We start from the raw sequence: 42,753 nt of genomic DNA, 5'->3' as shown, positions 1-42,753 counted from the left end.
CTGATCCCATGCCGAACTCAGAAGTGAAACGCGGTAGCGCCGATGGTAGTGTGGCATTCGCCATGCGAGAGTAGGACACTGCCAGGCACCCAATTAAACGGTGATGTGAAAACACATAGCCGGCTGCGAGGATGACAACTCACTGACGCGGCAAACAATTTAGCGCAAGCTAACCGAATGCGGAGCGGTAGTTCAGTCGGTTAGAATACCGGCCTGTCACGCCGGGGGTCGCGGGTTCGAGTCCCGTCCGCTCCGCCACTAATTTGAAGGCCTTCCCAATTGGGAAGGCCTTTTTGCTATGGGCGCTCTTTACCCAGCGACCCAAGACTTTCACACCAGAACGAATACAAAAGCCCGGCTTCATGACCGGGCTTTGGTGTTTTTAGCTTGTTAAACCACCAATATATGGCTTTTCCCTGACAAGTAAGAGTGCCAGATAGCCGGTTATTTCCACCATTTTCTGGCTATATCCGAGCCTTATCAGCCATTTGAGCGAGTTTACAGGCGGCCAAATCAGCCTTCTGCCGCCTGCTGGTTGCAGGGAAGTTCCATATTGACCACCCCCTCTTCCATTTGCACATCGATCTTGAAGCCAAGCCGTTTGGCGAGGTTGACCATGCCACGATTGCTGGGCATGGTCATGCCGGATAGCTGGCCAATCCCTTGCTCTTTGGCGTAACGGATGATCTTCTCCATCATCAATTTGCCGAGGCCCACCCCTTTCAAGTCCGATCGCACCAGAATGGCAAACTCGGCATCGCTCTGGTCCGGGGTCGAAATGGCGCGTACTACGCCGAGGATCTGATCCTGCAGCTCGCCATCTTGCCCCACAGCCACGAAGGCCATCTCCCGGTCGTAATCGATCTGGGTCATGCGAGCCAGCTCTTCATGGCCCAGCTCGCCCACATCGGCAAAGAAGCGTTTGTACCTGTCTTCATCGGAGACCTGCAGCACGAACTGTTTGTGAGCCGGTTCATCTTCCGGCCGGATCGGGCGCAGCAGGATATGGCGCTGATCTTTAAGCCAGGCACCCTCTTCCAGTTCGGTAGGATAGGGGCGGATAGCCAGTCGGTTGCTGGCCGGGAGGGCGAGGTCAGCCAGCGTGAGGCTGGCATCCAGCACCACCATTTCGGCGCCGCACGCTTGCAGCGGGTGCAGGTCCAGCTCCTGAATCTCCGGAAAGGCGAGCAATAGCTCGGAGAGCTGGCAGAGCACCTGACCGAGGGCATCGATATCCAGTCGCTCCGGTGTGGCCTGCTCACGGATCTTGCGACTCTTGAGTGCCCCGATGATCTGGTAACGGGCCAGCGCCTGATTGAGCGGCGGTAGCGCCGCGACCATCTCCTGCGGTTCCGCACCAGATTCACCCAACAGAATGACGGGGCCAAAGATGGCGTCTTGCTGGATGCGTACCCGCAGCTCGAGGCCGCCGCTGCGGCGAGCCATGCGCTGTACCAGCAGCCCTTCGATACGGGCGCCCGGATCATGCTGTTTGACCCTGTCCAGAATGGCATCTGCGGCTTGTGCCACTTCGGCCGAGGTGCGCAGATTGAGCACCACCCCGTGTACGGCAGACTTGTGCAGGATATCGGGCGAGCGCAGTTTTACCGCCACTGGATAGCCGATCTGCTCGGCGGTGAGGGTCGCCTCGATGGCGTCGGTGACGATCCAGGTTGGTAGAGTCGAGAGACCGGCGGCTTGTAAAATCGGGTGTACCAGATGGGTATCCAGCCTCAGCTGCTTGCGCTCCTGCGCTTGGCGGATCAGCTGCTGGCACAGCTCGACATTGAGCTGGTTGCCATGTAGTGACGCCGGTGTCTCCATCAACTGCTTCTGGTTGCGGCGGTATTCCACCATGTGCATGAAGGCGGCCATGGCACTTTCCGGCGTGCGGTAGGTCGGGAAGCCCGCCTCGGTAAAGAGTTTGCGCCCCTCCTGCGCCGAGTATTCGCCCGCCCAGTTGGTGAGGATGTTAAAACGGCGAGCTCTGGGATGCTGTTTCAGATGAGCAATAAGATGGCTGGCCAGCGGCGCGCTCGGTGCCGTGAGCGAGGGGGCGTGGATGATCAGGATGGCGTCGATGCCATCTTCCTGCAGCACGCTGTCCAGCGCCTCCTGATAGGTGGTGATGGTGGCATCGCTGCCGATATCGAGCGGCGGGCGAGCCAGCTTGCCGCCGCGCTCCAGCAGCACATCCACCGCCATATTGGCCAGCCCGCGACCGTTGGAGATGATGGCAAGCCGCTCCCCCTTGAGGGTCATGGAGTGGCTGAGGGTTTCCACCGCGGCAAACAGTTCGTGGGTATCCCGTACCCGCAGCATGCCAGCACGGCGGATGGCCGCATCATAGACATTGTCGAGGCCGTGGGTCGGTTCGTGGCGCCCGCTTTTCAGCACCAAGATCGGCTTGTTGCGCGAGGCTGCCCGCGCCGCCGAGAGAAAGTGGCGGGCGTCGTGCAACTTGTCCATATAGATCAAAATGGCGCGGGTGACGCTATCGCGGGAGAGTTGATCCAGCAGCTGGCCGAAGTCGATATCGCAGTGATCGCCAAGGGAGATGAAGGCGGAGAAGCCCAGCTCATGCTGCTTGGCCCAATCCAGAATGGTGGTGCTGACGGCGGCGGATTGCGACAGAAATGCGACTTGCCCCGGCTTGGCGGCAATGGGTGAAAAGCTGGCGTTGATCCCTTGGCCGGGCAGCAGCATCCCCATGCTGTTGGGGCCGAGCAGGCGAATGTCATATTGCTGGCAGACCCGTTTCAGCTCCAGTCGCTCCTCGGGGGAAAAGTCGGCGGCCAGTATGATGGCCGCCCCCGCCCCCTTCTGGCCAAGCGCTTCCAGCAACGGCAAGACCCGCTCCCGCCTGGTGCAGATGATGGCGAGATCCGGGGTTAGCGGCAGGCTGGCGATATCGGGATAGGCCAGCACGCCGGCGATGGACTTGTTGCGCGGGGTGACGGGGAGGATGGGCCCTTTGAACTGGCCCGCCAGCAAGTGGCGCACGATCACGTGACCTGCCTTGAGCGGGTCCGTCGAGGCGCCGATCACGGCGATTGATTGGGGTTTGAACAGCCGATCCAGACCGCTTGCTTTCATGGGCACTCCCGACAAAAGGGGGAAGATACCAGTCTAATACGCCTTTGCTGCGGGTTCTGTGACCGGATCCTGATCACCGTTTGTTCAGGGCATTGGCACGCAGATAAAAGCGCAGTTCGCCTTGCACCCGGCGAATGGCTCCCAGGTGGCGTTCCTGCAGATAGATATCCTGCTCCCGGTCGAGCGCCGTGCTGGGCACGCCCATGCTTTGCAGATACTCGTCAAACAGGGTTGAACCCTTGATCTCTACCAGATGCTGTTTCATGGCTCTCCTCCCTGCGCCTTGGCGTGTGTTGATGAACGCCCAGTCTGCGATGACCTGCCGGGTTTGCCTATTGTCACTTTTGACACGAGAGCGCTCACACATCTTTCAGAGAGGGCGCCGTTGAGGTGCTGGCTGACGTTATAGTATGGCGAGGAGCATGAGGCACGGATGGTGCGCAGGATGATCAGAGTCTGGTGGTGGTGCATGGCACTGTGGACGGTTGGCGCAACGGCAACCGAGCAGCCTATCCGCGCCTGGAATCTGCTGCTGGATCACCCCAACCCCGCCGTCGTCCAGTTGTTGCGCCTCTCCCTCGATCTCACCGTGCCCGAATATGGCCCCTATCAGCTGGTATCCAGCCCGCAAATGGAGCAGGGGCGGGCGGTGAAGGAGCTGCGCAGCGGCGAGCTGGTTCAGGTCGGTGTCTTTGCCCCCGATGGTCAGCGAGAACGGGAGTTGCTGGCAATCCACATTCCGTTGGCCAAGGGGCTGCTGGGGTGGCGGGTGTGTCTGGTTCGGCAGGGGGATGAGGGGCGTTTTGCCGCGATCGAGTCGTTGGCGGACTGGCATCGTGCCGGGCTCTCCATCTGTCAGCACAGATCCTGGCCAGACACCCAGTTGCTGCGGGCCAACGGTCTCAAGGTGACGGTGGGCAATCTTTATGAGGCGCTCTTCAACATGCTGCGCAAGAAGCGCTTTGACTGTTTCCTGCGATCGGTCATCGAGGTCGAGGATGAGCTAAGGCAGCATCCGGATCTCGCCATCGAGCCCCGTCTGGTGTTTCGCTATCCGCTGGCGCTGCTCTTCTTTGTCTCGCCAAAATATCCGGAGCTGGCGCAGCGCATCGAGCTCGGCCTGCAGCGGGCACGGCAATCGGGCGCTTTTGACCGGGTCTTTGAAGAGGGATTTGGCAGCACCATTCGGCGACTGAAACTGGATGAGCGGGTGCGCCTCGAGCTGCACAACCCCGACTTGCCGCTGCCCAGCCGCATCATGATGGCCGATCCGGCCCTTATCTATAATCCGGTGTCAGCGCAGTGAACCCTGATTCTGCGCTGTATCCCAGAAGGCGCGGATCAGCGGCTCTTCCAGCCGCTTCTTGAGTACCCCGATCCCCACATCAAATGGCTTGAAGGCGGGTTTGAGGTCGATGATCCGCACCTTGTCGCCGAGCGGGCTGTGGTCGATTACCGCCGCTGGCACCAATCCTACGCCACAGCCGAGCGCCACCATGGCGACGATTCCCTCGTTACCCGCCACTTCGGCATAGATGTTGGGCGCTATCCCCTTGTTGCGAAACCACTGATCGCTGCGTTTGCGGGCCAGCCCCTGCTCGGAGAGGATGACTGGCAACTGCTCCCAATCAGGTTCTCCCTGACGGAACCACTGGTTCAGTTGCGGGGCGTTGCGCGGCGCGATAAAGACCAGCGGCACCAGTTGCAGGCTGGCGAACTCCAACTTGGCGGGCAGGGCGTCGGGGCGGGCGGCGATGGCGAGATCGGCCTCGTCGGCCAGAATTTTGTCCACCGCCAGCGCCGGGTCACCGGTCTCCAGCTTGATCTCCAGCTGGGGATAGCGGCGGCGAAAGCGCTCCAGTACCTCGGGCAGCAGAAAGTAACTGGCGGTGACCGAGCAGAAGACCCTCAGCCGCCCCTGCAGCGGTTCATCGCTGCGTTTGAGCTCCTGCTTGAGCTGGCGCCACTCCTGCAACAGGCCACCGCCAAACTCCCGTAGTTTCTCGCCGGCAGGGGTGAGCCGCACCGAGCGGTTGTCCCGCTCGAACAGGATGCAGCCGGTCTCCTGTTCCAGTCGCTGGATGGCGCGACTCAGGGTGGAAGGGCTGACCGCCATGGCATCGGCACTCTTGCCGAAGTGGAGGGAGTCGGCGAGGTGGAGAAACAGCTCGAGATTGCGAAGGTCCATTGATCACTTCCTGCTGCAGTCAGGGCATAAATTCATGTCGTATCGTCCGGTTCCGGCAATCGCATCCCCGCACAATTCAGCGGCAATATTGCCGATACGGGGGCGCGCATGGGGCGCAATTGCCAAAAATAATCTTTCAATTCTTGCAACGTACTGTTTCGAATATATCAGTTCAGGCAATAAGTGTCCCGCGCTATAGTGGTTCAGACAACGCCGCTATCCGGCATGGAATCAATCGAACGGAGCAATCACCATGGCTAACTATTTCAACACCTTGAACCTGCGTCAGCAGTTGGCCCAACTGGGCAAGTGTCGTTTCATGCAGCGCGAAGAGTTCGCGGACGGCTGCAACGTGCTGAAGGGCAAGAAGGTGGTGATTGTGGGCTGTGGTGCCCAGGGTCTGAACCAGGGTCTGAACATGCGTGACTCCGGGCTGCATATCTCCTACGCCCTGCGCAAGGCCGCTATCACCGAGAAGCGCGCCTCCTGGCAGAAGGCTACCGACAACGGCTTCGCGGTCGGCACCTATGAAGAGCTGATCCCGACCGCCGATTTGGTGCTGAACCTGACTCCGGACAAACAGCACTCCGACGTGGTGAAGACCGTGATGCCGCTGATGAAGCAGGGCGCTGCGCTGGGCTACTCCCACGGCTTCAACGTGGTGGAAGAGGGTCAGCAGATCCGTTCCGACATCACGGTCGTGATGGTGGCGCCCAAGTGCCCGGGTACCGAAGTGCGTGAAGAGTACAAGCGTGGCTTTGGTGTACCGACCCTGATCGCCGTTCACCCGGAAAATGACCCGAAAGGTGAAGGCATGGCCATCGCCAAGGCGTGGGCCTCTGCCACCGGCGGCGACCGTGCCGGGGTGCTGGAGTCCTCCTTCGTGGCGGAAGTGAAATCTGACCTGATGGGCGAGCAGACCATCCTCTGCGGCATGCTGCAGGCCGGTTCCCTGCTCTGCTACGACAAGCTGGTTGCCGAAGGCACAGACCCGGCCTACGCCGGCAAGCTGATCCAGTTCGGCTGGGAGACCATCACCGAAGCCCTGAAACAGGGTGGTATCAGCCTGATGATGGACCGCCTCTCCAACCCTGCCAAGCTGCGCGCCTTCGAACTCTCCGAGCAGCTCAAGACCCTGATGCGCCCGCTGTTCGAGAAGCACATGGACGACATCATCGCCGGTGAGTTCTCCCGCGGCATGATGGCCGACTGGGCCGAAGATGACGTCAAACTGTTCACCTGGCGTGAAGAGACCGGCAAGTCTGCCTTCGAAAATGCCCCGGCGTTCGCTGGCAAGATTGCCGAGCAGGAGTACTTCGACCATGGCGTGGTGATGGTGGCCATGGTCAAGGCGGGTGTCGAGCTGGCGTTCGAGACCATGGTGGCTTCCGGTATATACGAGGAGTCTGCCTACTACGAATCCCTGCACGAGTTGCCGCTGATCGCCAACACCGTTGCTCGCAAGCGTCTGTACGAGATGAACGTGGTCATCTCCGATACCGCCGAGTACGGCAACTACCTGTTCGCCAACGCTGCTGTGCCGTTGCTGCGTGAACACTTCATGCCGACCCTGAAAGCGGGCGATCTGGGTGCCAGCAAGGCGGAAGGGCAGAACGTGGATAACCTGGCGCTGCTGGCGGCCAACGAAGCGACCCGCAACCACCCGATCGAGAAAATCGGCCAGGTACTGCGTGGCTACATGAAAGACATGAAACGCATCGCCGTTGGCGGTTAAGCCCGCATCGGGCTGGAGGATGAAGGGGCGGGGATGACGATCCCCGTCGCCGGTCGGACTGGACACCCGCTCGGCCAGCCAGAAAACTCAGCCTGACCGTCATAAAAAAGCCCCGCTCATCGAGCGGGGCTTTTGCATTCAGAAAGGCTGGATAAATCAGGCTTTCCACGCTTTCCAGGTGTTGATCAGACCGTTGGTGGAGCAGTCGTGGCTGGTGACAGCCTCGTTGTTGCCCAGCTCCGGCAGGATCTTGTTGGCCAGCTGTTTGCCCAGCTCCACGCCCCACTGGTCGAAGGAGAAAATGTTCCAGATTGCGCCCTGTACGAAGATCTTGTGCTCGTACATGGCGATCAGGGCACCCAGGGTTTTCGGGGTCAGGCTCTTGAACAGGATGGAGTTGGTCGGGCGGTTGCCTTCGAACACCTTGAACGGCACCAGATCCTTGACCTGCTCCAGGGTTTTGCCAGCCGCCAGGAACTCGGCTTCAACCTCTTCCTTGCTCTTGCCGAAGGCCAGCGCCTCGGTCTGGGCGAAGAAGTTGGCCAGCAGTTTCGGATGGTGGTCACCGATCGGGTTGTGGCTGATGGCCGGCGCCAGGAAGTCACAGGGGATCAGCTTGGTGCCCTGATGGATCAGCTGGTAGAAGGCGTGCTGGCCGTTGGTGCCCGGCTCACCCCAGATGATGGGGCCGGTCTGGTAGTCAACCGGCTTGCCGTTGCGATCCACGTACTTGCCGTTGGATTCCATGTTGCCCTGCTGGAAGTAGGCAGGGAAGCGGTGCATGTACTGGTCGTACGGCAGAATGGCTTCGGACTCGGCACCGTAGAAGTTGTTGTACCACAGGCCGATCAGCGCCAGCAGCACCGGCACGTTCTGCTCATAGGAGGCAGTGGCGAAGTGCATGTCCATCTCGAAAGCGCCTTGCAGCAGGGCTTCGAAGTGCTCGAAACCGACAGACAGGGCGATGGGCATGCCGATGGCAGACCAGGAGGAGTAGCGGCCGCCAACCCAGTCCCAGAACTCGAACATGTTGTTGGTGTCGATGCCAAACTCGGCCACGGCTTTGCCGTTGGTGGAGAGCGCGGCGAAGTGCTTGGCAACGTGGGCCTTGTCACCGGCGATGTTGATGAACCAGTCGCGGGCGGTCAGGGCGTTGGTCATGGTCTCCTGGGTGGTGAAGGTCTTGGAGGCCACCAGGAACAGTGTGGTTTCCGGATCGATCTTCTTCAGGGTCTCGGCGATGTGGGTACCATCGACGTTGGAGACGAAGTGCATCTGCAGGTGGTTTTTGTAGGGACGCAGAGCCTCGGTGATCATCACCGGGCCCAGATCAGAGCCACCGATACCGATGTTGACCACATGCTGGATCGCTTTGCCGGTGTAGCCTTTCCACTCGCCGGAGATGATCTTCTCGCAGAAGCCTTTCATCTTGGCCAGTACGGCGTTCACTTCCGGCATCACGTCCTTGCCGTCGCACTCGATGGGGCGGTCGGAGCGGTTGCGCAGGGCCACGTGCAGTACGGAGCGGCCTTCGGTCATGTTGATCTTGTCGCCATTGAACATGGCATCGATCGCGCTGCGAAGATCGGTCTCTTTGGCCAGATCAACCAGCAACTTGAGGGTTTCTTCGGTGATCAGGTTCTTCGAGTAATCAACCAGGATGTCGCCGCCGAAGGTAAGGGAAAACTTGTCAAAGCGCTTCGGGTCCTGCGCGAACAGATCCTTGAGTCTGGTCTCTTTGTTTGCTGCAAAGTGGGCTTCCAGTGCCTGCCAGGCCTGGGTTTGGGTTGGATTGATATTTTTCATAGGATTCCTGAAATGCCAAGTTGTGTTTGAACCTTGCAGGCAAGGTCCCGCCAAACCTTATTATCCGAGCATTATAGCGAGCCGATCGGGCGGCCCGTGTAACAGATTTTTACCGATTGTCTTTTACCGCAATGGGTCACTGTCGGGAGCATACAACCAGAACATTGGGATTATGTGTCACGAAAGCAAGGCGGATCTTGCGCTTGCTCATGATTGGGGCCACCCCGATAGCCTGAAATTGTTTTCATCCGGTTGGCGTGGTTATGCATCGACATGGCCATGGGCTGGGGCCAGAAACGACAATGCCAGCCCGAAGGCTGGCATTGTCTGTTGCAGCAGAACCGCGATCACGCCTGCGGTTTTTGCATGTGCATCACCATCTGCGGGAAGGGGATCTCGATGCCTTCGGCATCAAAGGTCAGTTTCACCTTCTCGTGGAAGTCGAACCAGACACCCCAGTAGTCAGCGGTTTTCACCCAGGGGCGCACCACGATATTGACCGAGGAGTCGGCCAGTGCGGCAACGGCGATGGTAGCGGCCGGATCTTTGAGGATGCGCGGCTCTTCGCTTACCAGACGCTCGAGGATCTGTTTGGCCTTGCGCAGGTCAGAGCCGTAGCCGATGCCAAAGGTCATGTCGACGCGGCGGGTATCCATGCGCGAGTAGTTGACGATGGTGCCGTTGAGGATGGCGGAGTTCGGTACTACCACCATCTTGTTGTCACCGGAGGTGAGGGTGGTGGTAAAGAGCTGAACGGACTGCACCACACCCGCGGTGCCCGCCACTTCGATAAACTCGCCCGCCTTGATGGGGCGGAAGATGATCAGCAGGAAGCCGGCAGCGAAGTTGGAGAGCGAGCCTTGCAACGCCAGACCGATGGCCAGACCGGCGGCACCGATAATGGCGACGAAGGAGGCGGTCTGCACGCCGACACGGCCCAGCGCGGCGATCACCACGAACACCAGAATGGCGTATTTGAGGATGCTGCCGACGAAGTGGGTGACTGTGGTGTCCAGCTTGCGGGCCTGCATCACCTTGACCACGCCACCGCTGATGAGGTTGGCGGCGATATAGCCGACCAGCAGGGTCAGCAGGGCGGCGGCGATATTGACGCCGTATTCGATCAGCAGTCCCTGATTATTGACCAGCCAGGTCTGCGCTTCGGTAATGATTTCGGGTTCCATAGGATGTCCTGTCAGGTTCTAAAAGGTTTATGGTGGATAAATCTAACACCGCAGCGCGACAGTACGGGTCGCATCTGGTACTTCTTTTCTGCCATAAAAACCTGACACAAAAAAGAAGGGAGGCCAAAGCCTCCCTTCTTTTTGCTGAATGATGCGAAAAACCATCAGCTCTGCAGCAGTTGGCTGCGGATAAATTGCCACTGATCTTCGAAACCGGCGGTCGGCTTGAGCTTGAACTCGGAGCGCACGAACTGGCTGATGCGGCCTTCGGTGTAGGCCAGCAGCAGATTGGCCAGCATGGTCTCGTCGAGCTGGAAGCCTTGCCCCTCGCGCAGCCGCTTTTCGCGCAGCACCTGCTTGATCTGGGTCTCCAGCTTGTCGAACAGGATGCTGATGCGATCCCGCAGTCGATCGTGTTCACCCAGCAGGGCGTCGCCGTTGAGGATGCGGGTGATGCCGGGATTGCGCTCGGCGAACACCAGCAGCAGCTGCAGGATATGGTGACAGCGCGCCATGGTGTCCTTCTCTTCCGCCATGATCAGATTGACCCGTGACAGCAGGGAATCCTCGATAAAGTCGATCAGCCCCTCGAACATCCGCGCCTTGCTGGGAAAATGTCGATAGAGGGCTGCTTCAGAGACGCCGACCTCGGCCGCCAGACGGGCCGTGGTGATGCGCTGGCCGGGACTGGTTTCCAGCATATGGGCGAGCGCCTGCAGGATCTGATCGCGCCGACTCTGTTTCTGATTACTGCTTGCCATGGATTCCCCTAAAAAAAACAATGGCTTGATTCTGTTATTAAGCACCGCCCATCGGGCTGGTGTGGTCTGTTATTGGCGACCAGAAGAACCAAAACCGCCTTCACCCCGTTCGCTCTGATTGAACTCATCGACCAGTTGGAAGCTGGCCTGAACTACCGGCATGATCACCAGCTGGGCGATGCGCTCGCCGGGTTGCATGGTGAACTCATCTTTGCCGCGGTTCCAGACCGAGACCATCAGCTGACCCTGGTAATCGGAATCGATCAGACCGACCAGGTTGCCCAGCACGATGCCGTGCTTATGGCCGAGGCCGGAGCGGGGCAGGATGGTGGCACACAGACCCGGATCCTGGATGTGAATGGCCAGACCGGTCGGCACCAGGGTGGTATCACCCGGAGCCAGAGTCAGCGGCGCATCCAGCAGTGCGCGCAGATCCATGCCGGCAGAGCCCGGTGTGGCGTAGGCGGGCAGTGGGTACTCGGTACCGATACGGGCATCCAGAATCTTCAGTTCAATTTGTGTAGTCATGAATCGCTTTTTCAGTTGGATCTTGTATTGGCGTCCCTCTTGGCAGGCGGGGCGCCGTGAGTCTTGTTCTTTCGGGACGCTCAGTGCCGGTAGTGGCGTGCAATCAGGGCGATCAGGTGACGGGCCAGCGTCAGCTTGTCGGCCAGCGGCAGCGGGGCCTGGCCCCCTTGCCAGAACACGGTCAGGGCGTTGTCATCGGCGTTGAAGCCTTGCCCCTCGCGGGACACATCGTTGGCGGCGATCATGTCCAGCCGCTTACGCTGCAACTTGTCGAGGGCGTATTGTTCCACATCCACGGTTTCGGCGGCAAATCCGACGGTGAAGGGTTTGTCTGAAAGGGCACCAACGGCCGCGATGATGTCGGGGTTTTTCACCAGCTTCACCACCATCTGGTCGTTGTCGCCGGTTTTCTTGATCTTCTGGCTGGCCACCTGCTCAGGACGATAGTCGGCTACCGCCGCGCAGCCGATGAAGAGGTCGCACTCGCCGACCCGGCTCATCACCGCCTGATGCATCTGCTCGGCGCTCTCGACATCGATGCGGGTGACTCCAGCAGGTGTAGCCAGCGTCACCGGGCCGCTCACCAGCGTCACTTCGGCGCCCGCTTCACGGGCAGCTCGGGCGATGGCGTAGCCCATCTTGCCGGAGCTGTGGTTGCTGATGTAGCGCACCGGATCGAGCGCCTCGCGGGTTGGCCCTGCGGTGAGCAGCAGCTTGACGCCTGCCAGCAAGGGCTCGGCGGCCAGCTGCTGACAGCAGCGATCCACCAGTTCGAGGGGGTCCAGCATCCGGCCCGGGCCCACATCGCCACAAGCCTGGCTGCCGGCATCCGGCCCCCACAGCAGAATGCCGCGGCTGGCCAGGGTCTTGAGGTTGGCCTGGGTCGCGGCGTTGAGATACATCTGCTGGTTCATGGCAGGTGCCAGCGCGATGGGCGCCGGAGTGGCCAGACAGAGGGTGGTCAGCAGTTCGTCGGCCATGCCAGCAGCCATCCGCGCCATCAGGTTGGCGCTGGCGGGGGCAATCAGTACCAGATCGGCCCACTTGGCCAGCTCGATATGACCCATGCCTGCCTCGGCAGAGGGATCTAGCAGGCTGTAGGCCACCGGATGACCGGAGACCGCCTGCAGGGTCAGCGGGGTGATGAACTCCTTGGCGGAGCGGGTCATTACCACCCGCACTTCGGCGCCCTGATCTTTCAGGCGGCGTACCAGCTCGGCACTCTTGTAGGCGGCGATCCCGCCACTGACACCCAACAGGATGCGTTTATCGGCCAATCTCATCTGCTGTTTCTCTATCCGGCTCATTCTGACTGGTCGGCTAAGATACCACAGGCAATGGATGACGACAGGGGTTGGCATCAAGGGGTGTGGTCGGGCGCGCGCAATTTTTTGCTATGTTTTTTCTCAACAGGGATGAGGGAGAGACAAATGAGCATCAAAGAGTGGCCGGAAGATGAACGCCCCAGAGAGAAGCTGCTGCGTCAGGGGCCCGCGGCGCTCTCCGATGCCGAGCTGCTCGCCATCTTTCTGCGCACTGGCGTCAATGGCCTGAGTGCAGTGGATCTTTCACGTAATCTATTGAATCAATTCGGCTCTTTGCGCAGCTTGCTGGGGGCGGATCAACGGGCATTCTGCGAGGCGCACGGCCTTGGCCCGGCCAAATATGCCCAGTTGCAGGCGGTGCTGGAGATGGCCAGACGCCATCTGGCCGAGCAGCTGCAACGGGGCGATGCGCTCACCTCTCCCCAGCTGACCCGGGACTATCTGCAGGCCCAGCTGCGGGATCGGCCGAGGGAAGTGTTTGCCCTGCTGTTGCTCGATAATCAGCACAGAGTCATTCAATTTGTTGAGCTTTTTTTCGGCACCATCGATTCGGCGAGCGTCTGGCCAAGAGAAATCGTGCAGATCGCGCTCAAACATAATGCAGCCGCGGTGATTCTGGCGCATAATCACCCGTCCGGCGTCGCCGAGCCCAGCAGGGCCGACCGCCAGATCACGGATCGGATCACGGCCGCTTTGGCCCTGATCGATATCAGAGTGCTGGATCACTTGGTGATCGGTGATGGCATCACGGTTTCTTTTGCCGAGCGCGGTTGGCTATAACTGTGCTCTGGCACCGTATTAGTTGATCTTTGATCACAGATGCTGTATAAAATGCCGCCTTCTGTTTGCCCCGCAATCGAAGGCCAGCGGGGCAGATATTTGCTCGAGCAATGAAGTAAGATTTGGAGAGACTGACATGTCTAGAGTATGCCAAGTAACCGGCAAGCGCCCGGCAGTTGGTAACAACCGTTCGCACGCTAACAACGCCACCAAGCGTCGTTTCCTGCCGAACCTGCACACTCACCGTTTCTGGGTTGAGAGTGAAAAACGCTTCGTAAGCCTGCGCGTATCCGCAAAAGGCATGCGTATCATCGACAAGCGTGGCGTTGAAGTGGTTCTGGCTGAACTGCGCGCCAGCGGTGTTAAGGTATAAGGAATTAGATCATGGCTAAAGGTATTCGCGAGAAAATTCGCCTGAACTCCAGCGCCGGTACTGGTCACTTCTATACCACTACCAAAAACAAGCGCACCATGCCCGAAAAAATGGAGATCAAAAAGTTTGATCCCGTTGTTCGTCAGCATGTGATCTACAAGGAAGGCAAAATCAAGTAATTACTTGATGCTGCATTCCCAAAAACCCGGCTTCGTGCCGGGTTTTTTTATGCGCCGAATTCAGTACACTGCCGGTTCAAAGGGAGGCTTGCCATGTTCAAATTGAGCCGCAAAGGCTGGAATAACGTGATCATTGTGGTGGTGCTGATCGTGATCACCCTGTTGCATCGTATGGAGACTGCCCAGCAGGAGAACAGCGCCAAGCGGGCTCGCCCCTTGTTGCCGAATGCGTCCGTAGTGCTCACTTGGCAGGGGCCGAGCTGGCAGATTGAGCGGATCGGTCAGGGCTGGCGCAGCGTGCCGGATCTGGGGCTCGACACGGCTCAGCTGGATGCCCGTCTGGCGCGCTGGCAGAGCTGGTTGCTGCCCCCCGGCGAGGTGGTGCGCGGTACCCCGGTGACCATCAAGGTATGGATTGCCGGCCAGAGCGATCCGGTCGAGATCGGCCTCTATCAGAACAGCGGCCAATATGGCGCCCAGCTGCCCTCCGGTCTCTGGCTCGCCCTCACTGCCGAACAGTATCGCGATCTGCTGCGTCCTGCCCCCTGAGTTCCTTTTCCTTGCGAGGTGCCAATGCCCGAATTGCCAGAAGTTGAAGTCAGTCGTCAGGGGATCTCCCCCTGGCTTACCGGTATCAAGGTGACGCGCGTGGTGGTGCGGGATGGCCGCCTGCGCTGGCCGATCCCCGGTGAGATTCAGGAGCTGGTGGACCTCACCATCCATCGGGTGCGTCGCCGTGCCAAATACCTGCTGCTGGAGACCGATTTCGGCACCGCCATCCTTCATCTGGGGATGTCCGGCAGCCTGCGGGTACTGGATATCGGCACGCCAGCCGAGAAGCACGACCACGTGGATATCGAGCTGGAGAATGGCAAGCTGCTGCGGTTCAACGATCCGCGCCGCTTCGGCGCCCTGCTCTGGACTCGCGAACCGGCCGAAGCCCACGCGCTGCTCGCCAAGCTGGGGCCAGAGCCGCTCACCGATGCCTTCAGTGCTGATTACCTGCAGGGGCGCGCCAAGGGGCGCAGCACCGCCATCAAACAGTTCCTGATGGACAATCAGGTGGTGGTCGGGGTGGGCAACATCTACGCAAACGAGGCGCTCTATGCCGCCGGCATTCACCCCAAACGGGCGGCGGGCAATATCAGCGCCGAGCGGCTGCGAACCCTGGTGGCCGAGATCAAGCGGGTGTTGGCCGAGGCAATTCGCCAGGGCGGAACCACTCTCAAGGATTTCACCAGTGCCGATGGCAAGCCGGGCTATTTCGTGCAGCAGTTGCAGGTTTATGGCCGTGGCGGTCAGCCCTGTTTCCACTGTCACACCCTGCTGACCGAGACAAGAATGGGCCAGCGCACCACGGTTTTTTGCAGTCATTGCCAGCGCTGAGCGCACTTTTTGCCCCGATCCGGGGGAAGTTGTAACAGCGTATTTCCACTCTGTTGAAGATTTGCACAGCTGTCACTAGTATCCCGACCGTTCAGGCGGTTTGAGAATATAAAAATGACAGTTAAATCAATAGACTGGGAATATTTATCCCGGCAGGAGCGCTATTGCGCAAAATCCATGGCCCGCTTCCTCTACCCCGAGGGATGTGACCGGAAAACCTTCAATCGCGGCAAGTTCGTGCTGCGCAGCCTGCTCTATCGCAAGTCGCTGAGCCGGGTCTTCAGCCTGTTCCAGTGCGACTCGCTCAAGGCGCTGCCAGCTGTCTATCCCGAGCTGCTCGACAAGCCGATGCGTCCCTATCGCTTCGCCTGTGCCAGCGCCCGTGAGCGGGCCGAGATGCTGGAAAATCACTATCGGTTGCTGCTGGAGTGCTACCCGCAGCTGATCGACCCCCTCTATCTGGGCGAGGGGATCGCGCTGGGGCACTATCCCCAGAGCGGCTGCCGCATTCTGATGCGCCACGATGGCACCTTCCGCCGCGAGGCCGAGCTGGCGCTCTCCATCGTCAACGGCGAGGGGCAGCGCCTCTACAGCTGCGCCTTTTCGCTGGCGGGCAGCGTGGATCGTTTGATTCTGATGATCGGCTCCATGCAGGGGCCGGAGCCTGCGGTCGACAATGCCCAGGATCGGGTGCGCGAGCTGACCAAAGAGGGGCACGGCCTGCGGCCCAAATCCCTGCTGGTGCAGCTGGTGCTGCAACTGGCGCAGGCCATGGGGGCGGCAGAGGTGCTGGCGGTGCGCAAGCGGGCCCACGTGTTTCAGGCCAAGCGCTACAGCAGCAAGCAGAAAGCCAATTTGCAGGCCGATTATGACGAGCTGTGGCAGGAGTTCGACGCCCGGGATGTGAATGCCAACTTCGTCGCCCTGCAAGCCCAGCCGCGCAAGCCGCTGGAGGAGATCGCCTCCAAGAAGCGGGCCATGTATCGGCGCCGCTACGAGTGGCTCGATCTGCTGGTGAAGGAGATGAATGAGCGGTTTGCCCGTCAGTAACCGGCAAGCAGGCTGACCTCTCTATAACGAGAGAGATACAACAAGGGCTACCCGTGGGTAGCCCTTGTTCGTTTCTGCCAATCAGGGGAGGGATTAGCGCTGCTGCTGTTTGGCTGCGATGGCCTGGGCCACCACGGGATCGACAAACTGACGAATGTCGCCACCGTGCAGCGCCACCTCTTTCACCAGAGTGGAGGAGATAAAGGAGTTCTCCTCCGCCGGGGTGAGGAAGACGCTTTCCAGCTCAGGCATCAGGCGGCGGTTCATGTTGGCCAGCTGGAACTCGTACTCGAAGTCGGAGACGGCGCGCAGGCCGCGGATCAGCACGTTGGCCTGATGCTCTTTGGCGAAATCGACCAGCAGACCGGAGAAGCCCACCACCTTGACGTTGGGAAGCGTGCTGGTCACTTGCTGGACAAGCTGGACACGTTCTGCCAGATCGAACAGCGGGCGCTTGCTCGGGCTGTTGGCGACCCCGACCACCACCTCGTCAAACAGCTTGGCGGCGCGGCCGATGAGATCGGCGTGGCCATTGGTAACGGGATCAAAAGTCCCGGGATAAATTACCCTGGTAGTCATCTTTGCGGTCCTGCAACCTGGAAATTTGGTCGCATTATAAGGTCGTCGCTTGAGAATAGCAGTGCATCAGGCAAGAATACGCCATCGCGCATCAAGCCTCCTTGCATTGGTGACAGGGAGCAAAGGGATTTTTTATGAAACGTATTCTGGTCGTTCGCAATGACAAGATTGGTGACTTCATGCTGGCGTGGCCTAGCTTCGCCATGCTCAAAGGCTCCATGGAGTGTCATGTGACTGCCCTGGTTCCGGCCTACACGGCGCCGCTGGCCCGGCTCTGCCCCTGGATTGACGAGGTGATCATCGATCCGGGCGTGCGAGCCGACAAGGAGCAACAGCGAGCGCTGCTGGCGCGGATCAAGGCGGCGGCGTTCGACGCGTCCATCTGCCTCTTCTCCAACTCCCGCAACGCCATGCTGGTGTGGAAGGCGCACATCCCTTACCGGCTGGCCCCGGCGACCAAGCTGGCGCAGGTGCTCTACAACCAGCGACTGGTGCAGCGTCGCTCCCGCTCCCAGAAACCGGAGTCCGAGTACAACCTGGAGCTGATCCGCCGCTTCCTGGCCGATCAGCAGGTGGCCGTGGTGGAGCCCAAGACCCCCTTCCTGCAGTTCGATGACGAGACCCTGCTACAGGTGCGCGAGCAGTTGGCACTCAAGCTCAAGCTCGATGCCAGCCGCCCCTGGCTGATGGTTCACGCCGGCAGCGGTGGCTCGGCCAACAACCTCTCCATCGAGCAGTACGCCCGCATCATCATCAAGCTCAATCAGGCCTGCCCCGAGCTGCAGTGTGTGCTGACCGCAGGCCCTGGCGAGGAGAAGATGGCCGAACAGCTGGCGGCCGAGCTACTGGCCCACGGCGGCAACGGCTGGATCTACCGCTCCAGCGATGGTCTGCCGATGTTCTGTCAGGTGTTGGCCAACGCCGCCCTGTTCGTTGCAGGCAGTACTGGCCCGCTCCATATCGCCGGCGCGCTCGATGTGCCGACCATCGGTTTCTTCCCGATGCGCCGCTCCGCCACTCCGCTGCGCTGGAAGCCCCTCAACAGCGAAGGGCGTCACCTCGCCTTCAGCCCGCCGGAGGATAGCGACCATCCTGAGGATATGAGCCAGCTCGATCCCAAGACCATGGTGCCGGTGATGGCCCGCTGGGCGGCGCCTTTCTGGCGCAAATAACGTATGCAGCAATGCAAACAGGGCCCCGCGGGGCCCTGTTTCGTATGACGGTTATTCCGGCTGCTGCGGCTGCTGGCGCACCCAGAGGTCGGCGTATTTAACGAAGGTGGAGTGGGCGGAGAGGATCGCCAGCAGCAGCCCCTGCTTGCCGTCGAGGAAGCCCGCTTTGAGCAGGTACATCTTGAGGAAGCAGCCTACCGCGTGGATCAGCCCCTGACTGAGGGAGCCCTTCTTGCCGCGAGCGGTGCGCTGATCGGCCCAGGCGCGGGCATAACCGGCGGATTTCACCAGATAGTGCTCCAGATCCCGATAGGTGAAGTGGAGCAGGTCGCCATGAATATTGATGATCTTCATGTTGGCCCGCACTTCTACCTTTTCGTGAACCAGCGCCTCGTTGTAGCTGGTGAGCGCCTTGGGATAGAGGCGCAGCACCCGATCCGGATACCAGCCACTGTGGCGGATAAAGCGGCCAAACACCCAGGAGAGGCGCGGGATCGAGTAGATGGTATCGCTGGCCGGATTGGTCATCACGTTGGCGATGGCGGTTTTCAGCTCGGGGGTGAGCCGCTCGTCGGCATCCAGCCACAGCACCCAGTCGGATTGCACGTGGGACTGGGCCAGTCGGCGCTGTTTGCCAAAGCCGGGCCACTTGGCGTTGACGAAGAAGCGGGCCCCAAATTCGGCGGCAATGGCCGGGGTCTCGTCCTGGCTGCCGGAGTCCAGAATGACGATCTCGTCCACCAGTCCGTCGAGGGAGGCGAGGCACTTGCGCAGGTTGTCGGCTTCATTCTTGACGATCAGAACGGCAGCCAGAGTCGGTTTTTTCACGAATGTGGGCTCACGGTTATTGCCCGGCTGGCGGGTCGAATGCGTATTGATGGGCCATTCTAACGGAAAAACGGGTCAAAGAGAGAGCCGCCATTGCCCGTTTCTATCAGCTGTTTGCCTGCTCGGCTGGCGTTGCATCTCTTCAGAAGACCTGTGGAAAAATGAGACGGCAGGGGGGATTGCCAAGGATCTTCTGTTATTTATCCAGTCATTCTTGGGGCATAATCTCGCCCAGTGATGATTAACAGCCGGGCCAGTCCCGAGAGAAGACGCGTGATGAAAATATTGGTGATCGGCCCCTCCTGGGTCGGCGATATGGTGATGTCCCAGAGTCTCTACAAGGCGATCAAGGCCAACCATCCGGAGAGCGAACTGCACGTGATGGCCCCTGCCTGGTGCTGCGCCCTGCTGGAGCGGATGCCGGAGGTGGACAAGGCGATCACCATGCCCCTCGGCCACGGTGACTTCAAGCTGGTGGCGCGCCGCCGCCTCGGCAAGCAGTTGGCAGCGGAGAAGTACGATCAGGCTATTGTCCAGCCCAACTCCATGAAGTCGGCGCTGATCCCCTGGTTTGCCCGCATTCCGGTCCGTACCGGCTGGAAGGGCGAGAGCCGCTACGGTCTGCTCAACGACCTGCGCAGCAACAAGTCCGCCTTCCCGCTGATGGTGGAGGGCTATCTGGCGCTCGCCTATCCCAAGGAGCAGATGAAGAGCCGGGCCGATATTCCGACCATTCCGCACCCGGCGCTCCACGTCGATTTGATCAACCAGAGCAAGGCGCTGGAGCGGCTGGGACTGGATCGCGCCCGCTCGGTGCTGGTGCTCTGCCCCGGTGCCGAGTTTGGCCCGGCCAAGCGCTGGCCTGAAGGGCACTACGCCGTGGTGGCCCAGCAGCATCTGGACGAGGGGTGGCAGGTGTGGATCTTCGGCTCCAACAAGGATGTGCCGGTGGCCAATACCATCCGGGATCGGGTCAACCTGCTGACTCGCCCCAACTGCCACGTGCTGGCGGGCAAGACCAGCCTGCACGAGGCGATCGACCTGATGGCGCTGGCCAGCCGGGTCATCTCCAACGACTCCGGCCTTATGCACATCGCCGCCGCCCTCAACCGGCCGCTGGTGGGTGTCTATGGCTCCACCTCGCCGCTCTACACCCCGCCGCTGGCGGATCGGGTCGAGATCGTCCACACCGACATCGAGTGTCGCCCCTGCTTCAAGCGCACCTGCAAGTTCGGCCATCTCAAGTGTCTGATCGACCTGGCGCCGGAGCAGGTGGTCGATGCCTGCAAGAAGCTGGAGCAGAGTCAGTAAGATGCCCTACCGTCTGCTCTACAACCTGCTGATCCATCTGGGATTGCCGCTGGCGTTGCTGGCCCTCTACAAGCCGAAGAAAGGCAAGCCCGGCTTTGGCAAGCGCTGGGCCGAGCATCTCGGGCGGCTGCCCGCCACCGGACAGGATGCACCACTGTGGATCCATGTGGTGAGCGTGGGGGAGACGCTGGCCATCACGCCGCTCATTCGCGCCCTCAAGGCGGAGCGGCCCGATCTGCCGATCCTGCTCACCACCACCACCCGCACCGGCGCCGATCAGGCTGCCAAGCTGGGGGATCTGGTGATGCATCGCTACGCGCCGCTCGACTACCCCTGGGCCATTGCCGCCTTTCTCGACACCTTCAAGCCGCGCGCGCTCTGGGTGATGGAGACCGAGCTGTGGCCGAACTGGCTGGCCGCCTGTGAGGCGCGCCACCTGCCGGTGACCATCATCAACGCCCGCCTCTCCGAGCGATCCTGCCAGCGTTATGCCCGTTTCCACGGCGCTTTCGACGCACTGAGCCGGCCACTGACCCATCTGCTCTGCCAGCATCAGGAGGATGCCGACCGCTTCGCCCGCCTCGGTATCGATCGTTCGCGGCTGGCGGTGACCGGCTCCATCAAGTTCGATATCCAGTTTGGTGACGAGGTGCAGGCCAAGGGGCGCGCCCTGCGCCAGCAGCTGGGGGCGGATCGGCCGGTCTGGATCGCCGCCAGCACCCATCAAGGGGAGGATGAGCAGGTGCTGGCCGCCTTCGATCTGCTGCTCAAACGCCATCCCGATGCGCTGCTTATTCTGGTGCCACGCCACCCCGAGCGGTTCGACCGGGTGGCCGAGCAGTGTGCCCCTTACGGCTGCGTGCGGCGCACTGATGGTGCTGCGGTGAGTGCGGAGGATAAGGTCTATCTCGGCGATACCATGGGCGAGCTGCCGCTGATGCTGGCGGCGGCCGATGTGGCCTTCGTCGGCGGCAGTCTGGTGAAGATCGGCGGTCACAACCTGCTGGAGCCGGCGGCGCTGGGCAAGCCCTGCCTGACCGGTCCCGCCTACTTCAACTTCAGCGATATCACCCGCCAGCTGGTGGCTCAGGGGGGCGCCGCCATCGTGGCCGATGCCGCCGAGCTGGGCGAGCAGGTGAGCCAGCTGTTTGCCGACGAGAGCACCCGCCGCGAGATGGGCGAGCAGGCCCGCGCCGTAGTGCTGCGCAATCAGGGCGCGCTGGCGCGCACTCTCTCGCACTGCCTCACTGCGCTGGAGAACGACTGAACCCATGATGAGCACCGCACTGGCTCTCGATTTTCAACTGCAAAAGCGTCAAAGCAGCTGATCCCCGTTTCACACGTCATCAAAGAGGCAACCATGTTCAAGGCTCTGTTACTGGAAAACCAAGACGGCAAGACTGTTCCAACCCTGACCCGGCTGGCCGAGAGCCAGTTGCCGGAAGGTGAAGTGCGGGTGGCGGTCGCTTACAGCTCGATCAACTACAAGGATGGGTTGGCCATCACCGGCAAGGGCAAGATTGTGCGTCAGTGGCCGCTGGTGCCCGGTATCGACTTCGCCGGTACCGTGCTCGAGTCTGCCGACAGCCGCTATCAGCCCGGCGACAAGGTGGTGCTGACCGGTTGGGGCGTGGGCGAAGGGCATTGGGGCGGTATGGCCGAACAGGCACGGGTCAAGGGGGACTGGCTGGTGCCGTTGCCCGCCGGGCTTGATGAACGGCAGGCTATGTGCATCGGTACCGCCGGTCTCACCGCCATGCTCTGCGTGTTGGCGCTGGAAGAGGCGGGCATTACTCCCGCAAGTGGCGAGGTGCTGGTCACCGGCGCGGCTGGCGGCGTGGGCTCCACCTCGGTCGCCCTGCTGGCGGCCCTGGGCTATCAGGTGGCTGCGCTGACCGGTCGTCCGGAAGAGCAGGGCGCCATGCTCACTGCGTTGGGTGCCAGCCGCATCGTGCCACGCAGCGAGCTGCTGGTGCCTGCCAAACCGCTGGAAAAACAGCTGTGGGCCGCTGCCATCGATACCGTCGGCAGTCAGGTGTTGGCCAAGCTGCTGGCCCAGATGAACTATGGCGGTGCCGTGGCGGCCTGTGGGCTGGCGGGCGGTTTTGATCTGCCGACCAGTGTGATGCCCTTTATCCTGCGCAACGTGCGGTTGCAGGGGGTCGATTCGGTAATGTGCCCGTTTGAACGTCGTCAACTGGCGTGGCAGCGACTGGCACGGGATCTTCCTGCCAGCTTCTTTGAACAGGCGGTTACCGAGATTGGGCTGGAGCAGGTAGTGGAGGCCGCCGAGGCCATTACGCAAGGCCAGATCGCAGGTCGCACTCTGGTCAAACTTTGAACTCTCTCTGACTGGCGAGCCCGACAATTCCGGATAAAATTGGAGTGCGGGTGAACTATCCAAGGAGAGTGAAGATGGGTGGACACAAGCCGGATTACGACTCCTCTGATGATGATTGGGAGCCGGATTCCTGGGAAGAAGAGCTGGATCAGTGGGAAGATGAAAGCTGGCAGGATGATGACACTTTCGATGACCAGTGAACCACGGCATTGAACGAACAGGCGGGCTTTGGGCCCGCCTGATTTTTTTGCCGCGCTCACATGGCTGAGCGTTCGTCCTTGGTCAGGGGCGGGGCGCTGGGTAGAATGAACTGCCCAAATGACGCTCAAGGATGACTATGCGACTCTCCATCATATTGTTGGCTGCCCTGCTGGGTGGCTGTGTCTCCAACGATGATCCCTGCGAGAAGGTGTGGAGTGAGGTGGGGGAGGCGGATGGCAAGCTGGGCTTCACCACCGAGCGGATCGAGTTCCATCAGGGGCAATGTGGCAAGAAGGTGGATCCTGAACTGTGGAAGCAGGGACATCAGAAGGGATTGGCATGGTATTGCCGCCCCGAGCACCTCTATCTGGCTGGCCGCTCAGGCGAGGAGTATCGCGGTGTCTGCCCGAATGATACCCAGGCGCGCAGATTGTTCGAACAGGGACGTCAGGGGTGGACCGATCAATAACACCCTGACAGGGAGGGGCGTTACTCCTCTTTCAAACGCAGCGGTTGGCAGAGGTAACCCTTGTCATTGGCGCTACGGGCGCACTTGCTGCAGACAAACTTGGGTTTGCGCACGATTTTTCTCAGCGCCTTGAGATCGGTGGGGATCTCGTGACGGCGCCATTTACACAGGGTTTTGCTGCCCATAACGACTACCTCTACGACTTGACGGCCGTATTGTAATCGATTTTCATTTCGAATAAACCGACAAAGCTCGCTTATTGGCCGATATGCCAATAAGCGATTGTTTCGGGAGGGATTACTGGTAGAGGAACTTGGTGAAGATAAGCTCGCGCACCGCTTTCTTGCCGGTCTCTTTCACCAGCAGTTCGTTGACGGTTGTCTCGCACTCCTTGCGCAGCTCTTCTCGGTTGGTCAGGGACTTCACTTGATCGGCATTTTTGCTGCCAATCAGACGGATGATGGCATCGCGGATCAGCGGGTCATGCTGCTCCAGCAGCTTGAGGTCGGCTTCGTTTTCCGCCATCAGCTCTACCGTGACCCGGATATAACCGAGGGTTTTGCTATCACTCAGGTAGTTGGTGATGATGTCGGGATCGAGCGCGTGGTAGGAGAAACCGGGCTTGGCAGCCCCCTCTGCGCCCTCGGCGGGCGGCTCATCTTCAGCCAGAGCTTGCTGCTGCAGGGCGCCACAGCTCAGTAACAACACCAGCAGAATTTTGAAGATCTTCATATAGATGGCTCATCAGCAAGAGATAACCCATTTTTGATGTTGCCATCGGGGCCGTCAAGCACGGATGTTCTTACATTTCGCTATTGATTTACGGATAATAAACCGGATTTTAACCTGAACACGGAAATCTCTGGATGGTGAAGCTGTGAAGTCCGAGTTGACTGTTCCCCTCACGCCGTTAAGCGGGTGGCTGGCCCCCGAATGTTGCGAATTGCCCGCCAGCTTGCGCCCCTGGCTGCTGGAGCCCGGCTCCATGACCCGGCGGCTGCGTCAGCACAATCGCCACTTTTCGGTGGAGTGGCTGGGCAATCACCCGGTCGCCCTTACTGCCGATGAGCAGTGGCTGGTGGATTCGGCCTCGCCGGCCGGTACCTGCCGCGAGGTGATCCTGCACGGGGATCGTGGGCCCGCCGTGCTGGGCTGGACCCTGTTTGCCGATGGTGCACTGCAAGGGAGCGGCATTGCCGAGCTTGGCGAGCAGCCGCTGGGTGAGCGGGTATTTGGCCATGAGCCTGCCCGCCGCGATCATCTGCAACTGGCCCGTTTCGATATTGCCGCCAATCCCCGTTGCCCGGCCGCCACTGTCTGGGGGCGTCGTTCCCGTCTGTTTCTGGGGCAGTGGCCACTGCTGGTGCACGAGCTGTTTCTGCCCTCTCTCGTCTGTGACAAGGAGCTGGAGTGAATCTGTTAACCAAGGAGCGGGGACTTGCCTACATGCAGTTGGCCCGCGTCGACAAACCCATAGGTACTCTGCTGCTGCTGTGGCCAACCCTGTGGGCGCTCTGGCTGGCCGCTGGTGGCCTGCCCAATCTCTGGGTGCTGACCGTGTTTGTGGTCGGCGTCTTTCTGATGCGCTCGGCAGGGTGCGTCATCAACGACTATGCGGATCGCAACTTCGATGGCCACGTCAAACGCACCGCTGGTCGCCCCTTGCCTACGGGTAGAGTCAAGCCGTGGGAGGTGCTGGCGCTCTTCTTCGTGCTGGCGCTTATCTCGTTTGGTCTGGTGCTGACCATGAATCCGCTCACCATCGGCCTGTCGTTTGTCGCCCTGCTGCTGGCGGTGAGTTACCCCTTCATGAAGCGCTTTATCTCGAATCCCCAGCTGGTGCTCGGGATGGCCTTCTCCTGGTCGATCCCGATGGCCTATGCGGCGCAGGCGGATGCCCTGCCGCTGGTGGCCTGGCTGCTCTTCTTTGCCAATCTGCTCTGGACCGTGGCTTACGACACCCAGTACGCCATGGTGGATCGGGATGACGACCTCAAGATCGGCCTCAAATCCAGCGCCATCCTGTTTGGTCGTTACGACAAGCGGATCATCGGCGCACTGCAACTCTCGACTCTGCTGCTGTTGCTGGCGGTCGGGCAGCTGATGACGCTGGGGGGCTGGTATTACTGGGGATTGCTGGGGGCGGCGGTGCTGTTTGTCTATCAGCAGCGGCTCATTCGTGAGCGGCAGCGGGAAGCCTGCTTCCAGGCGTTTCTCAACAACAACTATGTGGGGGCGCTGGTGTTTGCCGGTCTGGTGCTCGACTACCTGCTGGCGTGATAACGTACTGAGTCACGCTGAATAAAAAAGAAGGCCGCATCATGCGGCCTTCTTTGTTTGCGTTGCTGATTAGAGCTGATTGCCTGCCTGAATGGTGCGGCGGATCTTGTTGCTCAGCAGCGGCACTATGTTGTCGGCCAGCGCCTGGAAGCGGCCGAGATCCGGCTTGCACTCGGGAGAGAGGTAGCCCTCCTTGCGCAAGGTGTGGATCAGGGTGCTGAACAGCTTCTGGTCGAAGAACTCGGGGGCGTTGATGCCGTGCAGGGTGCCGAGGCGTTCTGCCATCATCAGGCCGTCCGCTTCCAGCTGCTCCGCCTCGATATGGGGCTGGGCCAACACCCGGGTCAGCACGATGGCGTAGCGTTGCAGGGTCTCCTGAATGCTCTCAGCCAGCAGCAGCAGGCGCATCTGGTTGGCCGGATTGACCCAGTAGCCGTCATCGCGGGTCTCGATCAGTTGCTGGGTCTGCAGGGCGTCGAGCAGGCTGTCGACCAGCGCAGGCAGCTCATCCTCTTCATAACGCAGGAACAGCTCGGTCTTGAGCAGCGGATAGATGTCGATGCAGCGGGCCATGATCTCGCTGCGGGAGATCCCTTCGCACCGTTCGATCAATGCCGCCACCAGAGAGGGCATGGCAAACAGGTGGAGGATGTTGTTGCGGTAGTAGGTCAGCAGGATCGCCTGATAGCGGTCCAGACTGATGATCTGCCCCAACTTGTCCTCGCTCACCTCGAACTTGTTGAGCTCCATCGCCTGATCCAGCAGGGTCTTGGCATCCTCATCCGGAATGGTGCTCTGCGGGCTGTAAGGCACCGCTTTGAGCAGATCCAGATAGGTGTTGAGCTGGGCCTGCAACTCGTCGCGGGTCAGGGCGTGGCGCTCGGCGGCCAGCAGCGCCAGCGCGCTCAGGGTCAGGCCGTTGACCGCGGCAGCGCCGTTGATGCGGGTCATCAGCAGTTCGGCCAGATTGTTGACGGTGCCCGCCATCCACTCCGGACGCTCCTCTTCCCCGATGTGCTTTTTCCAGTCGGGGATGTGTTCGCTCAGGTAGCTGTTGAGAGTCAGCGGCTCGCCGAAGTTGACGAAACCACGGCCGTAGTTGCGCAGCTTGCGCAGGATGCCGAGCACCTGCAGGAAGCTCTCTTTCTCCTTGCGACTCCCCTTGAGCTCGTTGTGGTAGGTGTTCACCTCCATCACGTGCTCGTAGCCCAGATAGACCGGCACCAGAGTCACCGGCCTGTCCAGCCCGCGCATCATTGCCTGCAGGGTCATCGCCAGCATGCCGGTCTTGGGCGGCAGCAGACGGCCGGTACGGGAGCGACCGCCTTCAGTGAAGAACTCTACCGAGTAACCCTTGGCAAACAGCAGGTTGAGGTATTCACGAAATACCGTGCTGTAGAGCGGGTTGCCCTTGAAGGTGCGACGGATGAAGAAGGCGCCGCCGTGGCGGAAGATGGGGCCCGCCGGCCAGAAGTTGAGGTTGATGCCTGCCGCGATATGGGGCGGTACCATCCCCTGGTGGTAGATGACGTAGGAGAGCAGCAGGTAGTCCATGTGGCTGCGGTGGCAGGGAACGTAGACGATCTCGTGCCCTTCCTGCGCCAACTGGCGTACCTTCTCGGCGCCATTGACGGAGAGCCCGCGGTAGAGCTTGTTCCACAGCCATCCGAGGAAGCTCTCGCCCAGGCGGATCAGACGGTAAGAGAAGTTGGAGGCGATCTCGTCCATGTAGCCATGGGCACGCTTTTGCGCCTTCTCGAGGCTGATCCCTTCGCGCTGGGCCTCCTCTTCAATCGCCTGCTGGATCACCGCGGAGTCGAGCAACTGCTTGAACAGCAGGTTGCGGTTCGGCAGTTTCGGGCCGGTGGCAGCCAGCTGCTGGCGGCTGAAGTGGGTACGGGCCACTCGTGCCAGCTTGTGGGCTATCGCCTCGTCGGTGCCGTGTTTGTCGGCCATGTAGCGCAGGGAGAGCGGCGGCGAGAAGCGCACCAGATTCTCGCGACCCTTGAGGATCACGATAAGTGCCTTCTTCAGCCGGTTCGGCGCCAGGCTGCTGATGATGTTGAGGCCGGAGGCTTCTTCCCCTTCGCGACCCGGAGCGCGGCCCCAGAACAGGGTGACGGGCACCACCTGGATATCCAGCTCGGGATCCTGCTTGTGCAGATCCAGCAGCTGGTGGAACTCCTGCAGGAAGGGGAGCGGTTTGCTGCGTTTGCCAAACAGGGGAGGCGGACGGTCCAGACAGACATAGCGCGGCAGCAGCTGGCCGTTGAGCTCCAGCGGCGTGAAGGGGCCGGGCAGACCGAGATCCTCGCAGCACTGCTGCAGGGTCATCAGGTCGGTGATCGAACTGGTTTTCAGGGCATAGACGATGGGTCTGGCCGGATCCAGATTGAGTTCTGTGATGGGATTTTCCGGCAGGCTCTTGTGATTGACCAAGCCGCTGACCGGCCATTGCAAGATGGCTCTGGAAATCTTCTGTCCTAGGGACATGTGCGTCTGCTCTCCAAAAAAATGCGGCGTGAGCATAGCAAATCGACAGCCCCTTGTCGCCGAGAGGTACGATGAGTCGGCTGCGCAGGATCAAAACAGCAGTAAATGAGGGGTTGGTTGCGACAAATGTCAGCTGCGCCTTGCCTTGGCCACTGCACTGTATATACTGCCAGTGTGCTGTATAAAAAGACAGGTGCCAATTCTATGAAACCCCTTACCCCCCGCCAGGCCGAAGTGCTGGAGCTGATCAAGGTGAACATGAGCGAGACCGGTATGCCGCCGACTCGTGCCGAGATTGCCCAGAAGCTTGGTTTCAAGTCGGCCAATGCGGCCGAAGAACATCTGAAGGCCCTGGCCAAAAAAGGGGTCATCGAGATCATGCCGGGCACGTCCCGCGGCATTCGCCTGTTGCTCGAAGAGGAAGAGGTGCTGGAAGAGAGCGGCCTGCCGCTCATCGGCAAGGTGGCTGCCGGTGAACCTATCCTGGCTCAGGAGCATATCGAGAGCCACTATCAGGTGGATCCCGCCCTGTTCCATCCGCGCGCAGATTTTCTGCTGCGGGTGCAGGGGATGAGCATGAAGAACATCGGCATTCTGGATGGCGATCTGCTGGCTGTTCACAAGACCCAGGAGGTGCGCAACGGTCAGGTGGTGGTCGCCCGTCTCGATGAGGATGTTACCGTCAAGCGCTTCCAGCGCAAGGGCAGTCAGGTATGGCTGCTGCCGGAGAATGAAGAGCTCTCCCCCATCGAGGTGGATCTCTCCTGCCAGCAGCTCACCATCGAAGGACTGGCGGTCGGGGTGATCCGCAACGCCGACTGGATGTAATCATCCCCGCCAACTGCGTTTGCCACACGGCCTCCTTCGAGAGGCCGTGCTGTTTCTGGCGCACTTTCCCTGTCATATCAAACAGATCATCGGCGGCGGCATTTTTGTCCTGCGTGACCGGCTACCAATCATCCATTTCAGATATATGCTCAGATCAGTGCCCTGTCGCCGAGACTGGGCTTGGCGCCTCCCTCTGACCATCGCAATGCGCAGGACGGGAGGGCCGGTAACAACGAGAATCGGGCAGTACACCTTCACGGGATATGAAGGGGGAGTGGGGAGATCCCGAGCCTTGTCGGGCAAAGGGGACCACTCGTAATGGTTGCAGATAGTCGTGACGGGCCTGTTCCCAGTTCAGGCCGACGAAGCAACATGACCTGTCGGTCAAGGAGGACTGGTATGGCATCAAGATCGCCATGGGATTCAGAGGCTGGGGCTGCGCCAGCGGAATCGTCAATCACCCGTTTCGTCAAAGGTAGCCGGATGACCTGGTTTTACGGTCTCTGGCTGCACCATCGTGGTTCGCACTGGACGCTCTGGCTGGGATGCCCGAAAGAGAAGGTGGTGCGTCTGGTGCTGCTGTTCAAGCGTGGTCACGGTGATCGCCAGGGGGAAGAGGGCTGGCTGGCCCCCGTGATTCCCATCGGCGTGCGGGCCATCGGCAAGATGTTGCAGCAGGGGCGTAACGCTCGCCCCTGAGCAGAAGAGACAAACAAATCCATCCATAACCGGCACCCAAGGGGGCCGGTTTTTTTATGGCCGCAACTGGCGATTAATTATGCCAAATGGTCGACTCCTGACAGGGTGTTGCACAAGGTTGAACCACCTTGGCGGCTCGCTGGGGTACAATGCCCCCCTCTTGTCCGGTCACTGCTGGCCATCTGCCTCGAACTGAAAGGGTCTCTTGTTATGATGAAGCTCCGCTATCCCCTGCTCTTTCTGCTGCTGACAGCCTGCCTGATCCTGGTGTTCTACGCCACGCAGCCAGAGCAGCCGGAACAGGCCGACTACTATCCGGCGGGGCGGGACATCAACGATTTTGCCTTTACCGATGCGGACAACCAGCCGTTCACCCCTGCCAACCTGAAGGGGCACTGGACCTTCCTGTTTGTCGGCTACACCTTCTGCCCCGATATCTGCCCCACCACCCTGGCAGATATGCGCTCCGTCTATGACCAGCTGAAGAAGATGGCGCCCGACAGTCAGGTGGTGTTTATCTCGGCGGATCCCCAGCGTGACGATATTCCACGCCTCAAGACCTATACCGCCTTCTTCAATCCCGAGTTCAAGGCGGCCACTGCCCCCCACGACAAGCTGTTTCCGTTCGTGCGCAATCTGGGGCTCATCTACTCCATCGCCAATCAGGGGGAGAAGGATTACCTGATCGATCACTCCGCCTCCATCGTGCTCATCAATCCCAATGGCAAGCTGCAGGCGGTGTTCCGCCCGCAGGTGGCGCCGGGTCAGGTGCCCAGGGTGCAGATGGCCACCATGCTCTCTGATTTCGCCCGCATCCTGAAGTTGGCAGGCCACTGAGCGTGACCCCAGCTGTTGCCCCCTGGTGGCGTGATCCCTCTCGCCACCGCGCGGTCTTTGCGCTCGCCCTGCCCATGGTGTTCTCCAATATCACCACCCCCTTGCTGGGGCTGGTGGACACCTGGGTGATCGGTCATCTCGGTCAGGCCTGGTTTCTGGGGGGCGTCTCGGTCGGTGCGACCCTGATCAACCTCATCTTCTGGTTGCTCGGTTTTTTGCGGATGTCGACCACCGGGCTGACGGCGCAGGCGCACGGCGCCGCCGACGGTCGTGCCCAGCTTGATACCCTGCTGCGGGCGCTGGGGCTGGCCATTGCTCTTGGCCTGGCGCTGCTGTTGTTGCTCTTCCCCCTGTTGCCACGACTGATCGCTCTGAGTGGCGGCTCGCCCGAGGTGCAGCTCTATGCGGGCCAATATGTGGCGGTGCGGATCTGGAGCGCCCCGGCGGCGCTCTGCAATCTGGTGATCATGGGGTGGCTGTTGGGGATGCAGGATGCCCGCAGCCCCATGGTGATGTTGATCCTCACCAATCTGGTCAATATGGCGCTCGATGCCCTGTTTGTGCTGGGACTCGGCTGGCAGGTGCGGGGGGTGGCGGCGGCCTCGGTCATGGCGGACTACTGCGCGCTGGCGGTCGGTATCTGGCTGGTACGCCGTCAGCTGGGGCAACTGGCGCCGACGGTGTGGCAGGATGGCTGGCAGCGATGGCGGCAGCTCGCGCCCATGGTGCGGCTGCTCGGCCTCAACCGCGATATCTTCCTGCGCTCCCTCTGTTTGCAGCTCTGCTTCGCCTTCATGACTCTGCAAGGGGCACGGCTGGGGGATGTGGCGGTGGCCGCCAATGCGGTGCTGCTCAACTTCCTGATGCTTATCTCCTACGGACTCGATGGGTTTGCCTATGCGGTGGAGGCTATGGTAGGACGAGCCATCGGTCAGCAGGATCGGCAGAAACTGCGGGAGGCCATCGTGCTCAATCTGGGCTGGGCCGCCCTCATCGCCAGTGGTTTTACCCTGGTGTTTGCCCTCTTCGGTGCCCACCTTATCGGCTATATCACCGACATTCCGGCCGTGGTGGCGGAGGCACATCGTCAGCTTCCCTGGCTGATCGCCATGCCCTTGCTGGCGGTCTGGTGCTTCCTGCTGGATGGCGTATTTATCGGGGCGACCCGAGCGCGGGAGATGCGCAACAGCATGTTGCTGGCCGCGTTTGGCGGCTTCTTCCCGATCTGGTGGCTCTGTCAGTCGTGGGGCGTGGCCGCGTTATGGGCGGCGATGGCGGCGCTGATGGTGGGGCGCGGTCTGTCGCTGGGGGTCACTTGCTGGCGGCTGGAGCGCAGCGGGCATCTGCTCGACGCCCGCCACTGATCATCGGTGGCGCTTACATGGCACCGTCGTAGCCGAGCTGGCGCCAGCTCTCGTAGACAAAGACAGACACTGCGTTGGATAGGTTCATGCTGCGGCTCTGGGGCACCATAGGGATGCGTAGCCGCTGCTCGCATGGCAGACTCTCGATGATCTCGATGGGCAGGCCGCGACTCTCCGGGCCAAACAGCAGGGCGTCGCCAAGGGCATATTGTGCTGCCGAGTGCGCGGTGCGTCCCTTGGTGGTGCAGGCAAACACCCGCTTGGGCGCCACCGCAGCCAGAAAAGCCTCATAGCTCGGCCAGCGCTTCACCTCGGCAAATTCGTGATAGTCGAGTCCCGCCCGCTTTACCCGCTTGTCATCCCACTCAAACCCCAGCGGCTCGATCAGATGGAGCCGGTAACCGGTATTGGCGCAGAGCCGGATGATATTGCCGGTGTTGGGCGGAATTTCCGGCTGGTAGAGGACGATATCGAGCATGACGAGCTCCTGCAAAGAGATGTAAAGCCAAGAAGGGGCGCCAGCATACCCAGCGCCCGTCCGGATGAAAAGGATCAGGCGATGGGCAAGCGGATGGTGATGGTCAGCCCGGTGGGATGATTGTTGCTGGCCGCAATGGTACCGCCGTGGCGCTGGATCGCCTCCGAGGCGATGGCCAGCCCCAACCCGGTGCCGCCAGTTTTGGCGTTGCGGGCGTCATCGACCCGGAAGAAGGGCTGGAACAGCAGCGCCTGCTGCTCGTCTGGCACCCCGGGGCCGTCATCCCGAATGGTCATCACCCACTCCAGTCCCTCCCGATACCAGTCCACCTTGATGAACTCGCGGGCATATTTGAGGGCGTTGCGCAGGGGGTTTTCCACCGCCCGGGCCAACAGCTCGGGCCACATCTGGATCGACTCGGCAGGCAGCGGTGGCAGTCTGAGCTGTTTGCCGCTCTGATTCGCTTCGAACATGGCATCTTCGAGGATGGGCTCCAGCAGGTCGGCCAGCGGGTGCACCACCGGTGCCTCCACATGCTGCTGCACCCGCGACAGATCCAGCAGATCGCCGATCAGCTTGTCCAGCCGTCCGATCTCCGATTCGATCCGCGCCAGCTCGGCGCTGTCACCCTGCTTGCGGCGGATCAGCGCCTGCGCCAGTTGCATCCGGGTGAGGGGACTGCGCAGTTCGTGGGAGATATCGGAAAGCAGCTGTTTCTGCTTCTGGATCATACTCTTGAGCGTCTCCACCATGCGGCTGACGTTATCCGCCAGCTGGCCAATCTCGTCGCCCCGTCCCAGGTTGGGGATCTGTACCTCCAGATTGCCGGCCGCCAGTTGGGAGACCGATTTCTGCAACTGCAGGATGGGGCGGGTCAGCCGCCAGGCGAGCAGCAGGCAGAGCGGGGTGCTGACCAGCATCGAGATGCCCAGAATGCGGATCGGGTGATCCAGCACCTGAATAAACAGGAACAGGTAGGGATTCTCGGCATTGAGGCCGAAATAGACGTGATAGCGATGGCCGTGGTGCTCCATCAGGAAGGGGCCGGCGATCGCCTTGCGATCCTCGTTGCCCAGCATGGGATTGGCCGGGTCATCGGCATCCACCATAAAGCGCACCACGAACTTGCGCGGATGGGTGGTGGACTGGATCTGCCCCTTCTCGTCGCGCAGGTAGACGTTGTCCACCGGCAGCATGGCGATCTTGTCCATCGCCTTGGCCAGATCGAAATCCTGATCCGGCTCGGCGGCGTTGAGCAGGGCCTGCACGTTGTTCTGCATCCGCGCGACTTCGTGGGTCGGCAGCGGGATCTGGTTGCGGGGATCCAGGGTCGGCAGGCTGATCACGGCGGCCAGCATCACCAGCAGCATGAACCAGAACCAGAGGAAGATGTGGGTCGAGATCCCGTTGAGGGAGTTGATACGCTCTATTCTTGCTCTAGCCACAGGTAACCGCGCCCCCGTACGGTTTTGAAGCGGGGCTGGCCATCGGTGCGGTCCGGCAGCTTCTTGCGCAGGTTGCTCAGGTGCATGTCGATGGCCCGATCGAAGGGTTCCAGCTTCTTGCCCAGCACCTGCTCGGAGAGGTGGCTCTTGCTGACGATCTGGCCGGGATTGCGCAGCAGGCACTCCAGCAGGCCAAACTCGGTGGCGGTCAGCTCCAGCAGTTGTTCGCCGCAGCGGGCCTGCTGCAGGCCGGGTTGCAGCACGATATCCATGAAGTGCACTTCGTCGGAGGAGTTGCCGCGCTGGGGCGGGGCGCTCTGGGTTCGGCGCAGGATGGCGCGTACCCGGGCCAGCAGCTCCCTGTCATCGAACGGCTTGGCCAGATAGTCGTCGGCACCCGCTTCCAGACCGTTAACCCGATCCTGGCTGTCACCGCGGGCGGTCAGCATCAGCACCGGGGTGTCGTGGGTCTTGCGCAGCTTGGTCAGCATGGCAAAGCCGTTGAGCTTGGGCATCATCACGTCCAGCAGCACCAGATCGAAGCTCTGCTCCGCCAGCCGTTGCAGCCCCTCTTCACCATCCTCGGCGACCGTGACCTGAAATCCCTCCAGGGTCAGAATTTCAGTGAGCAGTTGGGTCAATTCAAGATCGTCGTCGACCAGGAGTATTCTGTTCATCTGGTGTTATTCCGCAGATTTTCGCGCCAAACTGACGCCGGGGTCAGGGTATAATAAGTTTTTCATCGCCAGAGGAAAGCCGGTTTTGAGCCATCAACAATATTCCCGTTGGGTGACCTTTGCCAGCATAGCGGCGGTCACCACCGCTACCCTGCTGATCATCGGCAAACTGATCGCCTGGCTGATGACCGACTCGTCGACCCTGCTGGCATCGCTCACCGACTCCTTCATGGATGTGAGTGCCTCCATCATCAACCTGCTGGCCATTCGCTATGCGCTGGCCCCCGCCGATGACGAACACCGTTTCGGCCACGGCAAGGCGGAGTCGCTGGCGGGCCTCATCCAGTCGGCCTTTATCTCCGGCTCCGCCCTGCTGCTGGTGATGCACGGAATTTCATCCCTACTCAATCAGGCGCCTATCCTGCGGCTGGAAGCGGGTCTCTGGGTCAGCGGCGGCTCCATCGTGCTGACCCTGCTGCTGGTCAGCTTCCAGAGCGTTGTCATTCGCAAGACCAACAGTGTGGCCATCAAGGCCGACATGCTGCACTACCGTTCCGATCTGCTGCTCAATGCCGGTGTCTTGCTGGCGCTGGTGCTGGCGGGGCAGGGGTGGTACTGGGCCGACGGCCTGTTTGCCATCCTGATCGGGCTATTCCTGTTGTGGGGGGCGGGACACATCGGCTACGAGTCGGTGCAGGCCCTGCTCGATCGTCAGTTGCCAGCGGAAGAACAAGCGAGAATAATGGCGCTCTGCTGTGCCGTAGAAGGTGTACACGGCGTACATGACCTGCGCACCCGTCAATCCGGGCCGACCCGATTCGTACAGTTGCATCTTGAACTGGATGATCAGATCCCCCTGGTCAAGGCCCATCAGATCGCCGATGAAGCCGAGCTGGCGGTACGCCAGGCATTCGAGCGGATGGATGTCATCATCCACATGGACCCCATCTCGGTGCTGACAAAAGAACAACAGAGCCCTCACCCAGAACAACAGTAGGCTGCAACATGGATGAACTGGTTGCCAAAACCTGGCACAAAATTCAGCAAGAAGCGGAGTGCATGGCGGCCCAGGAGCCGATGCTGGCCAGCTTCTTCCACTCCACCATTCTCAATCACAAGAATCTGCGTTCGGCCCTCAGCTTTCAGCTGGCCAACAAACTCGACAGCGCCACCATGCCGGCCATCGCCCTGCGCGAGGTGATCGAGCTGGCCCTGCGCAGCGAGCCCGAGCTGCTGACGGTAGTGGCTGCCGACATCTGCGCCGTGCAGGAGCGGGATCCGGCGGTCGACCTCTTCTCCACCCCGCTGCTTTACCTCAAGGGGTTCCATGCCCTGCAGGGCTATCGGGTCGCCAACTGGCTGTGGCGGCAGGGGCGCCGCTCGCTGGCCCTCTATCTGCAAAACCAGATCTCGGTGGTGTTCGGGGTAGATGTGCACCCGGCCGCCCGTATCGGCAAGGGGATCATGTTCGACCACGCCACCGGCATAGTGGTGGGCGAGACGGCAGTGATTGAAGATGATGTCTCCATCCTGCAGAGCGTGACACTCGGTGGTACCGGCAAGGAGAGTGGCGATCGCCATCCCAAGATCCGCGAAGGTGTGATGATAGGGGCGGGCGCCAAGGTGCTCGGCAATATCGAAGTGGGTGTGGGCGCCAAAATTGGCGCGGGCAGCGTGGTGATCAACCCGGTGCCGCCTCATACCACGGTCGCTGGTGTACCTGCCAAGATCGTCGGCCGTCCGGAGTGCGACAAGCCTTCACTGGATATGGATCAGTGTCTCTGATCTCCCGGCCGGAGTAGTCGATGGCCAAACGTTGGTCGGGTTATCTGATTTTGGGGATGTGGCTGCTCAACTTGCTGCATCTCTATCTGGGACTCTCCCCCTGGCCTGCGGCCATGGCGGCCTGGGGGGCATCACTGCTCACCTGGCCCTGGCTGGTGGGGGCCGCCAAGCGGCAGGCGCTAGCCCTTTATGGCGCGGCGCTGTTGCTGCTCATCTTCTCCTGGTGGCAGGGGGCGACCCTCACCGCCGGTGACTGGTTGTTGCCCAACATCAATATGCTCACCATGTTTGCCGCGGTGAGCACTCTCAACCTCGCCACCTCCGGCTTGCTGACCGGCACCACCTCCTGGACCGGGCGTAAAGGCCTGTGGAGCACCATGGCCAGCCTCAATCTGCTGGGGGCCGTCATCAACCTCTCGGTGCTGTTTATCATTGGCGATCGACTGGAGCGCAATGACACCCTGGAGCGGCGTCAGGTGATGGTGCTGAGCCGGATCTTCTGTGCCGCCGCCTTCTGGTCACCCTTCTTTGTCGCCATGGCGGTGGCGCTCACCTATGCGCCGGGCTTGCAGCTCTCCCATATTTTGCCGTTCGGGATCCTCGCCGCCTTGCTGGCGATGGGACTGACCGCCTGGCAGGTGGAGCGGATCGGAGTGGCCGACTTTGCCGGTTATCCGCTGCGGCTGCAGACCCTGGGGTTGCCGGTCACCTTGGCGCTGCTGGTACTGCTCATCAAGCAGATCTGGCCCCAGCTTGGCATTCTGGCGGTGATCGCGCTGGTGGCCCCGCTGTTGGCACTGCTCTTTATGCCGAGGGTCGGGCGCAAGGCGGCCCTCAAGCGGCAGGTGGTGGAGCGCTTCCCCGCCATCGGTGGTCAGCTGGTGCTGTTTCTGGGGGCCGGTTTACTGGCGGCAGGGATCAACAGTGCGCTGTCGGTCATCGATCTTGGTGCCGGTCACGGCCTGCCGCTGTTCAACCACTTTGGCTGGCTTGAAGCGTCCCTCACTCTGCTGCTGATCCTGCTGGTGGCCATCGTCGGGGTACATCCGCTCATCAGTATCTCCGGGCTGGCGCCGCTGCTCTGGCCGCTGGCACCGGATCCCAGCCTGCTCGGCATGTGTTTCCTGCTGGGATGGGGGCTTGCCACCGGCACCAGTCCGCTCTCCGGATCCAATCTGGCGCTGGCCTCCCGTTATAACCTCAGTGCCGGGCTGATCCTGCGCTGGAACCTGCTCTACGGCCTGCTGATGTATGTGGTCGCCTGTCTGTTGCTGGGGGCTTATATTGCCTTGCATGGATAACGGCGGCGCCGTCAGGAGGGGGCAAATGATGCGCGGGCGGCGGGGTCTTTTACGCACGGTTCAGTGTGTTGTCGCGGCTCTGGCGCAGGATGCGAGAAAAATAGACGCATATTTAGACAATACATCTATGGAAGGCGCATTTTACAGCGCACTGGCTTGTTTGTGCCGATGCGCTCGGGGTATGCTGGCTTCACGCGCTTGAATCGCCCTCTGTGGGGCATCGCAATTGAACAAACAGGTATGCATATGTCACTAGAAGTCCTTGAGCAACTCGAATCCAAAGTACAATCCGCCGTCGACAACATCTCCCTGCTGAAGATGGAGCTGGACGAGCTGAAAGAGCAGAACAGCAAGCTGCAAGACGAGAACCATCAGCTGCGCAACGAGCACACTGCATGGCAGGAGCGTCTGCGTGCCCTGCTGGGCAAAATGGATCAGATGGGCGAAACCATCTAATTCATCGCCTTCAGGCAGAATTGAAAACGGGCCGCTCCATGAGCGGCCCGTCTGTTTTTGGCGGGATGGGAATTACAGCGCCAGCAGTTGCTTGACCGTCTTCTCGATGCCGTCCGCCGCTTCGACTATGTTGTTGGCCAGCATGTAGGCGGGGGTGGAGATCACCTTGCGCTCCTGATCCACCACGAATTCGTTGACCGGGCAGTTGAGATGGCTGCCACCCATCGCCTCGATGGCGTTGGCGGTACCCTCGTCATGGCCGATGGTCGCCAGCGTCCCGGCACCATAGATCAGCGGGATCATGGCGGGTGCGATGCAGATATAGGCGGCCGGTTTGTTGGCTTTGGCAAAGCTCTGGCACGCTTTCAGCACATCGGGCTGGATCTGGCACTCGGCTCCTTTGATAGCGAAGTCGCACAGGTTTTTGGCCGCGCCAAAGCCGCCGGGCACCAGCAGCGCGTCGTAATCGGCCGCATCCAGCTCGGCCACATCCTTTATCTGGCCACGACAGATGCGGGCCGCTTCGACCAGCACATTGCGGCTCTCTCCCTCGCTCACTTCACCGGTCAGGTGGTTGATGACATGGAGCTGCGCCACGTTCGGAGCGAAGCACTGGACGGCGGCTCCCTGACGGGCCAACGCCAGCAGGCTGATGACGGCCTCGTGGATTTCGGCCCCGTCAAAGACACCGCAGCCACTCAAAATCACGGCCACTTTTTTCATGGCAAACTCCTCGTTGTTGAAAATGTGAGCCAGGATGGATTGTTGTACTTTTGTATGGTTATCGCTCGCCCTCCGCTGGTCAAGTCATCTTGCTGTGCTAGGATTGTTTCGTTTTGGATCCTGCCGTACCTACTCCCTTAAATCTTTTTCCACATTGATCGAGATCATTCTAACTGTCTTGCGATCGGTTTTTACGATCTCAACGCATTGTTTTTAATGGCTTTTTATATTTCTATGCACAGTTTTATCACTGTGTGCTCTGATGCGCCCCATTTTTGAACACAGAGTTATCCACAGACTGAGTCCCTTTATCAGGCGCTGTGTGCTGTTGCTGCGCCCCTTGGTGTGAGGGGGGCCCTGTGGCATCCTAGCGGCTGTTTATCTCTGGCAGGACGATTTCATGGCCCCTAGCAACCCCCTTATTCTGGTCGACGGCTCCTCGTATCTTTACCGCGCCTTCTTCGCCTCCCAGCAGGCTGATCTGCGCACATCGACCGGTTTGCCGAGCGGCGCCGTCCGTGTCATGGCCAACATGATGCGCAGCCTGCGCAAGCAATATCCTGACTGTCATGTGGCCGTGGTGTTTGATGCCAAGGGCAAGACCTTCCGCGACGACATCTATCCCGAGTACAAGGCGACCCGCGCCAGCATGCCGGACGATCTGCGCAGCCAGGTCGCCCCGATCCACCAGATGATCAAGGCGATGGGCTTCCCCTTCCTGATGGTGGATGGGGTGGAGGCCGACGACGTGATCGGCACCCTGGCCCGTCAGGCGACCGAGAAGCAGCTGCCGGTGCTGATCAGCACCGGTGACAAGGATATGGCACAGCTGGTCTCCGACCATGTCACCCTGATCGACACCATGAAAGATGTGAAGACCGATCGGGAAGGGGTGATCGAGAAGTTTGGCGTACCGCCCGAGCTCATCATCGACTATCTGGCCCTGATGGGTGACAAGGTCGACAACATTCCCGGTATGACCGGTGTCGGCGAGAAGACCGCACTGGCCCTGCTGCAGGGGATTGGCAGCATCGACGAGATTGCCGCCAACCTCGACAAGGTGGCCGCGCTCGGCTTTCGTGGCTCCAAGGCGTTCGCCGACAAGTTCCGCGAGCAGGAGGAGCAGGTTCGTCTCTCCTATCGACTGGCGACCATCAAGACCGACGTCGAACTGGAACAGAGTCTGGAAGAGCTGTTGCTCAAGCCGGTCGACAAGGAGTCCCTGCTGGCGGTCTATCGCGAATACGAGCTGCGCAACCTGATCAAGGAGCTGGAATCCGGTGGTGAAGAGGGGAGCGAGAGCGCCGGACAGGACGAAGCTGGCGATGAGAGCGCCGCTCCGGTTGCCGCCATCGAAACCGACTACCGCTGCATTCTGGACGAAGCCGAGTTTGACGGCTGGCTGGAACAGCTGAAAGCGGCACCGTTGTTTGCCTTCGATACCGAAACCACCAGTCTCGACTATATGGAGGCGCGTATTGTTGGCGTCTCCTTCGCGGTTGAGCCGGGCAAGGCTGCTTATGTGCCGTTTGGCCACGACTATCTGGGGGCACCGGTACAGCTGAGCGAGGCCGTGGTGTTGGGCAAGCTCAAACCGCTGCTGGAAGATCCGACCCGTCTCAAGGTGGGGCAGAATCTCAAGTACGATCGCAACGTGCTGCTCAACCACGACATCGACCTGCAGGGCATCGCCTACGACACCATGCTGGAATCCTACGTGCTCAACTCCACCGCCAGTCGTCACGATATGGATTCGCTGGCCAAGCGTTATCTCGGAGTCGAGACCACCTCCTTTGAAGATATCGCGGGCAAAGGGGTGAAACAGCTCACCTTTAACCAGATCGAGCTGGAGCAGGCCGCTCCCTATGCGGCGGAAGATGCCGATATCACCCTGCGTCTGCACCAGACCCTGTGGGGTCAGCTGGAGGCCGTGCCGGGTCTCGCCAAGGTATTCAGTGAGATCGAGCTGCCGCTGCTGCCGGTATTGGCGCGGATGGAGTTGCTCGGCACCACCATCGATCCCAAGCTGCTGCACCAGCAGAGCCAGGAGATCGAGCTGCGCTTGGCGGAGCTGGAGAAGCAGGCCCATGAGCTGGCCGGGCAGGAGTTCAACCTCTCCTCGCCCAAGCAGCTGGGGGAGATCCTCTTCACCAAGCTGGGCCTGCCGATCATCAAAAAGACGCCGAAGGGGGCACCGTCCACCGCAGAAGAGGTGCTGGCCGAGCTGGCGGAGACCTACGAGCTGCCGCAACTGCTGATGGAGCACCGTGGGCTGGCCAAGCTCAAGTCCACCTACACCGACAAGTTGCCGCTGATGATTAAGCCGCAGACCGGGCGGGTACACACCTCCTATCATCAGGCGGTAGCGGCTACGGGCCGTTTGTCATCATCTGATCCCAACCTGCAGAACATCCCGGTGCGCAACGAGCAGGGGCGCCGGATCCGTCAGGCCTTTATTCCTAGCGCCGGTTACAAGCTGGTGGCGGCGGACTACTCCCAGATCGAACTGCGCATCATGGCGCACCTCTCCGGTGATAAGGGGCTGCTGACCGCCTTTGCCGAGGGCAAGGACATCCACAAGGCGACCGCCGCCGAGGTGTTCGGCGTGGCGCTCGATGCGGTCACCACCGATATGCGCCGCAGTGCCAAGGCGATCAACTTCGGCCTCATCTATGGCATGAGTGCCTTCGGTCTGGCCAAGCAGTTGGGGATTGGCCGCGCCGAAGCGCAGAAGTACATGGACCTCTACTTCGAACGCTACCCGGGCGTGCTGGAGTATATGGAGCGTACCCGTCAGCAGGCGGAAGCCCAGGGCTATGTCGAGACCCTGTTTGGTCGTCGCCTCTATCTGCCGGATATCAAGTCCCGCAACGCCGGTCTGCGCAAGGCTGCCGAACGGGCCGCCATCAACGCCCCGATGCAGGGCACGGCCGCCGATATCATCAAGCGCGCCATGATCAACGTGGACAGCTGGATCCGCGGTATCGAGGATGAATCGATCCGCATGCTGATGCAGGTACACGATGAACTGGTGTTCGAGATCCGCGAAGAGAAGCTGGAGGAGTACACCGCCATCATCAAGGAGAAGATGTCGGCCGCAGCCGAACTGCATGTGCCGCTGCTGGTTGAAGCGGGTACCGGTGACAACTGGGATCAGGCTCACTGATTTCCGGTCAGCCGTTCTGCACGGTTATATAGCTATATAAGAAGCGAAGCCCGGCATTATGCCGGGCTTCCTGTTTCTGCCAGCCCTATCAGGTCTCTTGCAGATACTCATCCTTGAGCAGCACATAATTGTCGGCCGAGGTCTTGAGGAAGGCGATCTCGGCGGGCTTGAGCGGGCGAGCCTGTTTGACGGGATTCCCTATATATAGAAAGCCCGACTCGAGTCGCTTGCCCGGTGGCACCAGCGAACCTGCGCCGATCATCACATCATCTTCAACCACGACGCCATCAAGCAGAATGGCACCCATGCCGACCAGCACCCGGTTGCCGATGGTGCAGCCGTGCAGCATCGCCTTGTGACCCACAGTGACATCTTCACCGATCAGCAGCGGATAGCCGGTCGGGTTGCTGGTGCTCTTGCGAGTCAGGTGCAGCACAGTGCCGTCCTGAATATTGCTGCGGGCGCCGATGCGGATATGGTTCACATCCCCCCGTGCCGCCACCATGGGCCAGATGCTGGCATCATCGGCCAGTTCGATATCGCCCACCAGTGTCGCGCAGGGATCTACATACACCCGTTTGCCCAGTTGCGGGCATTTTCCCTTATAGGGTCTCAGTCGCAAGTCCATCTTGGCCTCCATGTTTTCGGCCATTCTAGCAATCTGGAACCGGTTTCTGTGGATAAGTTTGTATAAAAGCTGTGCCTAGATATGAATAACTAAAAAAGTGCGGTTTTTTGCAATTTTATTGCCGATAAGGGGTTGCCAGAAAGAATCTGTTCCCTATAATGCGCCTCCATCGACAGGGCAAGCGGCAACGCAGAAAGCCAAGTCGGTAACCTCGAAAAGCCTTTGAAAATAAGGCTTGACTCGAGAAGGCGGTTGAGTAGAATTCCACTCCCGCAGCAACACACTGTTGCGTCGCTCTTTA

At 60.6% G+C, this 42,753-nt stretch carries 43 protein-coding genes and 1 tRNA gene; 26 read left to right on the top strand and 18 right to left on the bottom strand.

Features of this window, described 5'->3' with window-relative positions:
* Positions 1 to 181: 181 nt before the first annotated feature.
* Positions 182 to 258, top strand: a tRNA-Asp gene (locus tag AB5Y90_RS07675).
* Between the two features lie 255 nt (positions 259 to 513).
* On the opposite strand, the gene AB5Y90_RS07670 is transcribed toward AB5Y90_RS07675, so the two are convergent.
* Positions 514 to 3,096: a bifunctional acetate--CoA ligase family protein/GNAT family N-acetyltransferase gene (locus AB5Y90_RS07670; protein WP_307895819.1), complete on the bottom strand. Its 2,583-nt coding sequence runs from the start codon at positions 3,094 to 3,096 to the stop codon at positions 514 to 516.
* A 73-nt stretch (positions 3,097 to 3,169) separates the two neighbouring features.
* Positions 3,170 to 3,361, bottom strand: a complete 192-nt coding sequence (locus tag AB5Y90_RS07665; protein WP_005339486.1) for a hypothetical protein — start codon at positions 3,359 to 3,361, stop codon at positions 3,170 to 3,172.
* A gap of 180 nt (positions 3,362 to 3,541) precedes the next feature.
* Here AB5Y90_RS07665 and AB5Y90_RS07660 point away from each other — a divergent pair, with 180 nt between their 5' ends.
* A complete protein-coding gene (locus AB5Y90_RS07660; protein WP_307895817.1) occupies positions 3,542 to 4,402 on the top strand; it encodes a hypothetical protein in 861 nt (286 codons plus the stop codon).
* Here AB5Y90_RS07660 and ilvY read toward each other — a convergent pair.
* Positions 4,391 to 5,284, bottom strand: coding sequence for an HTH-type transcriptional activator IlvY (gene ilvY / locus AB5Y90_RS07655; RefSeq protein WP_005342097.1), 894 nt, complete (start codon positions 5,282 to 5,284; stop codon positions 4,391 to 4,393). The genes AB5Y90_RS07660 and ilvY overlap by 12 nt on opposite strands.
* A gap of 253 nt (positions 5,285 to 5,537) precedes the next feature.
* On the opposite strand from ilvY, the gene ilvC reads away from it, so the two are divergent.
* Positions 5,538 to 7,019, top strand: a complete 1,482-nt coding sequence (gene ilvC, locus AB5Y90_RS07650; protein ID WP_307895816.1) for a ketol-acid reductoisomerase — start codon at positions 5,538 to 5,540, stop codon at positions 7,017 to 7,019.
* A gap of 156 nt (positions 7,020 to 7,175) precedes the next feature.
* Here ilvC and pgi read toward each other — a convergent pair whose 3' ends face one another.
* The 5 genes from pgi to coaBC form a co-directional block, all read right to left on the bottom strand.
* Positions 7,176 to 8,825 carry a glucose-6-phosphate isomerase gene (gene pgi / locus AB5Y90_RS07645; protein WP_307895815.1) on the bottom strand — a complete coding sequence of 550 codons (1,650 nt, stop codon included), beginning with the start codon at positions 8,823 to 8,825 and terminating at the stop codon, positions 7,176 to 7,178.
* A 347-nt stretch (positions 8,826 to 9,172) separates the two neighbouring features.
* Positions 9,173 to 10,009, bottom strand: a complete 837-nt coding sequence (locus AB5Y90_RS07640) for a mechanosensitive ion channel domain-containing protein (RefSeq protein ID WP_005339493.1) — start codon at positions 10,007 to 10,009, stop codon at positions 9,173 to 9,175.
* Between the two features lie 164 nt (positions 10,010 to 10,173).
* Positions 10,174 to 10,770, bottom strand: a complete 597-nt coding sequence (slmA, locus tag AB5Y90_RS07635) for a nucleoid occlusion factor SlmA (RefSeq protein ID WP_005339495.1) — start codon at positions 10,768 to 10,770, stop codon at positions 10,174 to 10,176.
* 69 nt (positions 10,771 to 10,839) lie between these two features.
* The gene (dut, locus tag AB5Y90_RS07630) at positions 10,840 to 11,298 is read right to left on the bottom strand and encodes a dUTP diphosphatase (RefSeq protein WP_005339498.1); all 459 of its coding nucleotides are present in this window, start codon (positions 11,296 to 11,298) and stop codon (positions 10,840 to 10,842) included.
* A gap of 80 nt (positions 11,299 to 11,378) precedes the next feature.
* A complete protein-coding gene (gene coaBC / locus AB5Y90_RS07625) occupies positions 11,379 to 12,581 on the bottom strand; it encodes a bifunctional phosphopantothenoylcysteine decarboxylase/phosphopantothenate--cysteine ligase CoaBC (RefSeq protein ID WP_124930445.1) in 1,203 nt (400 codons plus the stop codon).
* A 147-nt stretch (positions 12,582 to 12,728) separates the two neighbouring features.
* Between coaBC and radC the strand changes: the two genes are divergently transcribed.
* The 6 genes from radC to AB5Y90_RS07595 all read left to right on the top strand — a co-directional run bounded on the left by radC (position 12,729) and on the right by AB5Y90_RS07595 (position 16,391).
* Positions 12,729 to 13,403, top strand: coding sequence for a DNA repair protein RadC (gene radC / locus AB5Y90_RS07620; RefSeq protein ID WP_005339502.1), 675 nt, complete (start codon positions 12,729 to 12,731; stop codon positions 13,401 to 13,403).
* A 136-nt stretch (positions 13,404 to 13,539) separates the two neighbouring features.
* The gene (rpmB, locus tag AB5Y90_RS07615; RefSeq protein ID WP_005307492.1) at positions 13,540 to 13,776 is read left to right on the top strand and encodes a 50S ribosomal protein L28; all 237 of its coding nucleotides are present in this window, start codon (positions 13,540 to 13,542) and stop codon (positions 13,774 to 13,776) included.
* A gap of 11 nt (positions 13,777 to 13,787) precedes the next feature.
* Positions 13,788 to 13,955: a 50S ribosomal protein L33 gene (rpmG, locus tag AB5Y90_RS07610; protein ID WP_005307500.1), complete on the top strand. Its 168-nt coding sequence runs from the start codon at positions 13,788 to 13,790 to the stop codon at positions 13,953 to 13,955.
* 93 nt (positions 13,956 to 14,048) lie between these two features.
* On the top strand, positions 14,049 to 14,504 hold the full coding sequence (locus tag AB5Y90_RS07605) for a hypothetical protein (RefSeq protein WP_307895813.1): 456 nt from the start codon (positions 14,049 to 14,051) through the stop codon (positions 14,502 to 14,504).
* Positions 14,505 to 14,528: 24 nt separating this feature from the next.
* Positions 14,529 to 15,341 (top strand): bifunctional DNA-formamidopyrimidine glycosylase/DNA-(apurinic or apyrimidinic site) lyase, encoded by an 813-nt coding sequence (gene mutM, locus AB5Y90_RS07600; protein WP_307895811.1) that lies wholly within the window; start codon positions 14,529 to 14,531, stop codon positions 15,339 to 15,341.
* Between the two features lie 114 nt (positions 15,342 to 15,455).
* Positions 15,456 to 16,391, top strand: a complete 936-nt coding sequence (locus AB5Y90_RS07595; protein ID WP_307895810.1) for a VirK/YbjX family protein — start codon at positions 15,456 to 15,458, stop codon at positions 16,389 to 16,391.
* Between the two features lie 93 nt (positions 16,392 to 16,484).
* On the opposite strand, the gene coaD is transcribed toward AB5Y90_RS07595, so the two are convergent.
* Positions 16,485 to 16,970, bottom strand: coding sequence for a pantetheine-phosphate adenylyltransferase (coaD, locus tag AB5Y90_RS07590; protein WP_111901322.1), 486 nt, complete (start codon positions 16,968 to 16,970; stop codon positions 16,485 to 16,487).
* Positions 16,971 to 17,104: 134 nt separating this feature from the next.
* On the opposite strand from coaD, the gene AB5Y90_RS07585 reads away from it, so the two are divergent.
* Entirely contained in the window at positions 17,105 to 18,142 is a 1,038-nt protein-coding gene (locus AB5Y90_RS07585) for a glycosyltransferase family 9 protein (RefSeq protein WP_110304584.1), read from the top strand.
* Between the two features lie 51 nt (positions 18,143 to 18,193).
* Here AB5Y90_RS07585 and AB5Y90_RS07580 read toward each other — a convergent pair whose 3' ends face one another.
* Positions 18,194 to 18,970 carry a glycosyltransferase family 2 protein gene (locus tag AB5Y90_RS07580; protein ID WP_307895809.1) on the bottom strand — a complete coding sequence of 259 codons (777 nt, stop codon included), beginning with the start codon at positions 18,968 to 18,970 and terminating at the stop codon, positions 18,194 to 18,196.
* Between the two features lie 276 nt (positions 18,971 to 19,246).
* Here AB5Y90_RS07580 and waaF point away from each other — a divergent pair, with 276 nt between their 5' ends.
* The 5 genes from waaF (at position 19,247) to AB5Y90_RS07555 (ending at position 23,292) form a co-directional block, all read left to right on the top strand.
* Complete coding sequence (gene waaF, locus AB5Y90_RS07575; RefSeq protein ID WP_307895807.1) at positions 19,247 to 20,281, top strand: lipopolysaccharide heptosyltransferase II; 1,035 nt, start codon at positions 19,247 to 19,249, stop codon at positions 20,279 to 20,281.
* 1 nt (position 20,282) lies between these two features.
* On the top strand, positions 20,283 to 21,548 hold the full coding sequence (gene waaA, locus AB5Y90_RS07570) for a lipid IV(A) 3-deoxy-D-manno-octulosonic acid transferase (RefSeq protein ID WP_307895804.1): 1,266 nt from the start codon (positions 20,283 to 20,285) through the stop codon (positions 21,546 to 21,548).
* A 93-nt stretch (positions 21,549 to 21,641) separates the two neighbouring features.
* On the top strand, positions 21,642 to 22,622 hold the full coding sequence (locus AB5Y90_RS07565) for an MDR family oxidoreductase (RefSeq protein WP_307895802.1): 981 nt from the start codon (positions 21,642 to 21,644) through the stop codon (positions 22,620 to 22,622).
* A 74-nt stretch (positions 22,623 to 22,696) separates the two neighbouring features.
* A complete protein-coding gene (locus AB5Y90_RS07560) occupies positions 22,697 to 22,822 on the top strand; it encodes a hypothetical protein (protein ID WP_005339521.1) in 126 nt (41 codons plus the stop codon).
* Positions 22,823 to 22,959: 137 nt separating this feature from the next.
* Positions 22,960 to 23,292, top strand: a complete 333-nt coding sequence (locus AB5Y90_RS07555; protein WP_042054791.1) for a DUF2799 domain-containing protein — start codon at positions 22,960 to 22,962, stop codon at positions 23,290 to 23,292.
* Between the two features lie 20 nt (positions 23,293 to 23,312).
* Here AB5Y90_RS07555 and AB5Y90_RS07550 read toward each other — a convergent pair whose 3' ends face one another.
* Positions 23,313 to 23,477, bottom strand: coding sequence for a hypothetical protein (locus AB5Y90_RS07550; RefSeq protein ID WP_307895800.1), 165 nt, complete (start codon positions 23,475 to 23,477; stop codon positions 23,313 to 23,315).
* Positions 23,478 to 23,589: 112 nt separating this feature from the next.
* Positions 23,590 to 24,024: a flagellar basal body-associated protein FliL gene (locus AB5Y90_RS07545; RefSeq protein WP_005339527.1), complete on the bottom strand. Its 435-nt coding sequence runs from the start codon at positions 24,022 to 24,024 to the stop codon at positions 23,590 to 23,592.
* 145 nt (positions 24,025 to 24,169) lie between these two features.
* Here AB5Y90_RS07545 and AB5Y90_RS07540 point away from each other — a divergent pair, with 145 nt between their 5' ends.
* Entirely contained in the window at positions 24,170 to 24,706 is a 537-nt protein-coding gene (locus AB5Y90_RS07540; RefSeq protein ID WP_005357416.1) for a chorismate lyase, read from the top strand.
* Complete coding sequence (ubiA, locus tag AB5Y90_RS07535) at positions 24,703 to 25,572, top strand: 4-hydroxybenzoate octaprenyltransferase (protein WP_005339536.1); 870 nt, start codon at positions 24,703 to 24,705, stop codon at positions 25,570 to 25,572. The genes AB5Y90_RS07540 and ubiA overlap by 4 nt, the downstream gene beginning before the upstream one ends.
* 69 nt (positions 25,573 to 25,641) lie before the next feature.
* Here the strand turns inward: ubiA and plsB are convergent, their stop codons facing one another.
* On the bottom strand, positions 25,642 to 28,065 hold the full coding sequence (gene plsB, locus AB5Y90_RS07530) for a glycerol-3-phosphate 1-O-acyltransferase PlsB (RefSeq protein WP_107683348.1): 2,424 nt from the start codon (positions 28,063 to 28,065) through the stop codon (positions 25,642 to 25,644).
* A 204-nt stretch (positions 28,066 to 28,269) separates the two neighbouring features.
* Here plsB and lexA point away from each other — a divergent pair, with 204 nt between their 5' ends.
* From lexA to dinF, 4 genes are all read left to right on the top strand, one after another.
* Complete coding sequence (gene lexA / locus AB5Y90_RS07525) at positions 28,270 to 28,893, top strand: transcriptional repressor LexA (RefSeq protein WP_005339540.1); 624 nt, start codon at positions 28,270 to 28,272, stop codon at positions 28,891 to 28,893.
* A 483-nt stretch (positions 28,894 to 29,376) separates the two neighbouring features.
* Entirely contained in the window at positions 29,377 to 29,592 is a 216-nt protein-coding gene (locus tag AB5Y90_RS07520; RefSeq protein WP_019446524.1) for a hypothetical protein, read from the top strand.
* A gap of 210 nt (positions 29,593 to 29,802) precedes the next feature.
* Positions 29,803 to 30,429, top strand: a complete 627-nt coding sequence (locus AB5Y90_RS07515) for an SCO family protein (protein WP_236269672.1) — start codon at positions 29,803 to 29,805, stop codon at positions 30,427 to 30,429.
* 2 nt (positions 30,430 to 30,431) lie between these two features.
* Positions 30,432 to 31,793 (top strand): MATE family efflux transporter DinF, encoded by a 1,362-nt coding sequence (dinF, locus tag AB5Y90_RS07510; protein WP_307895796.1) that lies wholly within the window; start codon positions 30,432 to 30,434, stop codon positions 31,791 to 31,793.
* A gap of 13 nt (positions 31,794 to 31,806) precedes the next feature.
* Here the strand turns inward: dinF and trmL are convergent, their stop codons facing one another.
* From trmL to AB5Y90_RS07495, 3 genes are all read right to left on the bottom strand, one after another.
* Positions 31,807 to 32,271, bottom strand: coding sequence for a tRNA (uridine(34)/cytosine(34)/5-carboxymethylaminomethyluridine(34)-2'-O)-methyltransferase TrmL (trmL, locus tag AB5Y90_RS07505; protein WP_167574316.1), 465 nt, complete (start codon positions 32,269 to 32,271; stop codon positions 31,807 to 31,809).
* 74 nt (positions 32,272 to 32,345) lie between these two features.
* On the bottom strand, positions 32,346 to 33,716 hold the full coding sequence (locus AB5Y90_RS07500; protein ID WP_005356054.1) for an ATP-binding protein: 1,371 nt from the start codon (positions 33,714 to 33,716) through the stop codon (positions 32,346 to 32,348).
* On the bottom strand, positions 33,698 to 34,393 hold the full coding sequence (locus tag AB5Y90_RS07495) for a response regulator (RefSeq protein ID WP_005339549.1): 696 nt from the start codon (positions 34,391 to 34,393) through the stop codon (positions 33,698 to 33,700). Before AB5Y90_RS07495 ends, AB5Y90_RS07500 begins: the two co-directional genes overlap by 19 nt.
* Positions 34,394 to 34,478: 85 nt before the next feature.
* Here AB5Y90_RS07495 and AB5Y90_RS07490 point away from each other — a divergent pair, with 85 nt between their 5' ends.
* The 4 genes from AB5Y90_RS07490 to AB5Y90_RS07475 all read left to right on the top strand — a co-directional run bounded on the left by AB5Y90_RS07490 (position 34,479) and on the right by AB5Y90_RS07475 (position 37,935).
* Positions 34,479 to 35,390 (top strand): cation diffusion facilitator family transporter, encoded by a 912-nt coding sequence (locus AB5Y90_RS07490; protein WP_042081837.1) that lies wholly within the window; start codon positions 34,479 to 34,481, stop codon positions 35,388 to 35,390.
* Between the two features lie 8 nt (positions 35,391 to 35,398).
* Entirely contained in the window at positions 35,399 to 36,178 is a 780-nt protein-coding gene (gene cysE, locus AB5Y90_RS07485; RefSeq protein WP_005339552.1) for a serine O-acetyltransferase, read from the top strand.
* Positions 36,179 to 36,198: 20 nt separating this feature from the next.
* Complete coding sequence (locus tag AB5Y90_RS07480; protein WP_307895794.1) at positions 36,199 to 37,479, top strand: hypothetical protein; 1,281 nt, start codon at positions 36,199 to 36,201, stop codon at positions 37,477 to 37,479.
* Positions 37,480 to 37,725: 246 nt separating this feature from the next.
* A complete protein-coding gene (locus AB5Y90_RS07475) occupies positions 37,726 to 37,935 on the top strand; it encodes a cell division protein ZapB (protein WP_005339554.1) in 210 nt (69 codons plus the stop codon).
* Between the two features lie 72 nt (positions 37,936 to 38,007).
* Here the strand turns inward: AB5Y90_RS07475 and elbB are convergent, their stop codons facing one another.
* Entirely contained in the window at positions 38,008 to 38,658 is a 651-nt protein-coding gene (gene elbB / locus AB5Y90_RS07470) for an isoprenoid biosynthesis glyoxalase ElbB (protein ID WP_005339556.1), read from the bottom strand.
* Positions 38,659 to 39,058: 400 nt separating this feature from the next.
* On the opposite strand from elbB, the gene polA reads away from it, so the two are divergent.
* On the top strand, positions 39,059 to 41,824 hold the full coding sequence (polA, locus tag AB5Y90_RS07465) for a DNA polymerase I (RefSeq protein WP_307895793.1): 2,766 nt from the start codon (positions 39,059 to 39,061) through the stop codon (positions 41,822 to 41,824).
* 88 nt (positions 41,825 to 41,912) lie between these two features.
* On the opposite strand, the gene AB5Y90_RS07460 is transcribed toward polA, so the two are convergent.
* A complete protein-coding gene (locus AB5Y90_RS07460; RefSeq protein ID WP_307895792.1) occupies positions 41,913 to 42,452 on the bottom strand; it encodes a gamma carbonic anhydrase family protein in 540 nt (179 codons plus the stop codon).
* Positions 42,453 to 42,753 lie beyond the last annotated feature (301 nt).

The sequence above is a fragment of the Aeromonas sp. R4-1 genome (assembly GCF_040908325.1).
GTDB lineage: Bacteria > Pseudomonadota > Gammaproteobacteria > Enterobacterales > Aeromonadaceae > Aeromonas > Aeromonas veronii.
This window is presented reverse-complemented; position numbering and strand designations above follow the sequence as displayed.

Bases quoted from the DNA above. Each gene is read 5' to 3' on its own strand.
- AB5Y90_RS07670 (WP_307895819.1), bottom strand. From the start codon at position 3,096: ATGAAAGCAAGCGGTCTGGATCGGCTGTTCAAACCCCAATCAATCGCC.
- AB5Y90_RS07585 (WP_110304584.1), top strand. From the start codon at position 17,105: ATGAAACGTATTCTGGTCGTTCGCAATGACAAGATTGGTGACTTCATG.
- AB5Y90_RS07495 (WP_005339549.1), bottom strand. From the start codon at position 34,393: ATGAACAGAATACTCCTGGTCGACGACGATCTTGAATTGACCCAACTG.
- plsB (WP_107683348.1), bottom strand. From the start codon at position 28,065: ATGTCCCTAGGACAGAAGATTTCCAGAGCCATCTTGCAATGGCCGGTC.
- polA (WP_307895793.1), top strand. From the start codon at position 39,059: ATGGCCCCTAGCAACCCCCTTATTCTGGTCGACGGCTCCTCGTATCTT.
- elbB (WP_005339556.1), bottom strand. From the start codon at position 38,658: ATGAAAAAAGTGGCCGTGATTTTGAGTGGCTGCGGTGTCTTTGACGGG.
- trmL (WP_167574316.1), bottom strand. From the start codon at position 32,271: ATGCTCGATATCGTCCTCTACCAGCCGGAAATTCCGCCCAACACCGGC.
- AB5Y90_RS07640 (WP_005339493.1), bottom strand. From the start codon at position 10,009: ATGGAACCCGAAATCATTACCGAAGCGCAGACCTGGCTGGTCAATAAT.
- dut (WP_005339498.1), bottom strand. From the start codon at position 11,298: ATGACTACACAAATTGAACTGAAGATTCTGGATGCCCGTATCGGTACC.
- waaF (WP_307895807.1), top strand. From the start codon at position 19,247: ATGAAAATATTGGTGATCGGCCCCTCCTGGGTCGGCGATATGGTGATG.
- AB5Y90_RS07475 (WP_005339554.1), top strand. From the start codon at position 37,726: ATGTCACTAGAAGTCCTTGAGCAACTCGAATCCAAAGTACAATCCGCC.
- coaBC (WP_124930445.1), bottom strand. From the start codon at position 12,581: ATGAGATTGGCCGATAAACGCATCCTGTTGGGTGTCAGTGGCGGGATC.
- AB5Y90_RS07555 (WP_042054791.1), top strand. From the start codon at position 22,960: ATGCGACTCTCCATCATATTGTTGGCTGCCCTGCTGGGTGGCTGTGTC.
- AB5Y90_RS07560 (WP_005339521.1), top strand. From the start codon at position 22,697: ATGGGTGGACACAAGCCGGATTACGACTCCTCTGATGATGATTGGGAG.
- rpmB (WP_005307492.1), top strand. From the start codon at position 13,540: ATGTCTAGAGTATGCCAAGTAACCGGCAAGCGCCCGGCAGTTGGTAAC.
- slmA (WP_005339495.1), bottom strand. From the start codon at position 10,770: ATGGCAAGCAGTAATCAGAAACAGAGTCGGCGCGATCAGATCCTGCAG.
- AB5Y90_RS07515 (WP_236269672.1), top strand. From the start codon at position 29,803: ATGATGAAGCTCCGCTATCCCCTGCTCTTTCTGCTGCTGACAGCCTGC.
- ilvC (WP_307895816.1), top strand. From the start codon at position 5,538: ATGGCTAACTATTTCAACACCTTGAACCTGCGTCAGCAGTTGGCCCAA.
- AB5Y90_RS07660 (WP_307895817.1), top strand. From the start codon at position 3,542: ATGATCAGAGTCTGGTGGTGGTGCATGGCACTGTGGACGGTTGGCGCA.
- cysE (WP_005339552.1), top strand. From the start codon at position 35,399: ATGGATGAACTGGTTGCCAAAACCTGGCACAAAATTCAGCAAGAAGCG.
- pgi (WP_307895815.1), bottom strand. From the start codon at position 8,825: ATGAAAAATATCAATCCAACCCAAACCCAGGCCTGGCAGGCACTGGAA.
- AB5Y90_RS07480 (WP_307895794.1), top strand. From the start codon at position 36,199: ATGGCCAAACGTTGGTCGGGTTATCTGATTTTGGGGATGTGGCTGCTC.
- AB5Y90_RS07460 (WP_307895792.1), bottom strand. From the start codon at position 42,452: ATGGACTTGCGACTGAGACCCTATAAGGGAAAATGCCCGCAACTGGGC.
- coaD (WP_111901322.1), bottom strand. From the start codon at position 16,970: ATGACTACCAGGGTAATTTATCCCGGGACTTTTGATCCCGTTACCAAT.
- AB5Y90_RS07545 (WP_005339527.1), bottom strand. From the start codon at position 24,024: ATGAAGATCTTCAAAATTCTGCTGGTGTTGTTACTGAGCTGTGGCGCC.
- AB5Y90_RS07605 (WP_307895813.1), top strand. From the start codon at position 14,049: ATGTTCAAATTGAGCCGCAAAGGCTGGAATAACGTGATCATTGTGGTG.
- AB5Y90_RS07595 (WP_307895810.1), top strand. From the start codon at position 15,456: ATGACAGTTAAATCAATAGACTGGGAATATTTATCCCGGCAGGAGCGC.
- ilvY (WP_005342097.1), bottom strand. From the start codon at position 5,284: ATGGACCTTCGCAATCTCGAGCTGTTTCTCCACCTCGCCGACTCCCTC.
- lexA (WP_005339540.1), top strand. From the start codon at position 28,270: ATGAAACCCCTTACCCCCCGCCAGGCCGAAGTGCTGGAGCTGATCAAG.
- radC (WP_005339502.1), top strand. From the start codon at position 12,729: ATGAGCATCAAAGAGTGGCCGGAAGATGAACGCCCCAGAGAGAAGCTG.
- AB5Y90_RS07565 (WP_307895802.1), top strand. From the start codon at position 21,642: ATGTTCAAGGCTCTGTTACTGGAAAACCAAGACGGCAAGACTGTTCCA.
- AB5Y90_RS07665 (WP_005339486.1), bottom strand. From the start codon at position 3,361: ATGAAACAGCATCTGGTAGAGATCAAGGGTTCAACCCTGTTTGACGAG.
- mutM (WP_307895811.1), top strand. From the start codon at position 14,529: ATGCCCGAATTGCCAGAAGTTGAAGTCAGTCGTCAGGGGATCTCCCCC.
- rpmG (WP_005307500.1), top strand. From the start codon at position 13,788: ATGGCTAAAGGTATTCGCGAGAAAATTCGCCTGAACTCCAGCGCCGGT.
- AB5Y90_RS07520 (WP_019446524.1), top strand. From the start codon at position 29,377: ATGACCTGGTTTTACGGTCTCTGGCTGCACCATCGTGGTTCGCACTGG.
- waaA (WP_307895804.1), top strand. From the start codon at position 20,283: ATGCCCTACCGTCTGCTCTACAACCTGCTGATCCATCTGGGATTGCCG.
- AB5Y90_RS07550 (WP_307895800.1), bottom strand. From the start codon at position 23,477: ATGGGCAGCAAAACCCTGTGTAAATGGCGCCGTCACGAGATCCCCACC.